The sequence below is a fragment of the Paenibacillus sp. CFBP13512 genome (genome assembly GCF_005233705.1).
Taxonomy (GTDB): domain Bacteria; phylum Bacillota; class Bacilli; order Paenibacillales; family Paenibacillaceae; genus Saccharibacillus; species Saccharibacillus nuruki.
In genome coordinates this window covers 1-57671 of record NZ_QGAD01000004.1, presented here as the reverse complement: position 1 = coordinate 57671, position 57671 = coordinate 1, and the positions used below count along the sequence as shown (strand labels likewise).

Genomic DNA, 57671 nt, shown 5'->3' with positions numbered 1-57671 from the left:
TTTTGATGCTGATTGCTTGGCAAAGGAGGTGTAGCTAATTCGGATGAATTTGTTCTTTTTTTCTTATTTTGCATATGTTGTAAAATAGGATTCGTTGCAGATTGAGCTGAAATATTCACTTCTTGTTGATATCTCACGTTAGAAGATAACGATTCTTGCGATGATGTAGCATTTGAAAATGGTGGAACGTGCTTATTCCGCAACTCTGCAGGATCGATCCATTTTGAAGCAGGTGGCTGAGTAGGATGTGTTGTAAGATCCAACATTTGTTGTGGATTACCAAGTAATTCAAGCAACAACATCTTGATGCCTTTGATTGTAAAATCTTCTGCATGACAATAACGCAAAATCCGCTGAATCTGATTACCGCTCAGTTCAGCTACAGAAGTCATCCAACGTGATGCTAATTTGCTTAAAGTCATTTGTACAGGATCTTCATTTAATGTCTCCATCACCGGAATATATGTAAAATGTAATGTTCCTGCCTGTAGTGAACCTTCTACAAAAATATATTCTTCATCCAGTACATAATTAGTCATCGACAACATATGCTGGCTGCTTTCTTCCAGTGTAGAAACCACTTGTAGTAGCAAACCTAGATACTCAGCAATTCCCATCATTTCACCTTGCATACAATGCTTAAGCATTCGCTTACCTGTGATATCATACCGGAGCACTGCTTGTAGATCGACTTCTTGCAAATGAAGTTGTAGAACTCCACGAATACGAGAAGCTAACATCATACCTGTTTGCGCTTTACTCAGATCACTATTTTGAAAACCTTGTTCACGACCTACAATCATATATGTTTTGCCATCTTGTACAAAATCCTGTATCAATTGTTGCATGATAATATATGCCTCCTTACTTTCTGTAGCTGATATTTATGCCCAAATCTTTTATAAGTACGAACTTCAACTGAACTATAATCCCATATCATCCTAAGTTATAAAAAGATAACAAAACAAGACTCCTGGTAATACTGCGGTCATAAAAGGGAATGTTAAAAATTGTTGATGTTCCGTTTCGGTCGATCGAATAGATTGCTTCCATAAAACAGAACCAATAAGCTTCCAAAATACTCTACGCATACGCATTATCGTTTCGCGTCTCCATAACATAATCAACAGACCAATAACCCCTGCGAAAATAATAGAGTACATCATAACCTGCGCAGTCATTCCCATACCGAACCATATCCCAATCCCACCAAACAATTTCACATCACCTGCTCCTACTGCCTTCATCCAATGAAGGATCAGCATAATACCGAATCCCAATAGAAACCCTTTACCAGCAAAAGCAAGACCATCCCAACCAGATATCACCGCATGATATAGTAATCCACTGATCATAAATAAAATATTCAGTATATTAGGAATTTTGCGCGCCTTAATATCTGTCCAAAATGCCCATAATATAAAAACTCCACCGCCGATAAATATCGTTTCCATTGCTATTCTGTATCCCCTTTTATGATCCAAATAAATGTTATCTATTGCTTATGAAGCTGCGCTACCAATAACAGGTCGGCCATCGTACTCTGCGACTTGAAATACACCTCTCACTTCTTTGCCATCTGCTGTAGTGATCGTATAATTTGCCCAACCCGCTGTAGCATTGGAAGGAATTTTCCATGTCCAATTTACATGACCTTCTGCATCTACTGTCGCTTGACCGAGTCCTTGCGCAGTACTATTCCCACTTTTGTATTGAATATTGAGACTAACAGTTGTACCTGGAGGAGCTTGAGCGACAATCGAAATATTCGATTCTGGATAAGCAGGTGAAGGCACAGAGACAACTGATACGCCTGTTGTTTCTTTCGCTGCTTCTGCCGCATCTTCACCAAACTCTCCAGTGTCTCCTATCCATAATCGTTCTGTTGCTCTTGCTTGCAACACTATCGGTTTGAAAATTAAAGGAATTTTAAACGGTAGCTCATACCGAATTTCGATTCCAAAATACGGATGCGTTTTGGCAATCAGATCAGGTACAGTCACTTGAGTCACATGAATGCGCTCATAATCTAATTTATTTTCTGCTGATAGCTTCTGCATTAATGGTTTGATCATAGAATCAAGCGCAGGTGCAGATAATTGATTTTTCATATCTTGTAATTTGATATCTCCACTACTTGCCGCTTCCATCATCCACGTATTGAGTGGAGCGGGTACAGAATCTTGATATTTAGATGCCAGCTCTGTAAATGTTAATTTTGGGAGTCGCATCGATTCAGCAGGTAATAGCTCTTTGGCTACAAGGTTATCTGCGGCTAATTGAACAGGATACATATGTGTAGCTACATACCTTGCTGTATCCGAAGTTACATTTTGCATAGCTGTATACACTAAGGTCATCTGCACTAAATACACCAAAAAAATAGAAATAAACAAAAAGATCGGTAACACCATAGCGGCTTCTAAAACTATACTTCCACGCTCGCCATCTTTAAAAAATCTACATTTTGCACGTCGACGTGGAACGTGGTTTTTAAATTCATAGATATTAGAAGCATTTGATGAAGAATGATGAACTGGATCATGTAGATTCGCTAAAGAATAATTAGCTACAAAGCGAGATGTGGTATTGAATACACCAATAGGCTGGATCGTGTTGCTTGGTTTAATAGGAGTAATCTGCTTGTTTATCCGCATAATACACACCCTGTTCTATAGAACTATTCACACTGGTTGAATTCACCATTTTGATAACACCTGGTAAAAACCAAATAGGCATTGCTGTTCGTATATGAGCTGAAGCATACGTATTTCGTTCTGCTGGATTGATATCTGTCAAAAAGCGGATCAATGCCAACATACGAGACATCTTTTTCTCATTGTTAGGTTGTAACAAAAATAAGCGCATATAATCTCGATACTCGAATTCGATAGGGAAATAAGCAGATAATTTGGTTTTGCCAGTATTAAGTAGTTCGATCATATCTTTGATTGCCATCTCTACACCGTAAGCTACCCCTGCTGCAAGAACAGCTAGTGGATGTCCTAGATTTGCATTTTTGACAAGTCCTTCAGCAGTACGAATGGCGAGTCTCATCCCAAAAATTTCGCTATAGGCTGCGGCAATATTGGCAGAAGGATCATTGATACCGTAGATAATATATTCAATCTGCTGATTACGTACTCCAGCTTGTTCGATTGCATCTTTTATAGAACCTTCTGCTAAAGAATCACCCAATCCTTGAAGCTGAATAATATCGAACGTATTGAAATATTGGATCGCATATTCATTTTGAAAAAATTCATTTCTACCTGTAATCAGTGCATCAGAAAGTCCACCAAATATAACGTCCATCGCACCCATCGCTTTTTTGCTTTCTTTGTAAGGGTCTTTATCCATTTTGGAATCCGAAGTCGCTCCACCATCTGCACCGTTAAAAGCTATACTTTCTTTATAATATCCATCTACTTCATCGAACTCTTTAGCTAGTAATCGGGCGGCTGCGGCTGCACCTACGATTTGAGCTAACATTTTTTTAGCTTTTTTTAGTTCTTCTTTGGCTTTTGCTTCTGAAGCTGCTTTGGTTTCTGTTCCTGATCGGGCGGCTTTGAGATCATGTTCGATTACACCCATAATTCCGTTAGGAGCTTTACCTGTATAGTTATCTATATATTTTTGTAAAAGCTTAGCGGTACGAATGGTACTGCTTTTTAAAGAATTGGCATCGCCCGTTGTTTTGGTAAGTTGAGCTGTAGCTTCTGTAATTAAGTTACTAATAGCATACTGTGCTGTCGTGTAATCATCTTTTTGTGTTTTGATTGAACTTTCCATTTTGCCTAAAAGGTCATCCGATAATACAAGTTGTTCTAGATTTTTGCGAAGTTCTGCTAATTTAGCTTCTGATTCTGCATCTCCAGCATTCGATCCGCCAGGGATATTCGTATTTCGTACTCGTTCATATGCTTCATTTTGTGTACGAGTTTTGGCTTCTTCGATAATACGAGCAATTTCTTGATTATATTTTTTAATTTCAACCATAATTTCGTTAGCTTCTTTGTACGTATCGTCGTGAGTATTGATTAGATCTTTGTAATCTCTCGATAAATTAGATAAAAACGTTTTGGACTTACTTTTATACGCAGAAATTTTGGCTGTGTTGATCGGACTTTTATCTTTTTTCTTACGTTTCTTATCTTCTGCAATCAACGCTGTGTAATTATTAAACTGAGCTGCAATATCAGCTACAGACGAAATCGAACCTACATTTTTGTTAGCAATCGAACTTTTCACAGGATGCATAATTTTAGCAGTTAATTCTTCAACTTCTGCGGCTGTTTTTTTCTGTAACGCTATTAATTTATCTATTTCTTGTTCACGCTTATCATACGGTTCACGTACATCTTCCAAAACATTTACTGTTTGGCTGGCTTCTTTAAGTACACCAGACATTCCTTTAAATTTATCTACAATTTCTATCGTAAAATCTATAGGTGCTTTATATTTCATTTCTTCTTGAATCTGATGGTTAAACACATCGTAACTTCCTAAAGGACGGCTTAGTTGAACAGATGTTGTATCTGCTCTCATTGGAATTAATTTAAAGCTATCTGTACTCTCGGTATAATTAAAATTCTCATTTAACGCTGTATCTAACAGTTGCGTAGGATCAGATTCGCCTGTAGCAAATAATCCATATTGTTGTTGTAAATCAGTATCAAAAGCAGACATAGCTGAACGAACAGCCGCATGAGCAAGACGCTCGGATTGTACTTCCATCGCTGCAATGCGTGAGTAATCGATAAAAACAGCTGTAAATAAAAAAACACCTGCCAGTACAACGATCATAAAAATAGAAACCACACCTTGTGTATCTGCTACTTTACGTAGTAATGCTTTTTTCCAATAGGTTACTTGGTATCTTAATTGTAGTTTACGTGCTTTTCTCAAAATCATTCACACTCCTGCTTTAACTACCTGCTGCTGTAGAAAACCATTGCAGTACGGTTCCAGCACGTCCCATATTCATAGCCGCACCATATTTCCCTGTAAATTTCGCTCCATAATAACGCATCAATTCGATCGTACGGATAAATTCTACAGGTTCAACAACAACTGAACTTGCACTCACTTCACTTCGTAATGGATGACCTAATTCACGTTCTAATGCGCCCAAAGAAATAGGTTCACTCAACGTTGTATTCACATTTCTCATCATTAAATGGTTGTTATATGTCGTATTGCCACTCATTTTCCCAGGTATCCATGAAGCAGCAGCGGCTAATTTGTTGGCGGGTAATGACCCACCACTTCCACCTGGAATAGCAACATTCGCTGTATTTGCCGCACCTGCCCATCCAAATAATCCACTGATCATATTATCATCAGCGATTCGCCAGTACAGACCATCATCTTGCCCTTGCGGAAAAGCACCTGTATTGATATCTTTGTGACTGTTATCCCAAGTGTACGCCGCACGTTCTGATGTTTTGGATGCAGCCTGTTTAAGCATCGTATTTTGATATTGGTACATACACATAAACAGAATCAGCAACGTGGTGAACAGAATGATAGGAAAAACGATGGAAGCTTCAAGTGTGAAGCTCCCTTTAGTATTTTTCCAAAAATGTTTGATATTCATATTATTTAGTAAATTCTGCGCTTTTAGTTTCCATATATTTAATAGTATTCTCTACAATTTTTGTGATTGAAGTCTTAAATAATAGAGCTAATGTTACAATTACAGCTACAATCAAAATCATTTCCAATGTTCCAATACCTTCCTCATTACTCCAGAAGTTTTGAACTGCGCCCCATGAACCTTTAATTAAATTTGTCATTATATTTTCCTCCTACATATTCATCATCATAAATGCTGGCGTACCGACAAGAACCATAACTACTACAAAAATTAACACCATCGGAAATACCATTTTAGAAGAAGCTTGTTCTCCTCTTACACGACTGACTGCTTTGCGTTTATCCCACAATGTCCGTGAAAGATCACGTAAAGCCAGTCCAAATTCTCCACCGCCACGACGGAAGTTAAGCATTACCGTTGTTGTAAATACCGAAACTTCTTGTACTCCACAACGCTTACTAAACGACTCTAATCCTTGCTGAAACGAATACCCATTTTCCATTTCACGTACCATTCGAAACAATTCTTTGTACAATGGATGATTTTCTGCTTCACCTTGTTTACGCTGAACACAACGTACAATCGCTTTTTGAACAGTTTCGCCAGCACCTACAAGAAGTACGATTTTATTCAGAAATTCAGGTAGTTCTAGCAAAATATCTTGTTCACGCTCATGTACTTTCTTTTGTAGATCGCGGAACAGTCCAACAGGAAGCAATATTGCCAAAGCGATCCCCATGACTAACCATGTCATACTACCACCAGAGATCGCCGCCATTACCAATCCACCTGTCAATAGTAACCAGATATACCCTGCCATTTCTGCAATATACAGCAGTGTCATTTCACCACTACGATGTACACCAAATCCTTTTTGGATCGAGCTTTGAATCCGGTAAAATACCCCTGAAAATCGTGATACAAAACGAATTTTTTCGAGCAATACTAACATAGCTGGTAAAAGAGGTCTTAGCTTAATCACTTCAAATGGTAGCTTGGCAAGTTCTTTATGTAACGTACTGGCACTTTGATTCAGTACGACCCATCCAATCACTAATGCTGCTGCCAATAACCCTTCTAACCATATCAAAAGCAGTTTATTCACCTCCCTTCCAGCTTATCGTGATCCTTATTCAGACTTTGATATTCATAAATTTGCGAATTAGCCAATAGCAAAATCCTAAAGCTGCCAAGCAAATGGTAGAAATCACAATCCCAATCGGATTACCATACAATGGTTTCATAAAGTCTGCTGCGGTCACATTCAAAAAGATCAAAAAGAAAAATGGAGTCGCTACCAGCGCATTAGATTCGAATTTTTTCTGCGAAATCATCACTGATATTTCTTGCTGAATATCTAACTTTTCACCGATTGTTGCAGACGTTTTGCGTACTACTTCTACCAGATCACCACCGGTACGTTTACAAGTGACAAATACATCTGCAAAATTCGTAATATCTTCATTCATAGCTCGATCGCTAAAATCTTGTAATGCTTCTTCGATCGGCTGTCCATACTCTAATCGCGTGGTAATAATATTGAGCTCTCGAATCATGTCGTTATCCCCATCTGGATATAACATACGCAAATCTTGTGCTGCTTCGCGAAACCCATTTTCAACTGAACGTCCGACGGCTAGAGAAGATGACAATGAATATAGCGCTTGTTTGAAATGTGAGCTTAACGCCGCTCGCTTACGTTCTAGTAGATGTTTACGTAATAATTTCGGCATAAACCATGCGCCTATCGCCAGTACACTAGCAATAATCCATTGATGGTAAAACAGATAACCGATCATGATAAACAAAATAGCGCAGAGCACAATACAACTTATTCGTTGTAAGGCAGATAAGTGATACACAGTATAATCAGCTAACTCTGCACGTGGCTGTTCAGAACGTGCAAGTGGTGGAAGCGATGATGAAGATGGATGAGGTGCAGCAGGATTAACTTGTGCTACAGGTGTAACTGTTTGGCTTTTTCCTGCATGATTAGCTTTGAACATATGGTTCTCCTTTCTTTAGGTATCTTGAACAATTTCTAGATATATCTGGTTATACTCTGCTATGTTCAGCAGTAGGCGTATACATCGAAGCTAACTTACGCCATTCTTCGATTCCAGCTGCTCGTAATTTATCCGTGTGAATTAGTAGATTGCCTGTAGGCACAAGATCACCTATAATGCGCCCTTCTTTTTCACCCGACTCTTCAAATACAAACAATGGATTCAGCACCACTTCGCCATCAACCATACCTCGTACTTCTGAGATTTCTACAATACGACGTGAACGATCACGCAAACGAGCTAGATGGACAAAGATATCAATCGCCGAACTAATCTGCTTACGTACAACCTGCATCGGTAAGTCTGCTCCGCTAAGTACCATCGTTTCTAGACGACTGATCATATCTACAGCGCTGTTAGCATGACCTGTAGACAAAGAGCCATCATGACCTGTATTCATCGCTTGTAGCATATCCAGCGCTTCTGAGCCCCGCACCTCACCGACTACAATCCGATTGGGACGCATCCGTAGAGAAGAACGGATCAGATCACGGATCGAAATTTCACCTTTGCCTTCTGTATTGGAATTACGAGTTTCCATAGACACTAAATTTGGAATCGTTTTGATCTGTAATTCTGCTGAATCTTCGATAGTGATTACACGCTCGTCTTCAGGAATGTACTGAGATAATGCATTAAGAAAAGTCGTTTTCCCTGACCCCGTACCTCCACTAATAAAGATATTAAATTTACTTTGAACAAGCGTCTGTAGCAAGTTAGACGCAACAGGAGCAATTGCACCCATACGAACCAGATCGTTCATGGTCATCGGTTGCTCTGGAAATTTACGAATAGTCATTGTAGGACCTTTAAGTGCTACAGGTGGTAATACAATATTGACACGTGATCCATCTTTGAGCCTTGCATCGACTATTGGTGAAGATTCATTGACGACCCGATTGACACCCGACACGATCGTCTGAATAATATCCTCTAATCGATCTCTGGACTCAAAGACTGTAGCATTGCGCATCACTTGCCCATTACGTTCAATAAAGATGTCTGTATGACTATTGATCATAATCTCGGTCACACTTTTATCATCTACAAGAGGTTGCAAAATATCTAATCCCCGAAAAGAATCAAATACTTGGCGTACTAAGCGACGTTTCTCGCCAGCAGTTAAATTAGGATAACGTTGTTGATCTAATACTTTTTGTTCTATACGTTGCATGAGCTCATCATCGTCGATTGTGAATGTTACATCTAGACCGGAGCGCACTTCATCCCGTAATGTTAAAAATAAGTCTTCGTTCACATTTTCACCCCGTCCGTACTATAAATATCATATGTACCAGACTGACATAGCTTCAAGATATCTCGCTGAAAAATAGGAGAACACCATAGCAATTCGCTGTTTGTCACTTGTTTCCATGAAGGAACATAAGCCAGTGTACCTTCTAACTGCATATCTTCCAGTGGTAAAACATTCACAATACTGCCGTTAAATTTGTTCATAACAAACGATGTTTTGGCTCGCAATTCTTGATATAAGCTTGCATAATGATTTTCCCAATAAGACATCCAGATAGCTGTTTTGTTCATACAAGGTAGATCGTCGGTCATTAGCCATAACACACGATCACTTTCTTGCAATGCTACCTGTATCCGTTCATGCCAGCTTGATTCTCCATCGATTACGATATGATCGTATTCACCACTATTCACAAGATAACGAATTAACATTTGCGTTTCTTCAGCTGTCATGCGCAATAATTCATTTAAATTTTCAGGTGGTTCAAAGGTGTCAGCTTTCATTTCTTCAGCATGTATTGCATAGGAAGAAGGAAGATGAGTCGGTATTTCTTTCTTCTCTGCAAATGCTTGTAGATCGTATAGTAAGCGAGACAATCCATTACTTTGCTCACGTTGCTGATCCCAATGTAGTAACCATGTGCTACTCGCTGATTCTAGATTCAGATAAAATACATGATGTCCGCTCATACTTAATTGTTTTACCATATTGATAGCCGTAATCGACTTACCACTTCCTGGAACAGCAGAGTGCACCATTGTGACGATTGTACGGTTATCACGGCGTACTACATCTGTACTTGTAGGTTTGGTCATCGCGCATAATTGTTCGAGTAAACTCTGTAAAGGTTGATATTTCGCTATCGAAGGACCTTCAAGAGTGGTTTCCCCATATTCATTGAGACATACCCAACGATATTGCTGAATATTTTCACTATCTAACCAGCTTTTGAGAAAAGATTCTTCTGCCGCTACCAACCCTGAATGTTCCCCACTATTCATATAGGTGCGAAATGTAGCTATATTCGAAAAAGCTCTGATTCTCACTTTAGATCCATATTCACTCTCTCTTACATAGCGCAGTAATAGTTCAATATACTGGCTATCTTCAACGCCCAGAACAATGTGTACTGGAGCCATAGACTTTCCCCCTCAAAAAATGCAACAAAAAAAGCACCGTTTAAATACCACACAAAGTAAATTGTGCGATGCTTAAACGGTGCTTCCGTTGCATGTGTTATCCAATTAACGATAGAATATCATACATTTTATAGGTCTGCAATACTATTTTACTAAAAAAAGCAAAAAATTATCAGATAATATGAATATATAGTCTCACTTTTAGTTAGTAATTGTATATTTCCTCACTGTATATATACCTATAAAGGAGTCTAAATAACTACAAACTGTATATATAGGTCATTTGTTAAATACAAGTGTTTAACATAGAGATATTACATTATAGTTACATATGTTGCATTTAATTAAGATAAGGTTAAATGGATACAGAGTAATCAACTCAGTCTATGCCAATCAGGAGAGGTGGAAAAATTTATGTTTAAACGCCCTATGAATACTAAGCCATGGGCAGTTTTGCTTCTGACAGGAGCAATCTGTATGGCTTCACCTTCATTTATGTATGCAGCGGATACCGTTACGCCATTAACTAATCCTTCTTGGACGTCAACTTCCCTATTCACCGATAAAATGGAGAATGCTATTGCGACTCGTGCAACCGATGTACACGCACTTCCATCCAAAAATCTGGTGTATGTACATACGCAACAAGATATCCCTAATACAACCGGTCAGACTAAAAACAACTGGTATCTGGATACCGTCAAAGCTTTTGATATCAAAACCGGTAAAATGAAATGGCAATACACTCTACATGACGCTGCTGGCCCTTACACATTAAACACAGATATGATCTATTCTAGTTATGGAACAGTCTATGTCTATGCTGCTTATTCGGATGGTACTTATAAGCTTCATTCGATCAATTCAGCAGGTAAACTCAACTGGGTCAAAACATTAACAGGTGCAAGCAGTATAACGATGCTGAAAGATAGCTCTCTACTTGTCGCTTCTCAAGGTACAGTGAATAGTAAAGGTGTAGTGAAATCAACCATCAGTCGTTACGATACAATGGGGAAATTGCTAAATACCAAAGATATTCAAGGTTCTGTACTGAAAGCAGAAGGCGATCGTATTATTGTAACGGCAAGTAATTTACTTAAAAATGAAAATGGCTGGGAAGCTGTTCCAAATCCTAAAGTGGATGTATATGGTCTAGCGTTAACCAAATTATATTCTTACCAGTTCCCTGCAAACATCAATATTTATGGAGATGGCAGTGACTCGATGTTTGTACTTAAAGACAGCACTGTTCTGATTCGTACCAATATTGATCGTACTAAAAACAAAATATTTGCTTTCAATGCAAAAGGCAAATTAATGTGGGGACGCAATATCCCGGCGGGTTCGATTACACAATCAACAGGTACAGGTTATGTCGTCTATGATAATCAAATGATGAAATTATATAATACGACTTCTAGCAAAGTACTCACTTCCCGTGAATTAGAAGGTGAACCTTCTGTCGATTATACATGGGTACAAAAAACAAGCGATGGTAACTTAGCTGTTAATTTAGATGATCGTACTTACATCTTGTATCCAACCAATCTTTCTACTATTCATGTATTCAAAAATAAAGCATTAAGCGCGCCAAATGATTATGTGAATCATACGATTTACTCTGTCGATCAAGATATGCTTGCCAAAATGATATTAAAATAACTCGTTTTGCTTTCATATCCAAAAGATCACAAAAAAGCACCTTCATCCTTTATGGAGAGGTGCTTTTTGCAATATCTATAATTAATCTATAAAGCGTCCACGAATCTCTGGACTAGGTAACATACACTGATCAGCTTTACCAAACCAACGATAACGATTTTGAGCGACATAATTATATACTGCATCACGTAATGGCTTCGGTACAAGAATCAGAGCAAACATAATAGGCCATGGAAAGCGCAATTGACGAGCAATATGCAAAGCCCCTGTAGAACGAGTATAATATCTACCATTTTCTATTAGTACAAAGGTATCCATTGTATCTGTTGAAATACCTCCACGTTTGAGCAGTTCTTGTCCAACCTCCGATTGAATCGAAGCAAAATGGAATTTGCCTTTGGGATCACGAGCAATAATAATTTTAGTTAAACCCTGACAAAAGTGGCAGACTCCATCGACAAGAACAATAGAATGGTCACCATGAATCAATTGATCGACTTCTGCTTGTGTTTTATCTGTAGGATCACCTGGTTTGGATACTGGTGCTTGACTTGTTGTAGCTACATTTGTATTTTCCATTGTATTGTTCCTCCTTTAGATTAATCACAAAATATAGAAAAAAGACGCAAGGGTGCAATACCCCCGCGTCTTTCATTTAATTATAACCATTTAAATATTAAGAAAGTGCTTTATCAATCAATTGACGATCTTGAATCTGTTGATTGATGTGGCCTGCAAATGCATCCATACATTTACAAATAAAGTCTTTACGGCATACTGGGCAAGGCGTCGTTAACAAACGATTGATGTTTGTCATTTTCCACTCTGGAAAACGATTGTAAAACACACGGCATTGTGTTCCGTCAGCAAGTGTCAAAACAAATTCGTACAAACCATCTTTTTCATTGATACCAGCTTTTTGTAATTCCGTAATATTCGGTCTATATGCCATTAATGATCACCCATTATCCTTTAAATTTCGGTATAAAACAATAGAAATTCACCTATGTCATCTTAAAGAATTTTGCTTTGCCTGTCAACTCATTTTGATTGCGGGGGAGCAACTGATGAGTCGAAAAAGCAATGATAGCCATTGATTTGGTCATTTTATATTAATAAATAGATTTTAAAATACTCTGTTATCTACACTTACCCTTCTCTATCATTTTTAATCTCTTCCTTTAAAGATAATCATGACTTGAATGAGGATTTGGAAGTATAAAATAAAAAAAGAACCTGAAATTGTTCAGGTTCTTTGACACTTTTGCTCTATTTAAAATAAATAACACATTAGCAATTAGACAATATTCAATTGTACATCAATATTACCGCGAATCGCTTTGGAATACGGACAGAATTCATGTGCTTTTTTAGCAATATCTGTCGCTTCTTCTTTAGACAATCCTGGAATATTAATATCCATACGTACTGACAATTTGAATCCACCATCTGTATCTTTATCAAGCATTACGTTATTCACAATCGTTGTATCTTTTACATCTACTTTAGCTTGACGTGCTACATTGGCTAATGCGCTTTGATAACAAGCGCCATATCCTGCTGCAAATAATTCTTCAGGATTTGTACCTGTACCTCCGCCGCCACCTAATTCTTTAGGCATAACCAAATCTACATCGAGTCCACCTGTAGTTGATTCCACTTTACCTTGACGTCCACCATGGACTGTTACTTTTGCTGTATATACTGCCATTTCGTTTCAGCTCCTTGTGATAGGCTATTTTAGATCAACACTATATTTGTAAAGCATTTCTAGACAAATGAAACTTTTGACCATAATAAACTCCATTTTTTGAAATTAAATTGTATCATGTTATAATAGGTTACCAAACAAAAAGGTGGTGGAATATCATTATGAGTATATACGATTATGCTGTTGATAATATTCGTGGAGAGAAAGTGTCGTTAGAGAATTATAAAGGCAAACCGATGTTGATTGTGAATACGGCAAGTAAATGTGGATTTACGCCTCAATTTGCTGGACTTCAAAATCTATATGATGAGTTTAAAGATCATGATTTCGAAATTTTAGGCTTTCCAAGTAATCAATTTGGTCAGCAAGATCCCGGTTCCAACGAAGAAATTTCTGAATTTTGTCAATTGAATTATGGTGTAACTTTTCCTATGTTTGAGAAATTAGAAGTCAAAGGTTCTTCTGCTCATCCACTTTTTCAATATTTAAGCAAAGAAGCTCCGGGTATTTTAGGTTCCAAAGCGATCAAATGGAACTTCACTAAGTTTCTAATCGATAGTAATGGCAAACCTGTAAAACGATATTCACCTCAGACGACTCCAGATAAAATAGAAGCTGATATTCGTGAATTACTAAAAAATGATGCTTCAACACCAACTACAAATTCATAAATAAATCCATAAAAAGCCTTCTAAACGTTAGAGATACATGCGCTCTCTGATCATTTAAAAGGCTTTTTTGTTGAGGAATATGTATAGAACTGTCTAATCAAGCTTATAATGCGGTCGAGAGGACTCGAACCTCCACGGGTATACACCCACTACCCCCTCAAGGTAGCGTGTCTGCCATTCCACCACGACCGCGCAAAAAGTACATTCTTGAAGCGAACCTCCATATTATACTATTCTAACCCTCACTTGTAAACCTACTTCCAAAATCAGTAATCTTATTACATAACCATGACCTTAAATATACTTTGTACGGTCTCCATCTACTAGTAAAATATAAAAAGCCCACCTGTGATAGGCGGGCTTTTGAATATATCATGTTATTGATCTTGCTTTTTATTTTTGCGATACACTGTAAATTCAATATATTCTTTGATGAAGCCTTTTTCATTCTCTGATAATACTTCATCTTGGCAATTCAGTTGCCCCATTAGTTCAAAAAAATAAGGATCAGTCTGCTCTTTAATTAATTCAGGAAGACGTTCTTGCCCTGTAAGCAACCAATCCAGACTTGTATTAAAGTAAGCAGCAATCTCAATAAGCTTATGTGTACCGGGTGTAGATTTGCCTCTTTTCCAATCACCAAAATTACCTGTACTGATTTTTAACTGTTCACAAAATGATTTCTTGGTAATGCCTTTATTCTTAATCAATATTTCAATTCGATCATAGATAGATTGCATATTGGACCTCCACTCCCGACCATATTATCTTTAGGTACTCAATTAAGTTATTTTTGTTGATTAACAACTTAAAAAAGTATATACTTACTTTATCGACATTTTTTTACTACTTTCCCTAAATAATTATATCACAGGTTTTTGAATAATGAATTTTGGAGTCTTTATTCATCACCTGACAATACACATTTTGATGTTTAGTTAAGGGGTGATATCTATTGAATCGCAAGCAGCCCGTTACCCCATTCGGTTGGGCAATCAAGCAACGTCTGGCAGAATTACAGATGGATCAGAAAACATTTTGCACACGTCACGGGATTCCTCCTTCCCGCTTATCCAATCTCATTAACGGTACACGCAAAGCCACACGATACCGTAAACAAGTCGCCGATCTGCTTGATATTCATGATTGTTGTAATCACTGATATGCGTACATAGTTATACTACAGCTCTTGCAATATACAACAGGTTAATAATCATTTGCAGCCAATTTATGTATTTAGAACTTTAGTCTGGATATGGCGAATATGAGCTAATCACTCATTTATATTCTACCAAAAATAAGCTTTCTATTCTATCCTATATTAATAACATTATAAAAAAAGTCCCGGCTATAACAGCTAGGACTTTTTTTACTTTATAATGCGGTCGAGAGGACTCGAACCTCCACGGGTATACACCCACTACCCCCTCAAGGTAGCGTGTCTGCCATTCCACCACGACCGCTCAATGAATATAACTAAGGATTATTTATAAAAGGATGAGCCATGAAGGGCTCGAACCTTCGACACCCTGATTAAAAGTCAGGTGCTCTACCAACTGAGCTAATGGCTCACAAATACAAACATAAATGGTGACCCGTAGGGGACTCGAACCCCTGTTACCTCCGTGAAAGGGAGGTGTCTTAACCACTTGACCAACGGGCCATGCTCTTTAACAACAGAAATGAGTATAACAAGAATCGATATAGATAGCAAGCATTTCAAATGAAAATTATTTTACTTACTATTTACACAAATGCTCTTGTTAATTCACTTAAAAATACTTATAATTACTTATATATACTTATTTAAAAGGAGTATGTTTATGTATCAAGAAGAGCGAATGCTTCACATTTTAGCGTATCTCAAAAATCATCAACGTATTAATATTGAAGATATTTGCCAGTTATTTGATGTATCCAGAGATACAGCGAGACGTGATCTGGTACGGATGGAAGAGCAAAATTCAATTATTCGTACACGAGGTGGTGCTCTACTGCCTTCTTCTGAAATGGTTATTCCTAGTTATCAAGATAGACTGAATACTGTTTCTTTGGAAAAGAAAAGTATTGGTAAAGTTGCTGCTTCACTAATAAATGATCGTGATCGTGTCATTCTTGATTCTTCGACAACTGTGCAAGCTTGTGCAGAATTTTTAGATGCTAAAGGTTGTACGATCATTACGAACTCTATTAATCAAGCTGATATTTTATCAGACAAAGAAGATATTACGATTCATTTGCTAGGTGGACAACTACATACTCAGCATCGTTATGTATATGGTTCAGCAGCGATTGAACGGCTTTCTCATTATTTTGTTCAACGTGCTTTTATCGGGATCGGAGGTATTTCTGCCAAAGGGCTTACTTCGGTCTCTGATGAAGAAGGCATGATTAAGCACAAAATGATGCAACAAGCAGATATCGTTATTATTTTAGCTGATCAATCCAAATTCGGTAGAGAACTATTTTATAAATTTGCCGATTTATCTGAAATTGATCTTATTATTACAGATCGTGCCCCTACCCCCGAGATGGCTGAATTACTAAAACAACATGAAATTGAAGTCCATATCGCCAATCAACCTATTTTGAAGGAGATGAGTCTATGACTGTCAAATTAATTGCTATTGATCTAGATGGAACCTTATTAAGCGCACATACTCACATCAGTGAGACGAATATTCAAGCTGTACGTACGGCACAACAAGAAGGAATTATAGTCACTATTGCTACAGGACGTGAACATGGAAATGTACGCGAGATCCTACAATCTTCAGGTCTTGAGACTCCTGTTATTTCTTCAAACGGATCTGTCATTCATGATGAGCAAGACCAACAACTATTCACTTTACCGTTAGAGCGTCAGGCTGCTAATGAAGTTTTACAATGGTTAGAAGTTAATGAGTATTACTATCAGGTGCATAGTAACCGTGGCATTTATACCGTAAATAACAGCCATCAACTATTAGCTATGGAAGTCGATCGTCTGCTAAGTACTGATCCTGACCCTAGCTTACTTAAAATGCTAGAAGCTATGCAGTTCCATCATGAAAATACAGGATTTTTACGTATTTCATCCTATACTGAAATTCCGGATCAAGCTGATTTGTATAATGTGATGGCATTGTCTTTAGATCCAGAAAAGTTACAAGTAGGACGAGACAAATTTTCTAATCGTGATGATATGACAATGGTCATCTCAGGTAGTCATAATTTTGAAATGGAACATAAACAAGCTTCTAAAGGATTTGCTCTGCAACGTCTTGCTGAACATTTCAATATTGCGATCGAAGATACAATGGCTATCGGTGATAACTACAATGATGTATCAATGCTCCAAATCGCAGGCAAAGGTGTAGCGATGGGCAACGCCGATCTAGAAGTCCAATCCTATGCCGATGAAGTTACCAAAAACAATGAAGAAGATGGCGTAGCTCATGCGATTTATAAAGCAATGGGTATGACGATCCCTTCTGTTTAAGCATTTCTATTTTAGATTGTATTGTTGCAATTAGTTACTATAATTCAAGCGAAAGTGAACTCTGAAGATATTCAGGTTCGCTTTTTTTTGTTTATTTGAAATAAATACTAAGACAAAAGTTTCACTAAATATTCGACAACACTAGATATATCAGCTTATATTTAACCTTCTTTATACATATTAGCAATAATAAAATAAAACATTAAAAGTACATAATCCCATATTTAGTAATAAGTGTTTTGACAATAGGTTCTTTGTTCCTATATGATTCTTTTTGGTAATAAAAACATTTCAGGGGGAAGTTATGAAAAAGAGAATTTTTAGTCAATTAAGTTTATTTTTATCAGTTTTATTTGTAGCTGTATCTATACTTACAGCTTTGCCAACAGCAACACAAGCAGCAACAACACCAGTAACATGGTCAAATGGTTCTTTAGTTAAAACTTTTTCAGGAGAAACTGGATTTAGAAGTGGTGTATTAGCGACAGAAGGTAAAACAACAGGTAAATGGTATTGGGAAGTAGAAGTAACTAATGAGGATCAATCTAAAACTTCATCTTATGGCATGATAGGAATATCTACTGCTGGCTTAAAAAAAAGTATTGCTTATTATGGAGTAAACGGGAACTTATATAAAAACTACGGTTCTTCTCCAACTAGTGATACCGTTTATGGCAAAGGTTTGGCTAAAACTGATACTCTATCTATAGCACTAGATATAGATAATCATACAATCATATGGTACAAAAATGGCATTAAAGTTGTTGAGAACATTTATAATTACACAGATTCTGATTTAGGTACACCTCTATATCCTGAAATAATAAATGGAAGTAGTAGTGGAAGTCGTACTTTGACAGCTAATTTTGGAGCGACTCCATTCAAATATGCAGATAAAATCCCTGCTGGTTACTTAGCTTATGATCAAAGTAATGTTATCGTTGTTGGAGCATCTACTTTGAAAGCGACTGCTGGTGATGCTAAAGTTGATCTTACTTGGTCAGCAGCAAGTAATGCAACTAGCTACAATGTAAAACGTGCTATAACTACAGGTGGTCCTTATACTAATGTAGCGACTAATGTAACAGGTAATACGTATTACACAGATACAACTGCTGTTAATGGCACTCCTTACTTCTATGTAGTCACAGGCGTAAACGGTACTACTGAAGGTGATGTGTCTAATGAAGTAACAGCTACACCGATCGCAGCGGTGAAACCGAATGAGCAAGCAACACTTGATGTTACGATCGACAAAGAAAAAGTTAAAGTTGGCGAAGGTTTTATCGCTGATTTGTCTTTGAAAAAAGTAACAAATATTTATGCAGAAGATTTTGTTGTGAACTATGACTCTACATTAATGGAATACTTGGGCGCTACTGAAGTTCCAGGTTACAAAGTATACAATGAAACCAATGATAAAAAAGGAACGCTTCGCTTTATCGTAGCTAGTCAAGGTAAAAACTACGGTATTTCTACAGATACTGTATTTTTAAAATTGAAATTTAAAGCTATTGCTGTCGGAACAGGTAAAGTCGATTCATTATCTGGTCGTATTGCAGATACAGATAACGAATACGATATCGCTCCTGCTAATGCTTTAGAAGATACGATCTTAATCGAAAAGCCAGCTTTTTTGGACGTGAATAGATCTGGTTCTTATACGCTTCTAGATCTATCTATTGATGCATTCTACTTCGGTCAAAATGCAGCAGATACAGATAAAACATTGCATGATGCAGATCAAACGGAAGATGCTCAAGTTGGTGACGATGACCTTGTCTATATTGTTGGTCAAATCTTAACTAACCCTGATTATACACCTAACAAATAATTCGATTTTTAAATGAATAGGCATGAGACACTTTCTACCACAGAAAGGATCTCATGCCTATTTTTTACTTCTACTTCTACTTCTACTTCTACTTCTACTTCTACTTCTACTTCTACTTCTACTTCTACTTCTACTTCTACTTCTACAAATATTATAGTCTATTTTTAAATATAAAAAAGAACCAGCAATTGCTGATCCTTTTGTTGTATGTACCTATGATCTTACTTATTCTATTCATTCTTATATGGCGGAGAGAGAGGGATTCGAACCCTCGCACCGCTAACGCAGTCTAACCCCTTAGCAGAGGGTCCCCTTATAGCCACTTGGGTATCTCTCCATTGGCTCCCCGAACAGGACTCGAACCTGTGACAACTCGATTAACAGTCGAGTGCTCTACCAACTGAGCTATCAGGGAATATCTAAAAAGAATAATATAGGTAGTACAAGAAATAATTTACCATGATTCCTGAGGCAAGTCAAGCTGTTCCAATGTTAATTTACCACTGCATTTGCCACAACGATATTTGTCTGGATTCATTTTACGTTTGCGCAAATACTGAGTCTGACAAGAGGTACATAATAACTTATAACGATACAATTCTTTTCGTTTTTGTTGTTCTATTGCTGGCGGAGCCTGACAGTATCGGCTTCCACCCACACGTTTGAGCCAGTATTTAAACTCTGCATCCCGGTGACGATAGCCCATACCATGAATATGTAGATGATAATGACACAACTCGTGTTTGATAATGCGTTCCACTTCCTCTATACCAAATGCTTCTAGTTGATGTGGGTTGATCTCTATATGATGACTTCTCAAAAAATAACGTCCACCTGTAGTACGTAATCTAGCGTTGAATACAGCACGATGTCGAAAAGGCCATTCGAAATGTTCCAGCGAAAGTTGTTCTACCCAAGTTTGTAATTCTTCGTTCGTCATGGACACTATTGCTCTCCTTTGTATCGGTTTTACTCTGTATAACTATCCTTTTACTTCATTCGATTGTTGCCGTTAATCTATATTTATTATAAATATAATCTCTTCTCTTGAATTTTAACTTTATTCTAAGCTACACTTCAAGTATAAATTATATAACCTATTTGATATTTAAAGGAGAATCTACTCATGACTGCTACAAACATGCGTTATGTGCTATTGCAACAAGATTCACAACTTTCTTATATAGAAATGCCTGCTGACTATGCTTACCAATTAAGTGCGCTTAACCTCAGACTACATAAAGAAATCAGTAAATTAACAGCTAAAGATATTCCTTCTTTGCCTCGTGCGATTGCTGAATGTGACCAGCTAGAATTATTAGACGAGACCGCTTCGATTACAGGTGGATTGGACTACATCAATGAATTAGAATATTCTTTTGCTATGCTCAAAGAAAATCATTATCCTCTAATCTCATTATTAACAGAAATTCGGGCACTGCAAGCACAATTAGAACAATGGTATGAAGAATACGAAGAATCTCAAGCTTAACGATTTCTTTTCAATCATAATCTCTCTATAGCAAAAAGCGTACACTTTTCGAACAATAATTCGAAGAATGTACGCTTTTTAAATTATCTTTATGCTTGAGCAGCTTCATCCGCCGAGGACTTGCGCATCGTCAAGCCTACACGACCTTTTTTATGATCGATATTTAGAACCCATACTGTTACATTATCCCCGATAGATACCACATCCATTGGATGCTTCACAAAGCTGTTACTTAATTGTGAAATGTGTACCAATCCATCGTTTTTGATACCAATATCAACAAAGGCACCAAAATCAATAACATTACGAACCGTTCCTTGTAGTTCCATCCCTGGTGATAGATCTTCAATTTTCAACACATCGGTGCGGAAAATAGGCAATGGCAATTCGTCACGCGGATCACGACCTGGACGTTGTAAACTATCCAAAATATCACGTAATGTTGGAACACCAATATCCAATGTTTCTGAAGCTTGCTCTACATCGACATTAGATAATGATTCTACTGCTTCAGGTGTACCTAATTGCTCAGGTGTAATTTTTAACGATTTAAGCAATTTGGTTGTAGCTGCATAAGACTCTGGATGAATCGATGTGTAATCGAGTGGATTTTCGCCACCATTGATTCGTAAAAAGCCTACACATTGCTGTAGCGACTTCGCACCCAAACGTGGTACTTTTTGCAGTTGTTTGCGACTTGTAAATTTACCATTTTCTTCACGGTATTTTACGATGTTTTTAGCAATCGTTGCATTAACGCCTGCTACATACGATAACAGCGATGGAGAAGCTGTATTCACATCTACCCCAACATGGTTAACTGCGGACTCTACAACGGCTTTTAGACTGCTCTCCAGATGTTTTTGAGAGACATCATGCTGGTATTGTCCTACACCGATTGCTTTTGGATCGATTTTGACCAATTCAGCTAATGGATCTTGAACACGACGAGCGATAGAAGCTGCACTACGCTGAGCTACATCCAGATCAGGGAATTCTTCTTGAGCGAGTTTGGAAGCGGAATATACACTTGCTCCTGCTTCACTGACGATCAAATACGATAGTTCTTGATCTGTAATCTCTTGAATCAATTCAGCGACAAACTGTTCGGATTCACGAGAAGCGGTTCCGTTACCAATAACGATCAATTCAATATCATACTGCTTGATCATACGGCGGAATATGTCAGCAGCTTCACGTTTTTTGTTATGTGGTGGAGTTGGATACGTTACTTCAACTTCAAGTAATTTACCTGTACCATCTACTGCTGCTAATTTACAACCTGTCCGGTAAGCTGGATCGACACCAAGTACACGTTTTTCTTTGATCGGTGCTTGTAGCAACAGATTGCGAAGATTACCAGCGAAAATAGAGATGGCTTGCTGATCACCTTTTTCTGTTAATTCTGCACGTACTTCACGTTCAATCGATGGCGCAATCAGACGTTTGTAAGCATCTTCGATCACATTGATCAATAGATCGCGAACAGCAGAAGAACCTTTAACAACCTGCTTTTCCATATACCGATGAATGGATTCCGGTTGAACTTCCAGTTGTACTTTTAAAATATTTTCACGTTCTCCACGATTGATCGCTAAGATACGGTGAGGTGGCATTTTTTTAGCTAATTCACGATAGCTATAATACATTTCATATACAGACTCTTCCGTAGGCGCTTTGGCTTCTGTAACCAGCATCCCTTGATCAAGTGTGTATCTTCTAATCCATGTACGCAGATTCGCATCATCCGATAGACTTTCTGCAATAATATCCATAGCACCTTGTAGAGCTTGGTTCGCATCTTCTACACCTTTTTCAGCATCTACGTAACGTTCTGCTTCCACGAGTGGTGCAGGGCTTGCGTGTTGCTCCATTATCCAATTGGACAGTGGCTCTAACCCTTTTTCTTTGGCAACACTTGCACGTGTTTTGCGCTTTTGACGATACGGACGGTACAAATCTTCAACCACTTGTAATTTAGCTGCACTTTGAATAGCAGTCGCTAATTCTTCGGTTAATTTATCTTGTTCACTAATAATCCGTAGCACTTCATCTTTACGTTCTTGTAAATTACGCAAATATTGATGACGTTCTTCGATATCTCGCAATTCATTTTCATCTAGTTCGCCGGTCATTTCTTTACGATAACGTGCAATAAATGGAATCGTATTGCCTTCTGACAATAAATCAATCGTTGTGCGAATTTGTTTTAATGAAATTTGTAATTCGCTTGCGATTTGTTTAATAATTTGTTCACGAACTTGCTGTTCGGTGACTTTGGCTTGTTCTTCTGTGATTACTTTTTGTTCAGACAAATCCTATCCCTCTTTCTCTTCTCCCTTACAACGGAGATTCCTCGCATCATACTTTTATTATCTCAGACAATGTCTTTGATTTCCACCTGAATACAAAAAAACCCGGTGATAGCACCGGGTTGAAATTGCAAGTTAGGCTTAAAATTCAACTAAGCCTAAACTGATCTGGAGCGCATCGTGTACACGACGCATGGTTTCTTCATCCAGATGTGTAATCTTATCAGTTAGACGCTGTTTATCAATAGTTCGAATCTGTTCCAGCAAAATAACGGAATCTCTGTCAAACCCATGAGATTTAGCGTCGATCTCTACATGTGTTGGCAATTTGGCTTTTTGAATCTGTGCTGTAATTGCCGCCACAATAACCGTTGGACTGAAACGGTTGCCGATATCATTCTGGATAACCAGAACCGGCCTCACGCCGCCCTGTTCGGAGCCGACGACGGGCGATAAATCTGCAAAAAATACATCGCCACGTTTTACGATCAATGTCTACACCCCGCTAACTAAACGGTCCAGAGTGATGTCCGCCTCTTCCTCCGCATGAAAAGCTTCGCAAGCGATTCTCAGATTGATCTTAGCCATTTCCATATATCCACGCTGCATCGCTTCACGGATATACCGCTTTTTGCGTTCAGTGAGATAAATTTTGGTGGCTTTTCTGATTAATTCACTGCGATCGGAATCTTCTAAAGCTGCGATACCATCCACTTCTTGCAGAAGTTGATCCGGCAAACGGATCATAATGCTCTGCGCATTTTGCATGTTGTCCAACTGTCAAGCACCCCCAAAACCTTTTCCAGCTCTACCCCTATAGCGGCTGTATTGGTATCTTTTGTGCACGAATCTAACTTTCTGGTCTTTGCGACACATACGACATATGAGGCAAGTTTGCTGCCATCATTATAAACCAGATCATACGTGTGCGTACAGACCTTTCTTGATACTTATGTAAGATTCGCTGTAAATATTCGGTTTCCTTCTGATTCACAAAATTAATTTGTAAAATGTGTAAGGGGATTCCAAAGGGTGACAATGGCATTATTCCGGTAGTATGCACGAGGCACTCTAGCGGCAATCATACAAACGATTTCATAGTGAATTGTACCGAGCTTAGATGCCAGCTCATCAGCAGTAATGACAGCATCATGCTGTCTGCCAATTAAGACAACCTCTTCGCCGATTTGGATTTCTTCTGCTTCTTCAGCAAAAGATTTAAGTGATACCATGCACTGGTCCATACAAATCGTTCCTACTACAGGGACACGGCGACCACGAATTAACACTTCCGCCACTCCCGTTAACATTCGAGAATAACCGTCCGCATAACCGATAGGAAGTGTCGCAATATATTCATCACTTTCAGTAACATATTTCCCGCCATAACTTACTTTAGAATGATCAGGAAGTTGTTTGGCGTATGTTACTTCAGTTTTGAGCGTCAGTACTGGAGTTAATTCTATCGCCTGTTTGTTCACTTCAGCTGAAGGATACAGCCCATACAATGCAATACCTATCCGAACCATCTGAGGCGATAATTCAGGAGTATCAATAGCGGTAGCACTGTTCCCCGTATGTATGATAGGGATAGAATAACCCAGTTCACGTAATTGCACGTTAACCTGTTGAAAACGTTCGTATTGTTCCAATGTATAACTTTTGTCAAACTCATCCGCCTTGGCAAAATGGGTAAACATTCCTTCGATCTCAAGCTGTGGCACTTTGAAAGCTCTAGTAATAAAATCAACTGCCACGTTAGTCAAAAGACCGATTCTTCCCATTCCGCTGTCGATCTTGATATGAGCTTTAAGCTTGCGTTCGGAAGAATCAAGCACAAGTCCAGCTATCGCTTCAAGTACATCTTCCGTGAATACATTAAGAGTAATATCATATTCATAAGCAGCAGATATACCTGCCGGTCCGGTATAGCCCAGAACAAGAATAGGCATACGTATACCTTGCTGACGCAGCTCAATCGCTTCATCCAAAAATGCCACACTCAAATAGTCCGTACCTAATCGTTCCAATTCTCGTGAAATTTCAACTGCTCCGTGTCCATAGGCATTACCTTTAACACAACATAGCAATTGAGTCTGTGGAGATAAAGCTCCACGAAAAGCTTCGTAGTTGGTACGTAATGCATCCAAGTTAATGTCTGCTCTCGTTGCTCGATACTGTTGCACTTGCAGTCACCTTCTAATCCGTTTTTGCCTATAAAGGGCAATAAATATATGTTAATGCGGAAGTAAGATAACTGTCAATTACACTTGGATACATTAACAAGGCGAATATTAAAAAAGACGATGTTCCGTAGTGCAGTTGCGCCTTGCGGTTTCGTCTTATATCGTAGTATTTACCCGCTTCAAGGTCGATAGAAGCGGGATTTTGAGTATTTTGTAAATTTACATTTAAAATTAAAACTTTTTCATTTTTTATTCATACACAACGGTGTTACCGCAATATTCACAATCTTTCTTTTCATGCGGTGCAATCGTATAAATCGCTCCACAACCGGAACAATCTACCTTTTTAGGCTGAAGATTAGGAGCAGGAGGTTGTGTTGTTGATGCATTCATGGACTGATGACGTTGTTGCTGTTGCGTATTTGTGAAAATAAAGATGAACGCAAAAAAAGAGCCATTAATGGCTCTTTCTGGGATTAAGATACAGCTTTACATTTGTTGTTGGACTTATTTTTATCACGTTCTTTGACACGACATTCTGTGCATATGCCCTGAAAATCAAGACGATGATCAGTGACAGTGAAGCCATATTCTCGTTCAATCCGTTTCTCAAGTGGCAATAACCAGTCATCCATAATTTCTTCCACATTCCCGCATTCGGTACAGATTAAATGATGATGTAAATGAGGGCTATTCGCTTGACGAAGGTCAAATCGAGCGGCTCCATCGCCAAAATTCACTTTTTGTACAACATGCAGTTCGTTCAAAAGATCCAGTACACGGTACACCGTCGCCATGCCGATTTCTGGAAATTGTTCTTTCACTAATAAAAATACTTCTTCCGCACTTAAATGATCTTTTTCATGTTGGAGTAATACCCGAATAGTCGTTTCACGTTGAGGTGTCAGTTTATACCCTTTTGATTTTAAGCGCTCTTTAATCCGGTTCAATTGTTCTGTCAGTATCATTATGTGTTCACACCTTCCGGTTAAATTTGCAAGATATCTACAGATTCTAAGATGAGCATAATCTGATTTTCACGATAAATCTATATGTTCTAGCACAACTTATTATGAAATTATTAGAATACGATATAAATATGCAGTATTTATACTTAGAATAATTATAATTCTATAATAACTAAAATGTAGCACTCTTGTAAAGCATATTGGATAAAAAAGTAAATTTATCATACAAAAAAACGTCAATGAAAAAAGAGAGAATTTAAAATGTATTCTCATCCTTTTTTTGACGTTATACTAATGAACGATTTTATTTCTATCGTTGTCATTTATACATAAGTCTGAAGCTGAAGACGAGCATCCAGATCTTGTATAACTTTTTGCAATCCATTTACAGTAATTGTAGATTGAATACCATATTTAGCTTCGATCTGGCGTACTGATTCTAACGGATATTGTTGCTCGACGATAAAATCAATAGAAGCTGCCGGTACACCTAGCTTTTGCCCGAGCGATGTACTCAGTATGTATTTAACTACGTAAGGTGGAACAGATAAAATAGGTTGAGGAGCATTCAATTCTAAACTGATCTGCTTCACCAATTGCTTGATATTATAGGTATGTTCAGGACGATTTAATAAATAGTATGCTTGCATATGAGGTAATTGTGAATGTTGCTCTTCCAATAATAAACAAATCAGAAAATCAGCAATATAATCAACATGGACTAAAGGTAACCAGTGACGTTTTCCACCCGGTACAATACGCATCTTTCCTTTACGTACCGCATCGACTATAATGCCAAGTCCTCCTAATTGCGGTGTAGTGCCTGTTATCGAATCTCCAATCACGACTCCTGGATGAATAATGGATAATGGAAATCGATGCTGGAATGATTGCTGACGAATATAGGCATCGGCTTTGAACTTCATCTGTTCATAAGAAGCTTCATGTTGTAATAATTGATCCAATCGTTCTGGAAACTGGATATGTTCTTCAGTGACCGGACTTTTATAACCTACAATATGAATAAATTGCTTTAAAGAATGAGCTTGATGAATCTCGCTCGCTAACTCTGCAATATGGATAGCCCCTTGCATAAAAGCAGAATGCGCTTGATCGGAATGAAGTAAAATATCCATCGGCCCACCTGCATGAATAATCGTATCTGCCTCCATCGCTAGTTCCCAATCTTCATTAGACAAACCTAAGTGCGGTAATCCAAGATCGCCTTCTATCGCGATAACTGATGAACTATCTTTCCACTTCTGTAATGTCTTCCACTCTTTCCATCGTTGTAAAGAACGAACCAGTACAATGATGCGATAATCGGTTGCCAAACAATTTTCCAATAGTGCCTTGCCAATAAACCCTGTTGCACCTGTCAAAAATAAAGTATGCATATTCGTCTCCTCGTCATATCTATTTATTTTTAATTTAGTACCGATCTGTACTAATATATTCAAAAAAAATTACTTCAGCATGGTTGCCAAAGCAAAAAGTGAGGATCGAATCATTTGCGGGTTCTGATGAACATGACCTAAAAATAGTCCTCCTTCTATAGTAGATACGATTAATGAAGCAACAGCAGGTGGTTGCAAAGACTCATTAAATTCCTTACGCTGTATCCCTTCAATAATCAGTTGTTCGACCACGATCACTTGCTGTTCAAAAAACTGCTTGATCGCATTGCGGATATGTTCTGCTTCTATAGGAGTCTGTGTGTACAATGTTAAAAATGGACAGCCTCCCAAACAATCGACTTCTTCCATGATTAGAAGCTCCGTAAATCGTTGTAGACGTTCCCATACTGATTGATCATGCTGAGCAGCAATCTGTGTAATCTTCTCTGTATATTGTGTGATCAGTTGATGAATAATAGCTGCTAACAGTTCTTCTTTACTTGCAAAATGATAATAAATATTCGTTTTAGACACTTTGCTTACTGCTACGATCTCATCCATACCTGTTGCTAAATATCCTTTTTGTAAAAACAATTCCGTTGACAACTGTAAAATGAGATCACGATTTGAGGTTTTATTTTTTTTAATCATAATTAGTACTGTACGGTACTAATCTTAATATTGTCAACTGTTATTGCTTTGTACAGGTCTATCATTTATATATTTATTTTAGTTAATGTTTATGTTAATTATTAATATTATTATTGACTGGGTAAAAAATATATGCTACATTTGCTTTGTTAAATTATGCAAGAAGTATCCAAATGAAGCGTTATCATTATTGATGATGGATTAAAGAAAGGATGAATATTATTGTCACAGTCTAACCTTAAAGCCAAAATGGTCGTGGATAAAGCTTTTCGTATCGCTGAAGTTGATAAACGCATTTATGGTTCCTTTATCGAGCACTTAGGTCGTGCCGTATATGGTGGTATATATGATCCTTCTCATGCGTCCGCAGATGAAAGCGGTTTCCGTAATGATGTCAAACAATTGATACAAGAGCTACAAGTGCCTATTATTCGTTATCCTGGCGGTAATTTTGTATCCGGTTACAATTGGGAGGATGGCGTTGGGCCTGTTGAATCTAGACCGAAGCGCCTAGAGTTAGCATGGAAAACGGTTGAGCCTAACGAAGTGGGTACCAATGAATTTATGAAATGGGCAAAAGAAGCCGGTTCCGAGGTCATGATGGCTGTCAATTTGGGAACACGTGGTATTGATGCTGCTCGTAATCTAATCGAGTACTGTAATCACCCGGGCAATTCTTATTACAGCGATCTACGTAAACAACATGGTGCAAGCGATCCTTACAATATCAAAACATGGTGTCTTGGTAATGAAATGGATGGTCCTTGGCAAATTGGTCACAAAACAGCGGACGAGTACGGTAGATTAGCACTTGAAACGGCTAAAGCGATGCGTCAGGTCGATTCAAGTATTGAATTGGTGGCTTGCGGAAGTTCCAATACAGGCATGCCTACATTCCCAGAATGGGAAGCAACAACACTGGATCATACGTACGAAGCAGTAGATTATATTTCTCTTCATCAATATTATGGTAACCCTACTAATAATACTGCTGATTATCTAGCTCGCTCGATGGATATGGATCATTTTATTCATACCGTTATCTCTACATGTGATTACATCAAAGCCAAAAAACGCAGCAAAAAAACAATGAATTTGAGCTTTGATGAATGGAATGTATGGTATCACTCCAATGAAGCAGATAGCAAAATGGACCCTTGGAGTATTGCTCCACCACAATTGGAAGATGTGTATAACTTTGAAGATGCTTTGTTAGTCGGCAGTATGTTACTTACTTTCTTGCGTCATGCTGATCGTGTGAAAATGGCTTGTCTGGCTCAATTGGTCAACGTTATCGCTCCGATTATGACAGAAGATGGCGGACGTGTATGGAAGCAAACGATTTTCTATCCATATATGCACACTTCTACTTTCGGACGTGGGGTATCCCTCAAGCCTGTTGTTGATTCTCCTAAGTATGATGCTAGTGATTACACCGATGTTCCTTACTTAGATAGTGCTGTTGTATATGATGAGGAAAATGAATACTTAACGATCTTTGCTTTGAACCGTCATTTGAGCGAATCATTAGACTTGAACTGTGATGTGCGTTCTTTTGAAGGCTATCAGATCGAAGAACATATTGTACTTGAAAATGATGATCTTAAAGCAGTCAACACAGCAGATGAAGAAAAAGTGGCTCCACATCGCGGAGGTCAATCTCAATTAGATGATGGAATGTTAACCGCTCGCCTTGCTAAAGCTTCATGGAACGTTATTCGTCTTCGTAAAGCGTAAGCTTCGCCTTATTGTATAAAAATCAATACGATTTGGGTTGGAATATGTACAGTGGTCTATGTATTACTTTTTTGAAATTTAAGGGGAGGTTTAAACTATGTTGCGTCAAAAAAGTTGGCTGATTGTCTTGGCGAGTGTGTTGATGTTGTCTTTGGTACTTGCAGGCTGTGGAGGTTCCAAAAAAAATTCAGATCCTAATCAATTAACCTTTATGTTCCGTGGTGGACCGGATGAGCAAAAAGCATATAATGCGGTTGTCGAGGAATTTAAAAAAGATAATCCGGGTGTAACGGTTAAAGTGATTCAGACAACAGGTGATCAGTATGCTACTAAATTACAAGCGGCGATTACAGGAAACAGTATTCCTGATGTATTCTTCTACAATCCTGCTGATCTGAAAGCATACGTAAATAGCAACATCTTATTAGACATTAGCAAGTATATCGAAAACAACAAAGAAGTTGACCTGAAAAACATGTGGGCAGATGGCGTGAATTTCTATCGCTACGATGGTAAAGAAGTGGGCAAAGGCGCACTATACGGACTGCCTAAAGATTTGGGTCCTTTCTCCCTCGGCTATAACAAAACCATGTTTGAAAAAGCAGGCATCCCTCTGCCGGACAAAAACAAACCTTATACATGGGATGAATTTATCAAAGTCAATCAAGAGCTAACGAAAGATACCGATGGTGATGGCAAATTAGATCAATTCGGTACTGGACTGAACGTACAATGGGCGCTTCAAGCGTTCGTATGGAGTAATGGCGCTGATTGGATTGATAGCACACATACTAAAGTAACTATCGATGAACCTAAATTTATCGAAGCTCTACAATTCTTTGCAGATATGCAGAACAAATACAAAATCACCCCTGCGATTGAGCAAGCACAAACACTAGATACTTACCAACGTTGGATGAGAGGCGAACTTGCATTCTTCCCGGTTGGACCTTGGGATCTAAGCACGTATGATCGTGAATTGAAATTTGATTATGATCTTATTCCTTACCCAGCAGGTTCTACAGGCAAAACAGCAACATGGATCGGTAGTCTAGGTATCGGTGTATCCAGTAAAACAGCTAATCCTGAACTAGCTGCTAAATTAGTGACTTATTTGTCCGCTTCTAAAGAAGGACAAGAAGCATTGGTGAAATCTGGCGTACAGATTCCGAACTTACAAGATATGGCGAAAACATGGGCTGCTGATACATCTACTAAACCAGCCAACAAAGAAGAATTCATTAAAATCGTAACTGAATATGGCAGACCGTTGCCAGGTCAATATACGTACAATGCAGAATGGTATGACCTATTCTTCACTGATGTTCAACCCGTTATTGATGGTAAAATGTCGGCTGCTGATTATGTCAAACAAGAACAGCCTAAAATGCAAAAACTACTCGATCGTGCCGTCGAGCAGGATGAAAAATCTAAAAAATAAGTTTTAAATCTTCTACTAAATGAGAGCCATTTTGAGAATGGTGAAAATGATGTTAGCTTTCCCTAAATCCAAATGGGACTAACATCATTTTCATTCCAGATGAATTAGGGGTGAATTATGAAAACCAAATCTAATCTGTATCGTAAAGAAAAATATTTTGGTTATTTGTTTATTTTGCCACCCGTTGTCGGTTTCTTACTGTTCACACTTTACCCTGCCTTATATTCGGTATATGGATCATTTACCGATTGGAACGGACTTGGACAGATGAACTTTATCGGGTTGGATAACTTCAAAGATATTTTGACAGATGATTTCTTTTACAAATCAATGTTTAACACTTTATTCTTAATGATTGGTATTCCGATTGGATTGGTTATTTCTTTACTACTAGCATTAGGTCTAAATCGTAAAATTCCGGGTACCACTACATTCCGCGTGATCTATTATGTACCGGTTATCTCTTCACTCGCTGCAATCTCTATCTTGTGGCAGTGGGCATATAACGGCGATTATGGACTGGTCAATCAATTCCTTGATCTATTTGGAATCAAAGGCCCTAACTGGCTTGCAAATACAGCTACAGTCAAACCAGCCTTGATTATTATGACGATCTGGAAAGGTCTTGGTTACTCCATGCTTCTTTATCTAGCTGCTCTACAAAGCGTATCTCGTAGCTACTATGAAGCAGCTGAATTAGATGGCGCAAGTGGATTCAAGATGTTCCGTCATATTACATGGCCGATGGTTAAACCAGTTACTTTCTTCCTTGTGGTTACGAATATTATCGGAGGATCTCAGATCTTCACCGAGATTAATATTATGACACCTACAGGCGGACCTGAGTTCTCCTCAGCTACAATCGTATTCTACATCTGGCAGAAAGCTTTTGATAACTTACAAATGGGCTATGCTTCGGCAATGGCTGTTATTTTAGGACTATTTATCTTTATTATTACATTGGTTCAGTTCAAAATGAATGAGCGTTCCAGCTTTGATGTCGATTGATTACTAGCTCGAAAGGAGTGACTACAGAATGGTTCATACTAAGCAACAAAAGATAAGTAATGCGTTCATTTTTGTTTTACTCTGCATCGGAGCTATCGTGATGATCGCTCCATTGCTCTGGATGGTCTCTACTTCATTTAAAGACAGACAAGATGTATTTGCTCTTCCACCGAACTGGATTCCTGCTGTGTTCCACTTTAATAAATATCAGGAAATTTGGACAGCGGGTCCATTATTAAGCGGTATTATCAACAGTCTGATTGTGGCGCTTACTGTAACCATTATCGGTACGATTACATCCAGCTTAGCCGCTTTCGCTTTTGCTAAATTACGTTTTCCTTACAAAAATCAAATCTTTTTACTATTGCTTTCTTCGATGATGATTCCGTATCCAGCTGTTATGATCTCTCAATTCATTATGTTCTCTGAATGGGGATGGGTGGATACACTATTACCGCTGATTGTACCGGGGTTATTCGGTAATATTATTATGATCTTCTTCTTGAGACAGTATCTGTACAGTATTCCAAATGCAATCATTGAAGCTGCCAAAATCGATGGAACTTCTTACTTCGGCATTTATGCCCGTATTATTTTCCCATTGATCAAACCAGCGATTGCAGCTCAGTTAATTCTGTGGTTTATGGGGATCTGGAATGATTACTTACCTCCTATTCTGTATCTGAACTCTCCTGAAATTCAGACACTACAGATCGTTATTGCTAACTTTAATGCTAACTATGCGATCCAAAGTGATTATCCATTAATCATGGCGGCATCTGTAGTATCATTGTTACCGATCTTGATTATTTTCTTAATCTTCCAGCGTCAAATTATCGAGTCTGTCGCTATTTCAGGTGTAAAAGGATAATCGACTGCACTCTATCCCTTTTTTACTTTTATCTAAATCTTATCCAAAAACTAAACCATACCAAAAAACGGCTAGAGATTATTCTCTTAGCCGTTTTTTGGTGTGCACTGCATTAAGATTGTGATTCTGCTTCACGTGCACTAGCATTAGCAGAATGAATTAATTTGTCATAATACAACCGGAATACGATATCCTGATTATAGTTACCAAATCCTCTACCGAACAGTGTTAACCCGCCGACATGCTCAGACGAAGGATCGACTGCGATACGTAATGTCCACTGACGATCGCGTACATTGACCTGATCCAGATTCACATCAGATAATTTCTGCCCATCCATATATGTACCATCTCTAGATACAGTCAGATGTTTGAGTAGTCCATATTGATTGACAATATCCGGCCACCATTGCGGATTGTACTTACCACGCTTGTCTCCATAATCACCCGGACTTGTCCACGTTCCTAATTTCACTTCATTCAAATAGAAAGTAATGTCTGAAGGAAAACGATTATCTGTCAAAGGTGCTTCTGACGAAATCTCAAGCGATACTAACAATTCTAATGGATTTTCGGTAGACAGCAAAAAGTTAGGAATTTTATATTCAATAAATCCTTCACTAAACCAGAGAATTTTGGCTTGAAAACGTTCAGCATCAAAAAAATAACGAGTATCGTCTACTTGCCCGATAAACTTTTCAGCTGAAGCTAAGCCACAAGTTGGTTCTACTTTGAGGTCTGTATAATGTCCGATCGAAATTTCACTTTCATGGTATTGACGTAAATGCTCTACTTTATTAGGAAAAATAATTTGTGCTTCTTCCACTTGAAGTGAACATATTTTTTGTACGCCCCCTTTACCGGGTTGCATACTGGTTGAAATAATTCCTGCTTTCTCTAGCTTTTTGACATGCATAGAGACGATGGCACTGGTTAAACTTACTGCTTCCGCTAATTCACGAATATTCATAGGTCGTATAGCAAGTAATTGAATGATTTTGTGCCTTACACTGCTTGCGAGTGCTTCATACACAGGCAATGATTTATCCGAAATATCCAGATTCATATTCAGGCTCCTCCAATACCAAATGTGTGTAACGTAAACCAATACCTTTCCACTATATCGTTATGTTAATAAAAATACAAACGTTATTCTATTTATGTCGTAAAATTATATTATATATTATCAAAAAACGTGTTATTATCGTCATGTAAGCGATATCAAGGAGGTATATATATATGATTAACATGAATATGAATATTCAAGATATCACAGGGAAAATCAGTCGGCATATCCACGGACAATTTGCTGAACATCTAGGTCGTTGTATTTATGAAGGTATCTGGGTAGGAAAAGATTCACCGATCCCCAATGTAGAAGGCATGCGTACCGATGTGATAGAAGCGTTACGTAAGCTTCATATTCCTGTTCTACGCTGGCCAGGGGGCTGTTTTGCAGATGAGTATCATTGGAAAGATGGAGTCGGTCCTACAGAGCAACGTGCTCGTATGGTAAACAACAACTGGGGTGGCGTAGAAGAAAACAATCACTTTGGTACCCATGAATTTCTACGATTATGTGAGTTGCTTGAGACTGAACCTTATATCAGCGGCAATGTAGGCAGTGGTACGGTTCATGAGATGCAACAATGGGTTGAATATATGACTTTGGATGGGCAATCTCCAATGGCGGACTGGCGCAAACAGAACGGTCAGGAAGAACCGTGGACATTAACTTATTTTGGTGTAGGTAATGAGAACTGGGGTTGTGGTGGTAATATGCGCCCTGAATATTATGCTGACCTCTACAGACACTATTCTACGTATGTTCGTAACTATGGAGATAATCAAATTTATAAGATCGCTTGTGGAGCAAATAGTGATGATTACCACTGGACAGAAGTATTGATGCGTGAAGCTGGACATTTAATGAACGGATTGAGCCTACACTATTACACGCTTCCTTCAGGTGATTGGACATCGAGTAAAGGTTCGGCAACTGATTTTACAGAAGAAGAATGGTTTACAACGCTCAAAAATACATTATATATGGAAGAATTGATTATTAAACATTCCAAAATTATGGATAAATACGATCCTGAGAAAAAAGTCGGTATGATTATTGATGAGTGGGGAATCTGGACAGATGTAGAACCAGGAACTAACCCGGGCTTTTTATATCAGCAAAATACATTACGTGATGCGATTATCGCAGGTGTGAACTTAAACTTATTTTATAAATATGCAGATCGGATCAAAATGGCAAATATTGCACAGATGGTGAATGTGCTACAAGCAATGATTTTGACAGAAGGCGATCAGCTCATCTTAACTCCGACATATCATGTATTTAATATGTATCAAGTACATCAGGATAGCCAAAGACTAGACTTGCAGTATACAAGCCCTAAATACACGATGGGTGCTCAATCTATAGACAAAATCAGTGCAGCGGCTTCCAAAGACCATCTAAATCGTGTTCACCTGACGATCTGTAACTTGAGTCATAACGAAAGCGAATCGTTCTCTTGTCGCATAGAAGGCTTTACCCCTTCAGATATTCAAGGCAAAGTATTAACGGCTTCTGCTCTCAATACACATAATACATTTGAACATCCAGAGCAAATCACTCCGGTTGCTTTGGAAGTCTCTTTTGCCAAAGACGGTACATTAACATTCGAACTTCCAGCGGCTTCTGTCGCAGCGATTACGTTGATCTAACAGAGAGGACGGTCACCCTAATGCCAGCAATCAATCATGGATGTAAAGGTTGTAACCGTAGCCCTCAACTGTCTGACGAAAAGATTGAACGATTGGTCGCTATCGCTATTCAACATAAACAGCCTCATGAGTTAACACCAGAGTCTGTACAGCAAGCACGAATGAACACTTGCTTGTCTTGTCCTTCTTTACAATATGGGACAACGTGCAAACATTGTGGCTGCCTTGTGCATATCCGTACACGTTTATCTGCCTCTTATTGCCCTTCTCCCTATGGATCGCAATGGGAAAAAGAAGATGTGTTGTCAGACATTCTAAGGTATAATGCAAACGGGAATGGTTAAGTACTACGATAACCCGTATTGAATTTTTGGAGGTCTATACATGACAACACATCAAATCGAACAATTATATGTTGAAGGTATTATTAATGACGATACGCTAACTGATATTTTGCATCAATGGGCAGTCGTGCCACTGCTTTATGATGATGGTCACGAGATTGCAGTCGAAGACTATTTCAATCATCTCGAACATTCATTGGGTGTAGAAGCTTATGCTGCTGCTCAATCACTATATGAGCTATCTGTAGAAGCTTCTCGCCGCTTTGCTGAACCGGATGTATATGAAGTGTTGCAAGACTGTATCAGCTTACAGGAAGACTTGTGGATGACCAATGTTCTGACATTAGGAGATTGGATTCATTGGATGGAACAAGCATCTCAAGGAAAGCTTGATTTGCCTGTGATGGATTTCCATAGTCTATTTGAAGATTTGCCTGAAGGATATATGATTCAAGATTTCCATGATGATCTATTATTTATGCTGGAGCAAGAAGATCATCCTAAATACCAAGAAGCTTTAAAACAACAACAACTGTTGTATCGTCAACTAGGTGTGACTGCTTCCTAGTCTATCCCCTATGATATGAATAATGATGTTATTCACATCAAAAAAAGACGCTCAGCTATATTAGCTTGAGCGTCTTTTTTGTTACTTATGATCGGGTTAATCAGGTGTGTACCCGTTTATTCAGTATTACTTTTTAGGAGCCGTAATTTTTACCAAGGCATTTACAGTAACCGTTGCTGTTGGATCTGTTACTGAAGTGATTTGGATTTTCAATCGAGTCATACGTGATCCAGAAGCTGGATACTTAATCAATACACCTTTGTTATCTACATATTTCAGATCATCGCTAGACAATACTTTATAATCTAGACGATTATCGTTTGGCAATGTAATCACAGATTGTCCAAGAACATTGTTACCATCAATAATGTAGTTAAATGGTTTTTTCGCTGTAGCAATACGTGTTTTCTCTGTACCTACAATACGGTATTGAGCAGAAGATGTATGAATCGAGTTGCTATCTACTGCACCTGTTGGAGAAACATTGTATGCAGCCAATTGCAATTTGTACGTTCCTGGCTCTAATGCTTTGAGAGAAACCGTACCATTAGCTGAAGCCATGACTACATTATCAATATCATTGAACTGGTAGTATCCCGGGTCAAATAAAGGATAACCTTCTTCAGTTGGAGATTGAACATATTGAGCGGCTGTTCCTCTAAGCTCATCGTCCAGACCATACACGTTCAATTCAATAACATTAGAATCTTGCGATGTTAAGTGGAAACCTACATCGGTTACATCTTGTTTGCCATCCAAACGAATATTGGTATTGCTTACTGTCACTTCTTGAATACCTAAGCCTGTATCTGGTAATTCAGTACCTACATGCAATACAAATGGTAAATGCAATGTAGGATAACCATTAGCTGTTAATACCACTTCACCTTCATAAGGACCTGTTGCCGCAGCAGCATTCGGTTTAACGGCTAATGAGAATTCTTTGGTTGAGTTACCACCTAGCAAGATCGAACCATTAGCATCTAACCCTTTAAGTGTAGCACTGATATTACTTACATCCGGTGTTGAAGTCGGGTTGTAAGGATCCGAAGTGACATCAGCATGCAATTGAATACTTGCTTTGTAAGACACTGTTAAAGCAGAAGTGTTTTTCAATTGCAGTTTTTTCGTTTGTTCTGCACTACCTGGTTTTAATACGCCAAATGCAGCGGAAGAACCATAGTTAGTCACTGTTTTCTTATTCAAGTTTTTATCCAAAATAACGATCGATTCTACCGTTTCCAATAATGCTGGAGAGTAGACTGCTGATGCTACATTGGCACGTCCAGCACCTTGAGAATAGACATCGTATTGTGTATCATTCTCATCTTTGATCACATCTGCTGTATTCACCAATGCTGCGCGAATATCAAATGGTGTCCAATCCGGATGTTCTTGCTTCAGTAATACAGCTAGACCTGCAATATGCGGGCTTGCCATACTTGTTCCGTTTTGACGCGTGTATGCTTCAGCATAAGAAGCATCTTTGATAAATTTACCGTAAGCAGGAATTGTAGATTCAATACTTACACCTGGAGCCACTAGATCAGGTTTAATACCTAGAAGTCCATCTTGGTTAGGACCACGTGAACTGAAATCAGCCATCGTGTCGCCGCGTTGTTCTGTTTTTGGATAGCTGCTTCCGAATTTGAATGTTAATGCATCCGCAGAAGATTTCAATGCTTCTTTAGCTAAAGCACGTCCTTCTTTACCTGCCATATCAAATGTTGGAATATATTCGAATCCATCCCCTAAGAATGCGCTCGAACCGATTGGACCATCACGTCCAACCACACTTTCAGACAAGTCAGCTTCTAACGGATTGGAAGCTTTAACATTACCGTTGAAAATGATAGCCGCTTTGGCTCCATTGTCTTTAGCTACTTTGATTTTGTCTACGAATGTTGCACTACCACGCGAGATCAAAACCACTTTGTTTTTCACATCTTTGCCTTTGTAGTCACCCACTAGACCCAATCCTACATACACTCCATCTAATGGAGAAGTACCTAGAACTCTTTGGAAGTCTTCGTTTCCTGTACGCCAAGCCATTAAGTTCAATCCATACGATTGACCATAAGCATCTGCTGTTACCGTTGTTGTCTCATTTGCATTGTGATAATTAACTGCCGCAGCACTGACTGCCTCTGCTGTCGCAGCAGCTTCACTACTGTATACCGAAGCCGTTACGGTTGAAGCAAACTGTTTGGTAGGAATAGTAGAAGCACCTACAGAAATAGCCAATTGGGAAGATGCAGGTGAACCCATAGAGTAGTAGTAATATCCTTGTTTGGCTGCATTACCATTTGCAATAACGGCTACAACTCCACTGAGCACAGCATTGTTGATTGCGATAACGTCTGGTGAGTTGACATCTTTCTCAGCATCAGAACCTAGAGATAAGTTGATAACATCCATACCGTCTTTAACCGCACGTTCGATTCCATCAATAACCTGTGCGGAAGAACCGGAAGAACGTCCTGTCTCTGCGTTACGTCCTAATACTTTGTATACATAAAGATCTGCATCATAAGCGATCCCTTTTTGTACGATATCACTTGTTTTGTTCGCTGCACGACCTACAATCGTTCCTGATACGTGAGTACCATGCGATGTACCGGCAAATCCTGTACCGTACGGATCGTCTTCAATAGCGATAGGTGGCTCTTCATACGGATCGTTATCTTTTTCAAATGAATCGTATCCGCCTTTATAAGCACCTTTCAAATCAGGATGCTCATAATCAACACCTGTATCGATAACACCCACTTTAACACCTTTACCTGTTAATCCTTTTTGCCAAGCCACAGGTGCACCAATTAAGTTCAAAGGAGAAGCATCATATGTAGCTGCTGTTGCTGTAAGCGAAGGAGGATCTTGTACAGGAATCGTGTAATACACACTATTCTCATAAATAGACTTTACACCTGGCAATTCAGCCAACTTGGGAATTTGATTCGCTGGAATCGATACTTCCATACCGTTAAGTACCGTATTGTAGCGATAATTGACTTTAAGCAAAATACCTTGCGCTTTGGCTGCATTCACAATAGCAGATTGTTGAGAATCAATTGCTGTTTCTGTAGATTCTGTAGCAAAGCTACGTACGCCTGCTTCAGCAGCATATTGACCTATAGCAACCGGTTGATTAGATAATTGCACGATAACGCGTACTACTTTACTAGAAGTCACATTTAATTTAGGCGAAATAACAGGTGCTTCGTTTGAAGTCTGATTAAGCAACACTGTCGGTAGATTGCGTCCTATTTCGTACGGAGATGTTGCTGTACCTGCTTGAGCTGCGAAAGAAGCAGTTGGCGATAATAAAGTACCTACAGCTAGAACAGCTGCCATGGAAACAACCGAAAATTTACGGATAACGTGTAACTTCGTCAAATGATTTCCCTCGTTTCGTTAAGTTAGATAGTGTGTGTAATGATTTTTTACCGAACTAAAAGGTAGCCCCAGAATTAAACCGTTAACATCTTACTTTGAGTGTAAGCTATAGTAACCTCCTTTAATGAGAATGTGAGGAAGATTTTGTAACATAAAGTTATATTACCACCTGAATTAACCAGTGGCTAGATATTTTATCCATCTATAGAGAAAATTTGCGTTAGTTATAATGAAATAATGAATTTTTATCAATCTTTAACCAAATTTATAATATATATTACATTAAATGGAATAAAAAAGAACCTCTCCTATAGAACTACCTTACCCGAAGGTTGGATAGTATCTATTGTGAAAGGTTCTTTTTTGTTTACTATTTAGATCGATATTTTTTCATTATTTTGCAGGTGCTTTAATTTTGACTAATGCTTTGACCGTTGTCTGGACAGTAGGATCTGCTACTGAACGAATCTGAATATTTAATTTTACGATACGTGAACCAGAAGCGGGATACTTCAAAAGTGTTCCAGTGTTATCTACATATTTGGCATCACTTGTAGATAATACTTTGTAGGTGATCCGTTCTGTATCGTTTAGTGCAATCACGGGTTTACCGATCTTATTTTGTCCATCCAAAATATAATGGAACGGTTTTGCGGCGGTATGAATTCGATCTTTCTCCTTACCTGTAATGCGATAAGAGGTGTATGCAGGATGAACAGAGTTAGGATCTGTCACCCCCTGCGGATTCACATGATATACAGCCAGTTCTAATTTGTATTGTCCCGGCGGGAGTGCTTTGAGAGAAGTTCCGTTATTGTCAGATACCATCACGACATTATCAATATCATTAAAGTTATAATACCCTGGCTTAAATAACGGGTATCCCTCATCAGTAACTGGTTGAACGACTTGTGCTAGTGTTCCTTGAGCAACATCATTCATATCATACACATTTAATTCCATGACATTGGAATCGGTAGCTGTTAAGTGAAAACCAATATCTATAGCATCTTTTTTTCCATCTAAACGAATGTCCCGATCACTCAATGTCACTTCTTGTAGTCCTAATCCAGCATCAGGAAGATTGGTTCCTACATGGAGAACGAATGGTAGATGCAATGTAGGATAACCATTAGCTGTTAATACCACATCGCCTTCATAATCTCCTGTTACAGCAGTAGCATCGGGTTGAACAGCTAAAGCAAACGATTTAGTCGATTGCCCACTAACCAGAATAGAGCCGTCTGGATTTACTCCTTTTAACCGTGCTGCAATATGACTTACATCTGGTGTTGCTACAGGTTGATAAGGATCTGATGTCAGGCTTGGATTCATGTGTACAGTCGCTTGATATTGTATACTCGTGGTCGATGTATTTTTAATTTGCAATGTTTTGGACTGTTCTGCTCCACCTGCCGCAACTACGCCAAAAGCAGCAGAAGAACCATAGTTGGTCACTGTTTTCTTTTTCAATTCTTTATCCAAAATTGTAATCGGTTCTACGGTTTCAAGCACAGCTGGTGAATAGACAGCATCGATTACATTTACACGTCCACTTCCTTGAGAATAGACGTCATATAAAGTTCCTTTTTCATCTTTAAGCGGCTTGGCTGTATTCGCTAGAATCGCCCGAATATCAAATGGAGTCCAATCAGGATGCTCTTGTTTTAACAAAGCGGCTAGACCAGCCACATGAGGACTAGCCATGCTCGTTCCATTTTGTCGTAAATAAGCTTCTTTATACGAAGCATTTTTAATTAATTTGCCATATGCCGGGAATGTTGATTCAATATTCGTTCCTGGAGCCACAAAATCAGGCTTGATCCCGAGCAATCCATCTTGATTCGGTCCACGGGAACTAAAATCAGCGATAGTATCTCCAATAGAAGATGTTTTGAGATATTGCTTTCCGAATGTAAATGTTAATGGCGTTGTAGGAGATTGTATAGCTTTTCTTGCTAAGGCACGTCCTGCTTCACCCGCCATATCAAAGCTTGGAATATAAGGATAACCATCTCCAATATAAGCTCCGCTTCCAATATTTCCATCTCGCCCTGCTATATGTTCGGATAAGTCAGCTTGAGTAGAATCATTGATTTGAGCATCTCCATTGAAAATAATAACCGCTTTGGCTCCTTTAGATTTGGCAAGGGTTATTTTATCTGTGAATTTAGAACCTCCACGTGAGATCAATACCACTTTATTTTGTACATCTTTGCCTTTATAATCATCATCCAATCCTAAGCCTACATATACTCCTTGATACAACGTATTTCCCAAATATTGAGCAAAATCATCTTGCTGGGTGCGCCATGCGATTGCCTGTAACGGATAACTTTGTGCATACGTATCTTGACTCACCGAATCAGCATCATACACAGAAGCTGTAACCGATGCTTGATATTGAGTACCCGGAACAGTTGAAGCTCCTACTGAAATCGCCAATGGCGAAGTAGCTGGAGAACCTAGAGAATAATAGTATGAGCCTGAAGCGGCTGCATTTCCGTTCGCAACCACCACCACAACACCGCTTAATACAGCATTATTAATAGCAATCACATCTGGTGAATTCACATCTTTGTCTGCGTCTGTTCCTAACGATAAATTAATAACATCCATACCATCTTTAACTGCATGTTCGATACCGTCAATAATTTGCGCTGTCGTACCTGTAGAACGCCCTGTCTGCGAGTCACGTCCTAATACTTTGTAGACATGAAGTTCTGCATCATAAGCGACTCCTTTTTGTGCAATTTCGCTTGTTTTATTCGCCGCTTGCCCTACGATTGTACCGGATACATGGGTACCATGAGATGTTCCTGCAAATCCCAATCCTTGAGGATCATCTTGTACAGATAACGGTGGATCTTCATAAGGGTCATTATCATGGTGAACAGAATCATAACCCCCTTTATAAGCGCCTTTCAAATCTGGGTGTTCATAATCTATCCCAGTATCGATCACTCCGACTTTAACACCTTTACCAGTTAACCCTTTTTGCCAGGCCATCGGAGCACCGATTAGGTTAAGTGGTGAAGCATCATATGTAGCACTGGTTGCAGTGAGTGTAGCTGGTTCCTGTACAGGAATCGTATAATAATTATTATTTTCATAAATAGATTTGATACCCGGAATCTCAGCCAAAGTCGAAATTTGATTGGCAGGTATCGAAATCTCCATCCCATTGAGTACAGTGTTATAACGATAATTCACTGTCATCTTAATCCCTTTAGCTTTGGCGGCATTGGTAAAAGTAGACTGTTGTGAATCTATCGTTGTTGCTGTAGAAGCCATCACTTGCGAATCTTCTACCGATTGAGTGGTGAATCCTTGTACTGCTTGGTCTGCTTCATATCGCCCCACTGCAACAGGTTCATTATTAAGCTGGACAATCACTCGAATGATTTGGCTGGATTTGAGATTGATATGCCGTGAAATGATAGGAGCTGTATTCGCAGATGAATGTAATAATGATGCATTCGCTGTTGATGTTAATTCATAAGGAGATGTGATGGTACCTTCTTCAGCAGCAAAAGAACGATTTGGCGATAACAAGGTACTTACTGTAAGCAAGGCTGTTAATGTGATCATAGAACATGTACGCATAGCTTTGATTTTATTCAAATGATATCCCTCTTTTCGATGACTAAAATTCAAATCGTTTTCTTTCTCTTACAATCGTTTGACATACATAAGTAATACATAATGACGACTTCATAAATACAGAATACTTCACTGTTCATTATGCTAATTTTGTAATACAAAGCTATATTATCATTAAGATGTAGTGATCGACTAGACCCAATATAGAACTATTTATCCTATTTTGATAGTTATAATTAAAATATACGCTTTTAATAATCATATTATGGTGAAATGAAATAGTTATTACTTTTATTGGAACAAAAAACCACTTCTACCTTATGACAGGCGAAAGTGGTTCTATTTTATAGGGTACGATTCTATTCTTCTTTAGGTACAAAATCGAAAATTTGTCCTTCTTCCATAAGATCAATCAGACGATCTAACCACATATAATAACGTACTGCTTCTTCCATTTTCTCTTTATCTTTCATCAATACTTGGGTCGCTGGTGACTCACTATCGAGATCAACAATCAATTTATCGATTTCTTTGACCGATTTGCGTAACACTAAAATATTACTTTCAACCGATTTGCGCCATTTGATAGCGAAAAAATCAGTAAATGTCTGATACCAGTCATATTCGACTTCATATAAGTCTTTACGTGACCCTTTTTCCCAGACTTTATTAACCATACGTAAATCTAGCAAATTACGGATACCTGTACTCATGCTTGTTTTACTCATCGCCATTTCAGTACCCATATCATCTAAAGTCATAGGTTTGTCTGCAAAAAACAACATTCCATATAAATGTCCTGTAGATAATGTTACTCCATATAGATCCATATTACGTCCGATGACTTCGATAACACGTTTTCTTACTTTTTCTACTGCCTCTTGCTGTGATTCATTTAATTGGTCCAAGCTCATGCTTGCACACTCCTATTCTATATATACAGTTTATTCTTTATGATCTGGATATTATGTTTTCTTAAATCATTTTAAAAAAGATAATCTCAAAAGTAAAGTCTCAAAATGAATAGTATGACTGAGAATATGAGCGTATATTAAAGTATTCCTTATAAACTTTCTGTACAGTTTTTTCTGTACATACTAAATATACGGGTTTTACGGTTGATTTGCAAACTTATATTTGTTACAATGAATCTCGTCGGTTTGCAAATGATGAAAATAATCATTTATTTTCTGTAAGTATAATGTTTTTCATCTTTATCTTCCTACTATATAAAAGGGGTGACAAATAGTGTCTATTTTAGAAATCAAAAATGTAAGTAAGTTGTTCGGTCCAAACGCAGAACAAAATGCAAAATTATTGGATCAAGGTTGGACAAAAGAAAAAATGGCTAAAGAAAAACAGATTACTGTTGGTGTCAATCGTGTCAATATGGAGATTGAAGAAGGCGAAATCTTCGTAATCATGGGATTGTCTGGTAGTGGTAAATCTACATTAGTACGTATGTTCAATCGCCTGATCGAACCTACCTCTGGTGAAATTCTAGTCAATGGTAAAGATCTTCGCAAAATGAATAAAGAACAACTTCGCAATGTGCGTCGCAAAACAATCAGTATGGTCTTTCAAAAATTCGCTCTATTCCCTCATCGTAGTGTTCTCGAAAATGTGGAGTACGGACTTGAGATTCAAAAAGTGGCTAAAGCTGAACGTCGTACCAAAGCAGAAACGTCGCTTGAGTTAGTAGGTCTTAAAGGCTGGGAAACGAAAATGCCTGACGAACTTAGTGGTGGTATGCAACAACGTGTCGGTCTAGCACGCGCTCTAGCGAATGATCCTGAAGTTCTTTTAATGGATGAAGCATTTAGTGCACTTGATCCACTGATTCGCCGTGATATGCAAGATGAATTGCTTGAATTACAAGATAAAATGAAAAAAACAATCATCTTTATTACGCATGATCTAGATGAAGCTCTTCGTATCGGTGATCGTATTGCACTGATGAAAGATGGTGCTGTTGTCCAAATCGGTACACCGGAAGAAATCATGATCCAGCCTGCTAACTCTTATGTTGCACGCTTTGTAGAAGATGTTGATTTGTCTAAAGTATTAACTGCTGCTCATGTGATGCGCAGACCTGAGACGATCACATTGGATCGTGGACCTCGTGTAGCGCTTGAATTGATGCGTGAACGCGGTGTATCTAATCTATTCGTTATTGATCGTTCCAAAAAACTACTCGGTATTATTACCGCAGAAGATGCTGTTACCGCAATGAAAACACAACAAAAACTTGAAGACATCTTAATTCGTGATGTGCCTCAAGTAGAACCAGAACGTATGTTGAATGAACTATTTGAATTAGTCAGCACAGCTAAATTGCCTGTTGCTGTTGTAGATGAACGTGATCGCTTAACAGGTGTATTGATCCGTGGAGCATTACTCGGTGCACTTGCCGGCGAAGTAGATAATGGAGAGGTGAATGAGTATGCCTAAGATTCCTTTAGCACAATGGATACAAACGTTAGTAGATTGGCTGAGCCTGCACTGGGCAGGATTTTTCAAAGGCGTATCTAACATCATCAGTTATGTCGTCGATATTTTTACGTATTTCTTTATGTTGCCACACCCATTCTTATTCGTCATTATTATCGGTATTCTCGGGTATATCGCGAATAGATGGTCGCTCGCCATATTCTCAGCACTTGGATTTTTATTAATCTACAACTTGGGATATTGGACAGAAACCATGAACACATTAGGTCTTGTTATCACTTCTGCTCTAATCTCAATCTTGATCGGTGTTCCACTCGGTATTATGTGTGGTTCTAGCAAATTAGCTGCACAAATTATTACACCATTACTTGATTTTATGCAGACCATGCCAGCATTTGTATACTTATTACCGGCTGTAACTTTCTTCAGTCTAGGTGTTGTACCTGGTGTAGTCGCATCTGTTATTTTCGCTATTCCACCAACAATTCGTTTAACCCATTTGGGAATTAGACAAGTATCGGAAGAATTAGTTGAAGCGGCTGACGCATTTGGGTCAACCGGTGGACAGAAATTATTTAAAGTTCAATTACCACTTGCTCTACCAACGATTATGGCAGGTATTAACCAAACGATTATGTTATCTCTATCTATGGTTGTTATCGCATCTATGATTGGTGCACAAGGTATCGGTGCTGTTGTATATCGTGCCGTTGGACAGCTCAAAATTGGTGAAGGTTTCGAAGCAGGTCTAGCTGTTGTTGTTCTTGCTATTGTACTTGACCGTCTTTCTCAGAGCTTATTCAAAGGTGGACGCAAACAACGCGCTTAATAGTAACTAACTGTATACTCTAGCAACATTTGAAAATATTGATTAAAGGGGCGAATTATACGCATGAAAAAGCATAAAAACTTGCTGCTTTTCTCCTGTATTATATTGATCATGATCATTTCTGCCTGTAACCCGAACCGTCAACCATTTCCATCGTTCCCGGGCAGTAAAACAACCAATAGCTCTGATGCTATTGGCGATCAAGTCGGTTACCAGATTATCGGTATCGATGCAGGCGCAGGCATAATGAAAGCTACACGCAAAGCTATCGAAGATTATAAATTAACAGACTGGACATTGGTTGAAGGTTCTAGTGCAGCGATGACAGCAACACTGGATAAAGCAATCAAAAATGAAGAACCTATTATCATTACAGGTTGGACACCACACTGGATGTTCAGTAAATACGATCTTAAATATTTAGAAGATCCGAAGAAATCTTACGGAGATGCTGAAGAAATTCATACGCTTGCTCGTAAAGGATTACAAAAAGACGATCCAACCGCTTATCAATTTTTAGACCGTTTTGAATGGTCTTCTGATGAAATGGGCGAAATGATGGTAGCTATTCAAGCGGGTACTGATTCTGCTGTAGCGGCTAAAGATTGGGCTGAAGCTCATCCTGACCGTGTTGCTGAATGGACCAAAGGCTTGAAAAAAGTAAATGGCAACACACTTACATTAAGCTATGTAGCGTGGGATTCTGAAATTGCCAGTACGAACCTAATAAAATACATTTTAGAAACTCAACTCGGTTACAAAGTAACTGCTTTGCAAGTAGAAGCAGGCCCTATGTTTACCGGTGTGGCTAATGGCGATGCAGATGCTACCGTAGCAGCTTGGTTACCACTTACCCATGCTGACTATTGGGAAAAATACAAAGCCAAACTGGATGACCTCGGCCCTAGTATGACCGGTGTTAAAGTAGGACTTGTTGTTCCTAAATATGTAAATGTGGATTCGATTCAAGATTTGCAGCCTCAAGCAGCTACTAAATAATCTTTATCTTTCATAGAATTTAAATAGAAATACAAAAAAAGCTATCTTTGAAATCGTCAGTGATTTCAAAGATAGCTTTTTTAATGCCTAACTATAGCAGTATACATAAGTTAAAGCTTATTCTGGATCATCTTTGGTATCGTTAAGTTTTTTAACCCACAATCCAAAAGCAATACATGCTACCACTATCATTACTGCATACAATAAAATGTAAGGTGTGTGTGCATTAAATTCCATAAATAAAGGCAACACAGCCGGCAAAATAGAAGTTCCCATCAGGTATTCCTCCTTTATAAATTTTCAATAACGAATTTTTAATCAATCCTTATCTTATTTTACCTCAAATAATACCCTTGTGCCATCCGAATAATTGTCTAATTGGTTACCTATCCATGAACCTGCGCCTCGATTATCTGAAGGTTTGATATAACGGATATCTGCCCCTTCTCCACCTTCTTGACACATCGCCATCGGCCACTCATCTCGATCATAGCCTTTTTTGGTAGCTATTCCTCGTAAAGATAACTGTCTATTCGCTTTGGCGCCTCCACGGTCTATGGTACAGATCGCAGAATGTCCTTCTGCGATCGCGTCTTTGATATGAGCGGCTGTTTTGGGATAGCGATCAGCAGGCACAACAAGGGTATAATCGGCTTGTCCATTAGACGCTTGATTGGGATTCAATATATTGCCAAGATCCACTTGTCCATTCACTAGATAAATAACCCCTGCTAGAATAGCAGTAACCACAAATCCCCATATTTTTTTAGAAGACATCGATTAAGTTCCTCCTATCGTACTCATTCTTTATTATAACCTGCTGTCTCCCTAAATAGGAACAGACGTTTCAATATACAAAAAAATACAAAATTCTTCTATACAAAAGACGAACCGGAAATCATCAGCTCATCCTCTATATAGAAGAATTTTGTATAGAATTCAATCAGACGAATGAATGAAGATTTGACTTACACACGGAATTTCGAAACTTCTGTCTGCAAATCCATTGATAAATGACTTAATGATTCAGCAGCATTCGAGATTTCGCGCATAGACTCTAACTGAATAGTAGATGCTTGAGTCGCTTCTTTTGAATCTGAAGTGATTTGTTGAGAAAGACCTGCAATTTGACGTTCAGAATCCAAAATTTTGGATGAACCGGATGAAATTTGATTCGAAGCAGTAGAAACTTCTTTCACTTGCTCTGTTACCAACTGGATTGCACTGTGTACATTATGGAAAATTTCTCCCATTTGCTGTACTGCTTTGGTACCGCTTTGTACTTCTTTGGCGCCTTCTTCCATTTTGGTTACAGCATGTGACGTTCTTTGAATAATATCTTCGATTTTGTCATTGATCTGTCTAGCAGAATCATTAGAATATTCAGATAATTTTTTCACTTCACTTGCTACAACAGCGAATCCAAGTCCATGTTCACCTGCACGAGCAGCTTCAATAGAAGCATTAAGAGAAAGAAGATTAGTCTGTCCTGCAATATCACGAATCACTTGTACAATCGTAGCGATTTCTTTAGACTGTTCTGCTAACTCATACAATGCTGTTGCTGTCGCTTGTACGGTCTGATCTACATTTTTCATTTGTAGCACTGTTTGTTCTACATTGCTTTCTCCATGTTCAACATCACTTAATGCTTTGCTTGAAGAATCTGCAACTAATGCCACTGATTCAACTATACGATAAATATTATCTGTATTTTTTTCTAACAATTGTTGGTTGTCCATCACTTGTTGTAATTGAAGTCCTGCTGAAGATGAAATGCCTTTGACCGTAATCGTAGCTTCATCAGCTGTTTTCACTGATTCTTCCGAAGTTGCTGTTAATTCTTCAGAAGCGGCTGCCATTTGTTCTGCACTTGAACCAATCACTTGCATCAAACCACGTAAATTATTCTTCATTTCATTAAATGAATTAGCCATTTGACCCAATTCGTCTTTGCTTGAAATCTGAAGATCCTCAATCGTTAAATTCCCCTGTGCAATTTCTTTGGCACCTTCAGCTACAAGAGCAATAGGTTTGGAGAACATGCGAATCACAAAGTATGCAATGACTATCCCTATAATAACAGCAATAACACTAACAACCATCAATGTATAGAGCGTTACATTAGCATCACTATTGGTTTCAGCTTGTGCTTCTTTTAATAGATTAGAATGGTATTCTTCCATCTGTTGCGCTTTGTCTGCTAAAGATAATGCCATCGGTACACATTGCTCTTGGACCATTTTAGTATAAGCAACCACATTATTTTGTTCTTTGTACGTAATCAGTTGATCGGTAATACCGCCATATTGAGTTTCTAGATCAGATAATTCTTGTAACATGTTAATCGTTGTAGAATCATCGGCTAGCTTCTGTTGCATCGTAACGATACCAGCAATCAATTTCTCCTTATTCTGCTTGAACATATCCAGTTGATTCGTATCGCCTGTAAGTAAGTATCCTCTTAAATATTTGGTCTGATCGCCTGCCAAGTATCTTAGATCTTTAATCCCTAGTATGGTCTGAACCCTGTCATTAAGTAAATTTTGATAATTTTTGCTAGCTACATGAACTTCATATCCTCCAATAGCACCTACAAGCAAAACTATAAATATCATGATTGAAAATACGCCTGACAATTTCTGTTTAATGTTCATTTTTTATCACTCTACTTTCATATCTATTGTTCACAATTTAAAATTACAAATTCAGGAAATGCTAATAATAAGATTATCGGGTTATCTATCATATGTTTTATGAGCACTTGTACCTATTTTCGATAAAAATCGACATATTATTTTATTTAGTGCTAAAAATGTAGTTTATGAGTAGATGTATAAGCGTTTACAGATTACATATGTATACTTCATTTCTCCTTTTTATTTAACAATTAAACTTTAGTTCTATATCTTAATACCTATATTTATAAATTATGAAACAAAAAGATATAGTCAGACTATACAAGAAATCACCTTTTACACAAAAATTGTCGATAAAAATAGTATAGAAATAAGAAACGTAATATATATTTCTTCCGTATATGTTCATATCTAAATAAGTTACTCATCATCCAAAAGGGGAAATGTCCAATGTCATTCTTTAACAAAATGCTTGCTCGCGTAGGAGTAGGCGCAGCCAAAATTGATACCATCTTAGAACGTACCGAGTATTATCCTAATGAAGATATGAACGGAGTCGTTCATATTCAAGGAGGCAACGTTGATCAAGAAGTCGGTAATATCTATATTAAAGTGATGACTGAGTATATTCGTGAACACGATGAGAAAAAAGAACATGTACAGTATGCGATGGCTCAATACAAAGTATCTGATGAAATGGTTGTCAAAAAAGGACAAAAGTTAGAAATTCCGTTCTCCTTTATATTACCTTCGCAAACGCCGATCACTTTGGATCGTCAAAAAGTATGGTTGCATACCGGATTGGATATTGGTATGAGCCTTGACCCTACCGATCACGACTATATTACAGTGCATCCACATCCTTACATGGAAACAGTACTTCAAGCGGCTGAATTACTAGGATTCCATTTCCATAGCTCATCTGTTGAATATTTGTCCCGTTCACGTTACGGTGTTCCATTTGTTCAAGAATTCGAATTTACACCAGGTCGTGAATTCAGCAATCGGATTACAGAGTTGGAATTAGTGATGCGCTTAGAACCTCATGGTCTTCAAGTTCTGGTTGAAGTCGATCGCCGTGGACGGGGTCTAGGTGGATTATTTGCTCAAGCTTTCGATATGGATGAGCGTCATGCGTGGTTAGAACTTAGCAACAGTGACTTAAATCGTGGTGTAGAACATATTGCTGATCAATTAGAAAATCTAATTATTCAACAAAGTCGTTAATTTGTATAAGAAGTAAATATTCTTTCCATATTTTTCTGAAATAGCTAACAATGTATACGCAATAGAGATCAAAAAGGATGATCTACGCTAACAGGTGTAGATCATCCTTTTTTCACTTTATAACTTTTAATGCTTTTGATGAAGTGATATGAGGTTTGAATACTGAAAATAGTAAAGTACCTGCAAATCTTTTTAGTAAATCATAAAATTCTTCTTTATCCACCTGACCTCTATAAATCAGAACTTCGTATAGACCCCAACGATCTTGATAAATCAAAGTTGAATCTTCAAAACCATTACGAACATAGAACTTCCTTCTCGTTAACCGTTGCTCATAGTTATTAGCCATCTCATCCACAAATTCTATATTAAGTATTATCCGATTGTTCGGGTACTTTTCTTTAATTAGAGTAAGTGCACGGCTTCCATACCCTTTGGATCTAATATTGTTGTCTATAGCTATATATAAGACATACGTTAAGTCTTTACGAGTGATCAAGTACGTAAATCCTACAAATACATCATCATCATACATAATAAGAAAGTCTACAAAATCTCTTTTAGCTTTCCACAGTAAAAGGTTGATCGGTATCCGCTCGTTTGCAGGGAACGAATCTAAATATAATTCTTTGACTTTATTGATTTGTTGCGGATGTTTCTTTAGTGATTCTACTCTCAGACTCATATCATCAATTCCTTACTATATTCGATTGTTAACCTGTTTTTTTATTAAGGATATACCGATTAGCTTTTTCTTTCTTTCCATACAATACATAATAAAGAACAGATGTTGCGATAACAGCTACTCCTAAAATCATATATATAGTGGGATATCCAGTAATGGGAATAACAAGTCCCAAAAGTGAAGGCCCAAATCCATTTCCAATATCATAAAAAATGAAAAATGTAGCGCTAGCCAGTCCCATACGATGAGGAGGAGCCACGGTTACAGCTATCGTCTGACTGATCGAAGAAATATTCCCAAAGCCAAGACCAATCAACCCTGCTGCAATTAAAAGAGTTAATGCACTATGTGCAGTACCCAAAAGAACCATTCCAATACCGAAAATAATAAAAGCAGGATACATAATATAATTAGCCCCGATGCTATCCATCAATCGCCCGGTAAATGGACGGGAAATCAAAACAGTAACTGTATACACAATAAAGAAGAAACTAGCAGTATCTATTAAATTCAGCTCAATAGCATATAAATTGATATAGGACAAAACACTAGAAAAGCAAAAAGTCATAATCAGAACGATGAAGCTGATCGGCAGTGCTTTCGGTTCAATATACTCTGAAAGTTTAATACCTTTACCCTTTTCTTCTACCACGTCTACTTTTTTCATTTCAGGAATACGGACGAAAAATCCAATGATAATGCTTACGATCGCTAATAGTAGACACACGATAAAAATCATATAAAATCCAGTATGTTGAGCCATATATAGACCGACAAATGGGCCTAGACCAGTTGCTACTGCTGTACTAACAGCAAAATAGCCAATACCTTCACCTCGTTTAGATGTCGGTATCGTAAGCACCACAAGCGTTCCAATCACAGTTGTCGTGATTCCTAATGCAATGCCATTAAAAAATCGGCTAATAATGAAAAAAGAAAGTCCGTAATTCACCAGATACAGAAGAATCGTTAAGGCAAAGAATATAAGTCCAGCCACCAATAGTCGTTTATATTGGAGTCTTTTCATAAGTGATCCTGTAAAAATACGTCCTGTCAGTGCACCAATAATAAAAATTCCTGCTGCCAGACCTGCTTGTCCCGTAGTCGCATCAAATTCTCTTAGCACATAAAGAGCAATCGTGGCATTTAATAACAGGTAAATAAAGATCAAGAAAAAATTGACTAAAGAGAGAATGATGAAATCTTTTGTCCATAATTTCGGTTGTGCTGTTTTCATCATTTTGTTTCCTCTATTTCTTATACTTTCTTATTTTAAAAATGGATATGATTCTCCATTATCCGGTATTAACAATTGAGAAGAAAACTGTTTTTCAACTGCAAATTGTTTCAATTCTTTTTTAGACAATCCCCAGTGATTAGCCGATTCCATATGAACAGAAATGATTGTTGCAGTAGTTGCCGCTTGATGAACTTGATATACGTCCTCTTTGTCCATAATAATTGGACCACCCTCTAGAAATTGATTAGCGCCTGCATTCACTACAATTACTTCTGGCTGATGCGTGTGAATCGTGTCTTGAACACTCTGATACCATACAGTATCGCCAGCTACATATAATGTTTGCTCCTCTGGATGCTTAAAGACTACTCCAGATACATGTCCCATAAGACTGACTAGATCTCCTCTGCCATGCTCCCCTGTTGTCTTGATCAATTGAATCCCTTCAAACAATGTATCTGCTTGCAAAATCTCTACATTTTGAAATCCTGCACTTTGAATTTCTTTTGCATCTTCTTCGTTTTGAGTAAACAGTTTTACGTTTTTGGGCAAGACTTCTTTGGCTACATCATCCCAATGATCTAAATGCAAATGAGTTACAATCACCGCATCGATATGGTCGATAATTTCATTCATAGGAATAGGCAAACTTTCCAACGGATTATTTTGATCTTGTCTTGCTGAATTTGAGAAAGGAGGATACGTACCTTTTTCAGCTAAAAATGGATCTACCAAAAACTTTTTGCCTGCATACTGGATGATCAATGTTGCACTTCGGATTTGCTGTATATTCATGTGTGTAACTCCTTTTGTTTGATTTACATACAGTGTATACTATTGAAACATTGCAAATACATGGTATAAATAAAGTGTTTTTACCGTTTAACTTTATTAATGAAGGGATTTGAACAAATGTTAGATAATACAGATAGGCAAATCCTAGAAGAGCTTTCGAAGAACAGCCGAATCTCGATGAAAGAGTTAGGAGAAAAAATACATTTAAGTGGGCCTGCCGCTTCAGCACGAGTAGAAAAATTAGAAAATAGTGGAATTATTGAAGACTATACGATCAATATTAATCAAATAAAAATGGGGTATTTTGTTCATGCTATGATCAATATCTTTACCAAAAGTACCCATCATCAACCTTATCTTTCTTTCCTAAAAACACAAGAATCCTACGTGATTCATAACTATAAAATTAGCGGAGATAGCTGTTACATTCTGGAATGTAAATTTCCTTCTAACGAGGAATTAAATGAATTTCTGATTCGATTAAATGAGCATGTCAATTACACATTATCTATCATTATTAATAAATAAAATGTGTCTAAAGAAGTGAGTATATGCAAAAGGAATCTGTAAGTTTATCTAGAATGGTTATATTATGAAAGGAGCTGATAGCATGTCTAAATTTTATATGGTTAGAGAAGAGAAATATTCTAGTTATATTCAAGAGACGTTGAATCAGTTGATCCAAAAAGAACACCTGGAGGGGATAGAATCAGTTCACCCCACTACCAATCCAGACAAAGTTTTACTGTATTGCTCAACTCATCACGATGAAGAAGATTCTCCTTATAAATATATTTATTATTTAAATGAGACCGCTAGACTAATCTTTGAAACTCATCAGATTCACTTTACGTATGCTGCAACGATTCCTGAAATTGCTCTTCCATCTAATTGTTCTACATTGGTAGAAACGATACGATCTATTTAAAGCGAGACATGGATATAACAAAAAGACGATTTGCATGTATTGTGCAGATCGTCTTTTATTATATTTATTTCAACTAATTAAGAACATACTTTTCTCCGATCAAAGAATAGGCGACAGCAATCTGGAAATGCCTTCTTTAAACTTAATAATCCATGATCGACTCTGGTAACGTTCTAGTGTAAGTTCACTACTGACTAGACTGTCTTGATCAAATAGATCGTGAAGTTGCTTGGCAATCTGCTCATCATACACGATAGCATTAATCTCAAAGTTCAGTCTAAAGCTACGAGAATCAATATTCATTGTTCCCACAGAAGCTACTTCTTCATCTACTACAATCGTTTTGGCATGCAAAAAGCCTTTTTCATACAAAAGAACTTTGGCTCCATAATCCAGCAATGTCCCTACATGTGCCCATGTTGCCCAATAGACAAACGGATGATCCGGTTTATTAGGGATCATAATTTGTAGATCAATTCCTGAGATCAGAGCAATCTTACACGCATCCATAAAGCTGGCATCTGGAATAAAATACGGAGTCTGAATATAGACATTCTTTTTAGCCGATAAAATCATCTTAATATACATATTTTTAAGATGTTCTGTCTCCGAATTAGGCCCACTGGAAACGATCTGGATCATACTGTTACCATGATGCTTTGCAGAACGGTACTCAAATTCATGATAATCTTCTTTTTGTTCTTTGCGAGCTTGATGCCAATCCAGAATAAATCTGCCCTGAATATGATTGACTGAATCGCCTTCTATTCTAAAATGGGTATCTCTCCAATAACCGAATTTTTTATTTAATCCAAGATATTCATCACCTACATTAAACCCACCAATATAAGCAATCGTTCCATCAATAATGCAAAGCTTGCGGTGATTTCTGTTATTGATGCGGAAATTGATTAATTTGAAAAAGGAAGGGAAAAATACTTCTACTTCTCCACCAGCTAACTGTAATTCTTTAAAAAAGGAACCTGAGATTTTTTTAGAACCTACTTCATCATAAAGTAATCTTACTTTCACGCCTTCTTGAGCTTTTTGAGTTAAAGCATCTCTTAGCCTTCTGCCCAGCGTATCAGGTTGAATAATATAATATTGGATATTAATTTCTTCCGTAGCTGCTTGAATATCTTGAAGCAAAGCATCGAACTTAACATGACCATCATCGAAAATAACGATCTCATTGTCATTCGATAATAAAGCATTGGTTGATCTAAGATTCAGCGTGACTAATTCATCATATTTGGATGGTATCAGAAATTCCTGTGACTGTGTATCTTGTAATGTAAGTAACTGCTTATCGACCTCAGATTGTACAAATCCTCGTTCTTCCGCAGAAAGCCCGTAGAAATTTTTCTTTTTAAGATTACGTCCTAGAAAGATATACACCAGAAAACCAACAATCGGAATAAAAAAGAGAATCATCAACCATGCCCAAGTATACCCTGCATCTCTTTTTTCAAAAAACAGAAATCCGATCGACAAAGCAATATTAATAACGGTAACGATCGAAACGATCAATGTGACTACATTTCCGTATTCCATATGTATGTCCCTTCTTCTAAATTCATCTATTAACTGAATAACACGTCTTTATACTAATATGTAGCTCAATATAGTTAGTTTAAAGCTTCAAGTCATCAATCACAAATGGATATTCATTTTTTACATACTTGTTAAATGCTTATGTTAAATGATATAGCGCTTTTCATTACTATTATAATCTCTAAAAACTTACAAATCATTAATTATTAAA

Annotated in this window: 52 protein-coding genes, 6 tRNA genes and 1 pseudogene (1 of these 59 running past the window's edge); 19 read left to right on the top strand and 40 right to left on the bottom strand. The window is 37.9% G+C overall.

The window, feature by feature from the left end:
- The 10 genes from PaeCFBP13512_RS06785 to PaeCFBP13512_RS06740 form a co-directional block, all read right to left on the bottom strand.
- A protein-coding gene (locus PaeCFBP13512_RS06785; protein WP_137222102.1) for a DUF6382 domain-containing protein crosses the window boundary here: on the bottom strand, positions 1-848 show its 5' portion. 1033 nt of this gene lie to the left of the window's left edge; 848 of the gene's 1881 nt are visible here — the first part of the coding sequence; its start codon is at positions 846-848; its stop codon lies off the left edge, out of view.
- A 93-nt stretch (positions 849-941) separates the two neighbouring features.
- On the bottom strand, positions 942-1454 hold the full coding sequence (locus PaeCFBP13512_RS06780; protein WP_137222100.1) for an A24 family peptidase: 513 nt from the start codon (positions 1452-1454) through the stop codon (positions 942-944).
- Positions 1455-1502: 48 nt separating this feature from the next.
- The gene (locus PaeCFBP13512_RS06775) at positions 1503-2657 is read right to left on the bottom strand and encodes a TadE/TadG family type IV pilus assembly protein (protein WP_137222098.1); all 1155 of its coding nucleotides are present in this window, start codon (positions 2655-2657) and stop codon (positions 1503-1505) included.
- Positions 2626-4914 carry a TadE/TadG family type IV pilus assembly protein gene (locus PaeCFBP13512_RS06770; RefSeq protein WP_137222096.1) on the bottom strand — a complete coding sequence of 763 codons (2289 nt, stop codon included), beginning with the start codon at positions 4912-4914 and terminating at the stop codon, positions 2626-2628. The genes PaeCFBP13512_RS06775 and PaeCFBP13512_RS06770 overlap by 32 nt, the downstream gene beginning before the upstream one ends.
- 13 nt (positions 4915-4927) lie before the next feature.
- Complete coding sequence (locus PaeCFBP13512_RS06765; protein ID WP_069327162.1) at positions 4928-5599, bottom strand: TadE/TadG family type IV pilus assembly protein; 672 nt, start codon at positions 5597-5599, stop codon at positions 4928-4930.
- A 1-nt stretch (position 5600) separates the two neighbouring features.
- The gene (locus tag PaeCFBP13512_RS06760) at positions 5601-5798 is read right to left on the bottom strand and encodes a Flp1 family type IVb pilin (RefSeq protein WP_083243428.1); all 198 of its coding nucleotides are present in this window, start codon (positions 5796-5798) and stop codon (positions 5601-5603) included.
- Between the two features lie 12 nt (positions 5799-5810).
- Positions 5811-6695, bottom strand: coding sequence for a type II secretion system F family protein (locus PaeCFBP13512_RS06755; RefSeq protein ID WP_069327282.1), 885 nt, complete (start codon positions 6693-6695; stop codon positions 5811-5813).
- A 37-nt stretch (positions 6696-6732) separates the two neighbouring features.
- Positions 6733-7605: a type II secretion system F family protein gene (locus PaeCFBP13512_RS06750; protein WP_069327160.1), complete on the bottom strand. Its 873-nt coding sequence runs from the start codon at positions 7603-7605 to the stop codon at positions 6733-6735.
- A gap of 49 nt (positions 7606-7654) precedes the next feature.
- Complete coding sequence (locus PaeCFBP13512_RS06745) at positions 7655-8923, bottom strand: CpaF family protein (RefSeq protein ID WP_137222094.1); 1269 nt, start codon at positions 8921-8923, stop codon at positions 7655-7657.
- A complete protein-coding gene (locus PaeCFBP13512_RS06740; RefSeq protein ID WP_137222092.1) occupies positions 8920-10059 on the bottom strand; it encodes a ParA family protein in 1140 nt (379 codons plus the stop codon). The genes PaeCFBP13512_RS06745 and PaeCFBP13512_RS06740 overlap by 4 nt, the downstream gene beginning before the upstream one ends.
- Before the next feature lie 414 nt (positions 10060-10473).
- Between PaeCFBP13512_RS06740 and PaeCFBP13512_RS06735 the strand changes: the two genes are divergently transcribed.
- A complete protein-coding gene (locus tag PaeCFBP13512_RS06735) occupies positions 10474-11721 on the top strand; it encodes a PQQ-binding-like beta-propeller repeat protein (RefSeq protein WP_137222091.1) in 1248 nt (415 codons plus the stop codon).
- A gap of 81 nt (positions 11722-11802) precedes the next feature.
- On the opposite strand, the gene PaeCFBP13512_RS06730 is transcribed toward PaeCFBP13512_RS06735, so the two are convergent.
- From PaeCFBP13512_RS06730 to PaeCFBP13512_RS06720, 3 genes are all read right to left on the bottom strand, one after another.
- A complete protein-coding gene (locus PaeCFBP13512_RS06730) occupies positions 11803-12300 on the bottom strand; it encodes a thiol-disulfide oxidoreductase DCC family protein (RefSeq protein WP_137222089.1) in 498 nt (165 codons plus the stop codon).
- A gap of 97 nt (positions 12301-12397) precedes the next feature.
- Positions 12398-12673: a hypothetical protein gene (locus PaeCFBP13512_RS06725; RefSeq protein ID WP_137222087.1), complete on the bottom strand. Its 276-nt coding sequence runs from the start codon at positions 12671-12673 to the stop codon at positions 12398-12400.
- A 345-nt stretch (positions 12674-13018) separates the two neighbouring features.
- Positions 13019-13432 carry an organic hydroperoxide resistance protein gene (locus PaeCFBP13512_RS06720; protein WP_069327155.1) on the bottom strand — a complete coding sequence of 138 codons (414 nt, stop codon included), beginning with the start codon at positions 13430-13432 and terminating at the stop codon, positions 13019-13021.
- A 161-nt stretch (positions 13433-13593) separates the two neighbouring features.
- On the opposite strand from PaeCFBP13512_RS06720, the gene PaeCFBP13512_RS06715 reads away from it, so the two are divergent.
- Positions 13594-14103, top strand: a complete 510-nt coding sequence (locus PaeCFBP13512_RS06715; RefSeq protein WP_069327154.1) for a glutathione peroxidase — start codon at positions 13594-13596, stop codon at positions 14101-14103.
- 109 nt (positions 14104-14212) lie between these two features.
- Here PaeCFBP13512_RS06715 and PaeCFBP13512_RS06710 read toward each other — a convergent pair.
- Positions 14213-14295 (bottom strand) — tRNA-Leu (locus PaeCFBP13512_RS06710).
- A gap of 185 nt (positions 14296-14480) precedes the next feature.
- Positions 14481-14843: a helix-turn-helix domain-containing protein gene (locus tag PaeCFBP13512_RS06705; protein WP_069327153.1), complete on the bottom strand. Its 363-nt coding sequence runs from the start codon at positions 14841-14843 to the stop codon at positions 14481-14483.
- A 215-nt stretch (positions 14844-15058) separates the two neighbouring features.
- Here PaeCFBP13512_RS06705 and PaeCFBP13512_RS06700 point away from each other — a divergent pair, with 215 nt between their 5' ends.
- Positions 15059-15265: a helix-turn-helix domain-containing protein gene (locus PaeCFBP13512_RS06700; RefSeq protein WP_069327152.1), complete on the top strand. Its 207-nt coding sequence runs from the start codon at positions 15059-15061 to the stop codon at positions 15263-15265.
- Between the two features lie 218 nt (positions 15266-15483).
- On the opposite strand, the gene PaeCFBP13512_RS06695 is transcribed toward PaeCFBP13512_RS06700, so the two are convergent.
- The 3 genes from PaeCFBP13512_RS06695 to PaeCFBP13512_RS06685 all read right to left on the bottom strand — a co-directional run bounded on the left by PaeCFBP13512_RS06695 (position 15484) and on the right by PaeCFBP13512_RS06685 (position 15766).
- Positions 15484-15566: transfer RNA gene (locus PaeCFBP13512_RS06695), tRNA-Leu, on the bottom strand.
- 35 nt (positions 15567-15601) lie between these two features.
- A tRNA-Lys gene (locus PaeCFBP13512_RS06690) sits at positions 15602-15674 on the bottom strand.
- 17 nt (positions 15675-15691) lie between these two features.
- A tRNA-Glu gene (locus PaeCFBP13512_RS06685) sits at positions 15692-15766 on the bottom strand.
- Positions 15767-15926: 160 nt separating this feature from the next.
- Here PaeCFBP13512_RS06685 and PaeCFBP13512_RS06680 point away from each other — a divergent pair.
- From PaeCFBP13512_RS06680 to PaeCFBP13512_RS06670, 3 genes are all read left to right on the top strand, one after another.
- On the top strand, positions 15927-16712 hold the full coding sequence (locus tag PaeCFBP13512_RS06680) for a DeoR/GlpR family DNA-binding transcription regulator (protein ID WP_069327151.1): 786 nt from the start codon (positions 15927-15929) through the stop codon (positions 16710-16712).
- Positions 16709-17584 (top strand): Cof-type HAD-IIB family hydrolase, encoded by an 876-nt coding sequence (locus PaeCFBP13512_RS06675; RefSeq protein ID WP_137222085.1) that lies wholly within the window; start codon positions 16709-16711, stop codon positions 17582-17584. The genes PaeCFBP13512_RS06680 and PaeCFBP13512_RS06675 overlap by 4 nt, the downstream gene beginning before the upstream one ends.
- Positions 17585-17888: 304 nt before the next feature.
- Positions 17889-19418 carry a cohesin domain-containing protein gene (locus tag PaeCFBP13512_RS06670; RefSeq protein WP_137222083.1) on the top strand — a complete coding sequence of 510 codons (1530 nt, stop codon included), beginning with the start codon at positions 17889-17891 and terminating at the stop codon, positions 19416-19418.
- 245 nt (positions 19419-19663) lie between these two features.
- On the opposite strand, the gene PaeCFBP13512_RS06665 is transcribed toward PaeCFBP13512_RS06670, so the two are convergent.
- The 3 genes from PaeCFBP13512_RS06665 to PaeCFBP13512_RS06655 form a co-directional block, all read right to left on the bottom strand.
- Positions 19664-19755: transfer RNA gene (locus tag PaeCFBP13512_RS06665), tRNA-Ser, on the bottom strand.
- Positions 19756-19757: 2 nt separating this feature from the next.
- A tRNA-Asn gene (locus PaeCFBP13512_RS06660) sits at positions 19758-19833 on the bottom strand.
- A 39-nt stretch (positions 19834-19872) separates the two neighbouring features.
- Entirely contained in the window at positions 19873-20358 is a 486-nt protein-coding gene (locus PaeCFBP13512_RS06655) for a SprT family protein (RefSeq protein ID WP_069326103.1), read from the bottom strand.
- Between the two features lie 186 nt (positions 20359-20544).
- Between PaeCFBP13512_RS06655 and PaeCFBP13512_RS06650 the strand changes: the two genes are divergently transcribed.
- On the top strand, positions 20545-20910 hold the full coding sequence (locus PaeCFBP13512_RS06650; protein WP_137222081.1) for a hydrolase/acyltransferase: 366 nt from the start codon (positions 20545-20547) through the stop codon (positions 20908-20910).
- 89 nt (positions 20911-20999) lie between these two features.
- On the opposite strand, the gene PaeCFBP13512_RS06645 is transcribed toward PaeCFBP13512_RS06650, so the two are convergent.
- The 8 genes from PaeCFBP13512_RS06645 to PaeCFBP13512_RS06615 all read right to left on the bottom strand — a co-directional run bounded on the left by PaeCFBP13512_RS06645 (position 21000) and on the right by PaeCFBP13512_RS06615 (position 28424).
- Entirely contained in the window at positions 21000-23225 is a 2226-nt protein-coding gene (locus PaeCFBP13512_RS06645) for a Tex family protein (RefSeq protein ID WP_137222079.1), read from the bottom strand.
- Between the two features lie 138 nt (positions 23226-23363).
- Positions 23364-23714: a type II toxin-antitoxin system PemK/MazF family toxin gene (locus PaeCFBP13512_RS06640; protein WP_069326106.1), complete on the bottom strand. Its 351-nt coding sequence runs from the start codon at positions 23712-23714 to the stop codon at positions 23364-23366.
- 3 nt (positions 23715-23717) lie between these two features.
- Positions 23718-23999 carry a CopG family ribbon-helix-helix protein gene (locus PaeCFBP13512_RS06635; RefSeq protein ID WP_069326107.1) on the bottom strand — a complete coding sequence of 94 codons (282 nt, stop codon included), beginning with the start codon at positions 23997-23999 and terminating at the stop codon, positions 23718-23720.
- A 221-nt stretch (positions 24000-24220) separates the two neighbouring features.
- The gene (gene alr / locus PaeCFBP13512_RS06630) at positions 24221-25408 is read right to left on the bottom strand and encodes an alanine racemase (RefSeq protein WP_342671973.1); all 1188 of its coding nucleotides are present in this window, start codon (positions 25406-25408) and stop codon (positions 24221-24223) included.
- Between the two features lie 249 nt (positions 25409-25657).
- Complete coding sequence (locus PaeCFBP13512_RS23190) at positions 25658-25801, bottom strand: hypothetical protein (protein WP_161594230.1); 144 nt, start codon at positions 25799-25801, stop codon at positions 25658-25660.
- Between the two features lie 83 nt (positions 25802-25884).
- Entirely contained in the window at positions 25885-26370 is a 486-nt protein-coding gene (gene fur / locus PaeCFBP13512_RS06625; RefSeq protein WP_137222488.1) for a ferric iron uptake transcriptional regulator, read from the bottom strand.
- 329 nt (positions 26371-26699) lie between these two features.
- Entirely contained in the window at positions 26700-27773 is a 1074-nt protein-coding gene (locus PaeCFBP13512_RS06620; RefSeq protein ID WP_137222075.1) for an SDR family oxidoreductase, read from the bottom strand.
- 69 nt (positions 27774-27842) lie between these two features.
- Complete coding sequence (locus PaeCFBP13512_RS06615) at positions 27843-28424, bottom strand: TetR/AcrR family transcriptional regulator (protein WP_241669302.1); 582 nt, start codon at positions 28422-28424, stop codon at positions 27843-27845.
- Between the two features lie 249 nt (positions 28425-28673).
- Here PaeCFBP13512_RS06615 and arfA point away from each other — a divergent pair, with 249 nt between their 5' ends.
- The 4 genes from arfA to PaeCFBP13512_RS06595 all read left to right on the top strand — a co-directional run bounded on the left by arfA (position 28674) and on the right by PaeCFBP13512_RS06595 (position 33481).
- Positions 28674-30161 carry an arabinosylfuranosidase ArfA gene (gene arfA, locus PaeCFBP13512_RS06610; protein WP_069326191.1) on the top strand — a complete coding sequence of 496 codons (1488 nt, stop codon included), beginning with the start codon at positions 28674-28676 and terminating at the stop codon, positions 30159-30161.
- Between the two features lie 97 nt (positions 30162-30258).
- On the top strand, positions 30259-31602 hold the full coding sequence (locus PaeCFBP13512_RS06605) for an ABC transporter substrate-binding protein (protein WP_069326114.1): 1344 nt from the start codon (positions 30259-30261) through the stop codon (positions 31600-31602).
- Positions 31603-31719: 117 nt separating this feature from the next.
- Positions 31720-32610, top strand: coding sequence for a carbohydrate ABC transporter permease (locus tag PaeCFBP13512_RS06600; RefSeq protein WP_069326115.1), 891 nt, complete (start codon positions 31720-31722; stop codon positions 32608-32610).
- 28 nt (positions 32611-32638) lie between these two features.
- A complete protein-coding gene (locus PaeCFBP13512_RS06595) occupies positions 32639-33481 on the top strand; it encodes a carbohydrate ABC transporter permease (RefSeq protein WP_069326116.1) in 843 nt (280 codons plus the stop codon).
- Positions 33482-33593: 112 nt separating this feature from the next.
- Here the strand turns inward: PaeCFBP13512_RS06595 and PaeCFBP13512_RS06590 are convergent, their stop codons facing one another.
- A complete protein-coding gene (locus tag PaeCFBP13512_RS06590) occupies positions 33594-34547 on the bottom strand; it encodes an ArsR/SmtB family transcription factor (protein WP_069326117.1) in 954 nt (317 codons plus the stop codon).
- Between the two features lie 173 nt (positions 34548-34720).
- On the opposite strand from PaeCFBP13512_RS06590, the gene PaeCFBP13512_RS06585 reads away from it, so the two are divergent.
- Genes PaeCFBP13512_RS06585 through PaeCFBP13512_RS06575 form a run of 3 tightly spaced genes read left to right on the top strand, consistent with a single transcriptional unit; the run spans position 34721 to position 37114 of the window.
- Positions 34721-36202 carry an alpha-N-arabinofuranosidase gene (locus PaeCFBP13512_RS06585; RefSeq protein WP_137222071.1) on the top strand — a complete coding sequence of 494 codons (1482 nt, stop codon included), beginning with the start codon at positions 34721-34723 and terminating at the stop codon, positions 36200-36202.
- Positions 36203-36222: 20 nt separating this feature from the next.
- Positions 36223-36546 carry a hypothetical protein gene (locus PaeCFBP13512_RS06580; RefSeq protein ID WP_083243319.1) on the top strand — a complete coding sequence of 108 codons (324 nt, stop codon included), beginning with the start codon at positions 36223-36225 and terminating at the stop codon, positions 36544-36546.
- A gap of 40 nt (positions 36547-36586) precedes the next feature.
- On the top strand, positions 36587-37114 hold the full coding sequence (locus PaeCFBP13512_RS06575) for a hypothetical protein (RefSeq protein ID WP_137222069.1): 528 nt from the start codon (positions 36587-36589) through the stop codon (positions 37112-37114).
- A gap of 126 nt (positions 37115-37240) precedes the next feature.
- Here the strand turns inward: PaeCFBP13512_RS06575 and PaeCFBP13512_RS06570 are convergent, their stop codons facing one another.
- The 3 genes from PaeCFBP13512_RS06570 to PaeCFBP13512_RS06560 all read right to left on the bottom strand — a co-directional run bounded on the left by PaeCFBP13512_RS06570 (position 37241) and on the right by PaeCFBP13512_RS06560 (position 45027).
- Positions 37241-40468, bottom strand: a complete 3228-nt coding sequence (locus PaeCFBP13512_RS06570; protein WP_137222484.1) for a S8 family serine peptidase — start codon at positions 40466-40468, stop codon at positions 37241-37243.
- Between the two features lie 435 nt (positions 40469-40903).
- Positions 40904-44134: a S8 family serine peptidase gene (locus tag PaeCFBP13512_RS23565; protein WP_137222067.1), complete on the bottom strand. Its 3231-nt coding sequence runs from the start codon at positions 44132-44134 to the stop codon at positions 40904-40906.
- A gap of 338 nt (positions 44135-44472) precedes the next feature.
- Positions 44473-45027, bottom strand: coding sequence for a GbsR/MarR family transcriptional regulator (locus PaeCFBP13512_RS06560; RefSeq protein WP_137222065.1), 555 nt, complete (start codon positions 45025-45027; stop codon positions 44473-44475).
- A gap of 334 nt (positions 45028-45361) precedes the next feature.
- On the opposite strand from PaeCFBP13512_RS06560, the gene PaeCFBP13512_RS06555 reads away from it, so the two are divergent.
- Positions 45362-46564, top strand: coding sequence for a quaternary amine ABC transporter ATP-binding protein (locus PaeCFBP13512_RS06555; protein WP_069326122.1), 1203 nt, complete (start codon positions 45362-45364; stop codon positions 46562-46564).
- Positions 46557-48392, top strand: a pseudogene (locus PaeCFBP13512_RS23635) (glycine betaine ABC transporter substrate-binding protein). The gene PaeCFBP13512_RS06555 and the pseudogene PaeCFBP13512_RS23635 overlap by 8 nt, the downstream one beginning before the upstream one ends.
- A 117-nt stretch (positions 48393-48509) precedes the next feature.
- On the opposite strand, the gene PaeCFBP13512_RS23185 reads toward PaeCFBP13512_RS23635, so the two are convergent.
- The 3 genes from PaeCFBP13512_RS23185 to PaeCFBP13512_RS06535 form a co-directional block, all read right to left on the bottom strand.
- Positions 48510-48668: a hypothetical protein gene (locus PaeCFBP13512_RS23185; protein ID WP_161594229.1), complete on the bottom strand. Its 159-nt coding sequence runs from the start codon at positions 48666-48668 to the stop codon at positions 48510-48512.
- 54 nt (positions 48669-48722) lie between these two features.
- Complete coding sequence (locus tag PaeCFBP13512_RS06540; RefSeq protein ID WP_069326124.1) at positions 48723-49169, bottom strand: NucA/NucB deoxyribonuclease domain-containing protein; 447 nt, start codon at positions 49167-49169, stop codon at positions 48723-48725.
- A 191-nt stretch (positions 49170-49360) separates the two neighbouring features.
- Positions 49361-51049 (bottom strand): methyl-accepting chemotaxis protein, encoded by a 1689-nt coding sequence (locus PaeCFBP13512_RS06535; protein ID WP_137222063.1) that lies wholly within the window; start codon positions 51047-51049, stop codon positions 49361-49363.
- 432 nt (positions 51050-51481) lie between these two features.
- On the opposite strand from PaeCFBP13512_RS06535, the gene PaeCFBP13512_RS06530 reads away from it, so the two are divergent.
- On the top strand, positions 51482-52258 hold the full coding sequence (locus PaeCFBP13512_RS06530) for a sporulation protein (RefSeq protein WP_137222061.1): 777 nt from the start codon (positions 51482-51484) through the stop codon (positions 52256-52258).
- A 112-nt stretch (positions 52259-52370) separates the two neighbouring features.
- Here the strand turns inward: PaeCFBP13512_RS06530 and PaeCFBP13512_RS06525 are convergent, their stop codons facing one another.
- The 3 genes from PaeCFBP13512_RS06525 to PaeCFBP13512_RS06515 are packed head-to-tail and all read right to left on the bottom strand — an operon-like array spanning position 52371 to position 54978.
- Entirely contained in the window at positions 52371-52943 is a 573-nt protein-coding gene (locus PaeCFBP13512_RS06525) for a GNAT family N-acetyltransferase (protein WP_137222059.1), read from the bottom strand.
- A 28-nt stretch (positions 52944-52971) separates the two neighbouring features.
- Entirely contained in the window at positions 52972-54183 is a 1212-nt protein-coding gene (locus PaeCFBP13512_RS06520; RefSeq protein WP_342671972.1) for an MFS transporter, read from the bottom strand.
- Positions 54184-54210: 27 nt separating this feature from the next.
- Positions 54211-54978 carry an MBL fold metallo-hydrolase gene (locus PaeCFBP13512_RS06515; RefSeq protein ID WP_137222055.1) on the bottom strand — a complete coding sequence of 256 codons (768 nt, stop codon included), beginning with the start codon at positions 54976-54978 and terminating at the stop codon, positions 54211-54213.
- 117 nt (positions 54979-55095) lie between these two features.
- On the opposite strand from PaeCFBP13512_RS06515, the gene PaeCFBP13512_RS06510 reads away from it, so the two are divergent.
- Positions 55096-55506, top strand: a complete 411-nt coding sequence (locus tag PaeCFBP13512_RS06510) for an Lrp/AsnC family transcriptional regulator (protein WP_069326129.1) — start codon at positions 55096-55098, stop codon at positions 55504-55506.
- A gap of 82 nt (positions 55507-55588) precedes the next feature.
- On the top strand, positions 55589-55906 hold the full coding sequence (locus PaeCFBP13512_RS06505; RefSeq protein WP_137222053.1) for a hypothetical protein: 318 nt from the start codon (positions 55589-55591) through the stop codon (positions 55904-55906).
- A gap of 99 nt (positions 55907-56005) precedes the next feature.
- On the opposite strand, the gene cls is transcribed toward PaeCFBP13512_RS06505, so the two are convergent.
- A complete protein-coding gene (cls, locus tag PaeCFBP13512_RS06500; RefSeq protein ID WP_137222051.1) occupies positions 56006-57460 on the bottom strand; it encodes a cardiolipin synthase in 1455 nt (484 codons plus the stop codon).
- Positions 57461-57671: the final 211 nt, after the last annotated feature.

Excerpts from the sequence above, each read along its gene's own strand:
- PaeCFBP13512_RS06765 (WP_069327162.1), bottom strand. The coding sequence starts at position 5,599 with ATGAATATCAAACATTTTTGGAAAAATACTAAAGGGAGCTTCACACTT.
- PaeCFBP13512_RS06575 (WP_137222069.1), top strand. The coding sequence starts at position 36,587 with ATGACAACACATCAAATCGAACAATTATATGTTGAAGGTATTATTAAT.
- PaeCFBP13512_RS06730 (WP_137222089.1), bottom strand. The coding sequence starts at position 12,300 with ATGGAAAATACAAATGTAGCTACAACAAGTCAAGCACCAGTATCCAAA.
- PaeCFBP13512_RS06585 (WP_137222071.1), top strand. The coding sequence starts at position 34,721 with ATGATTAACATGAATATGAATATTCAAGATATCACAGGGAAAATCAGT.
- PaeCFBP13512_RS06740 (WP_137222092.1), bottom strand. The coding sequence starts at position 10,059 with ATGGCTCCAGTACACATTGTTCTGGGCGTTGAAGATAGCCAGTATATT.
- PaeCFBP13512_RS06580 (WP_083243319.1), top strand. The coding sequence starts at position 36,223 with ATGCCAGCAATCAATCATGGATGTAAAGGTTGTAACCGTAGCCCTCAA.
- PaeCFBP13512_RS06655 (WP_069326103.1), bottom strand. The coding sequence starts at position 20,358 with ATGACGAACGAAGAATTACAAACTTGGGTAGAACAACTTTCGCTGGAA.
- PaeCFBP13512_RS06750 (WP_069327160.1), bottom strand. The coding sequence starts at position 7,605 with ATGTTCAAAGCTAATCATGCAGGAAAAAGCCAAACAGTTACACCTGTA.
- PaeCFBP13512_RS06540 (WP_069326124.1), bottom strand. The coding sequence starts at position 49,169 with ATGTCTTCTAAAAAAATATGGGGATTTGTGGTTACTGCTATTCTAGCA.
- PaeCFBP13512_RS06670 (WP_137222083.1), top strand. The coding sequence starts at position 17,889 with ATGAAAAAGAGAATTTTTAGTCAATTAAGTTTATTTTTATCAGTTTTA.
- PaeCFBP13512_RS06760 (WP_083243428.1), bottom strand. The coding sequence starts at position 5,798 with ATGACAAATTTAATTAAAGGTTCATGGGGCGCAGTTCAAAACTTCTGG.
- PaeCFBP13512_RS06530 (WP_137222061.1), top strand. The coding sequence starts at position 51,482 with ATGTCATTCTTTAACAAAATGCTTGCTCGCGTAGGAGTAGGCGCAGCC.
- PaeCFBP13512_RS06770 (WP_137222096.1), bottom strand. The coding sequence starts at position 4,914 with ATGATTTTGAGAAAAGCACGTAAACTACAATTAAGATACCAAGTAACC.
- PaeCFBP13512_RS06620 (WP_137222075.1), bottom strand. The coding sequence starts at position 27,773 with ATGCATACTTTATTTTTGACAGGTGCAACAGGGTTTATTGGCAAGGCA.
- PaeCFBP13512_RS06705 (WP_069327153.1), bottom strand. The coding sequence starts at position 14,843 with ATGCAATCTATCTATGATCGAATTGAAATATTGATTAAGAATAAAGGC.
- PaeCFBP13512_RS06715 (WP_069327154.1), top strand. The coding sequence starts at position 13,594 with ATGAGTATATACGATTATGCTGTTGATAATATTCGTGGAGAGAAAGTG.
- PaeCFBP13512_RS06590 (WP_069326117.1), bottom strand. The coding sequence starts at position 34,547 with ATGAATCTGGATATTTCGGATAAATCATTGCCTGTGTATGAAGCACTC.
- PaeCFBP13512_RS06570 (WP_137222484.1), bottom strand. The coding sequence starts at position 40,468 with ATGGCAGCTGTTCTAGCTGTAGGTACTTTATTATCGCCAACTGCTTCT.
- PaeCFBP13512_RS06615 (WP_241669302.1), bottom strand. The coding sequence starts at position 28,424 with ATGATTAAAAAAAATAAAACCTCAAATCGTGATCTCATTTTACAGTTG.
- PaeCFBP13512_RS06735 (WP_137222091.1), top strand. The coding sequence starts at position 10,474 with ATGTTTAAACGCCCTATGAATACTAAGCCATGGGCAGTTTTGCTTCTG.
- PaeCFBP13512_RS06775 (WP_137222098.1), bottom strand. The coding sequence starts at position 2,657 with ATGCGGATAAACAAGCAGATTACTCCTATTAAACCAAGCAACACGATC.
- PaeCFBP13512_RS23190 (WP_161594230.1), bottom strand. The coding sequence starts at position 25,801 with ATGAATGCATCAACAACACAACCTCCTGCTCCTAATCTTCAGCCTAAA.
- PaeCFBP13512_RS06780 (WP_137222100.1), bottom strand. The coding sequence starts at position 1,454 with ATGGAAACGATATTTATCGGCGGTGGAGTTTTTATATTATGGGCATTT.
- PaeCFBP13512_RS06535 (WP_137222063.1), bottom strand. The coding sequence starts at position 51,049 with ATGAACATTAAACAGAAATTGTCAGGCGTATTTTCAATCATGATATTT.
- PaeCFBP13512_RS06505 (WP_137222053.1), top strand. The coding sequence starts at position 55,589 with ATGTCTAAATTTTATATGGTTAGAGAAGAGAAATATTCTAGTTATATT.
- PaeCFBP13512_RS06725 (WP_137222087.1), bottom strand. The coding sequence starts at position 12,673 with ATGGCATATAGACCGAATATTACGGAATTACAAAAAGCTGGTATCAAT.
- PaeCFBP13512_RS06510 (WP_069326129.1), top strand. The coding sequence starts at position 55,096 with ATGTTAGATAATACAGATAGGCAAATCCTAGAAGAGCTTTCGAAGAAC.
- PaeCFBP13512_RS06595 (WP_069326116.1), top strand. The coding sequence starts at position 32,639 with ATGGTTCATACTAAGCAACAAAAGATAAGTAATGCGTTCATTTTTGTT.
- PaeCFBP13512_RS06680 (WP_069327151.1), top strand. The coding sequence starts at position 15,927 with ATGTATCAAGAAGAGCGAATGCTTCACATTTTAGCGTATCTCAAAAAT.
- PaeCFBP13512_RS06515 (WP_137222055.1), bottom strand. The coding sequence starts at position 54,978 with ATGAATATACAGCAAATCCGAAGTGCAACATTGATCATCCAGTATGCA.
- PaeCFBP13512_RS23185 (WP_161594229.1), bottom strand. The coding sequence starts at position 48,668 with ATGGGAACTTCTATTTTGCCGGCTGTGTTGCCTTTATTTATGGAATTT.
- arfA (WP_069326191.1), top strand. The coding sequence starts at position 28,674 with ATGGTCGTGGATAAAGCTTTTCGTATCGCTGAAGTTGATAAACGCATT.
- PaeCFBP13512_RS06605 (WP_069326114.1), top strand. The coding sequence starts at position 30,259 with ATGTTGCGTCAAAAAAGTTGGCTGATTGTCTTGGCGAGTGTGTTGATG.
- PaeCFBP13512_RS06720 (WP_069327155.1), bottom strand. The coding sequence starts at position 13,432 with ATGGCAGTATATACAGCAAAAGTAACAGTCCATGGTGGACGTCAAGGT.
- PaeCFBP13512_RS06650 (WP_137222081.1), top strand. The coding sequence starts at position 20,545 with ATGACTGCTACAAACATGCGTTATGTGCTATTGCAACAAGATTCACAA.
- cls (WP_137222051.1), bottom strand. The coding sequence starts at position 57,460 with ATGGAATACGGAAATGTAGTCACATTGATCGTTTCGATCGTTACCGTT.
- PaeCFBP13512_RS06600 (WP_069326115.1), top strand. The coding sequence starts at position 31,720 with ATGAAAACCAAATCTAATCTGTATCGTAAAGAAAAATATTTTGGTTAT.
- PaeCFBP13512_RS06525 (WP_137222059.1), bottom strand. The coding sequence starts at position 52,943 with ATGAGTCTGAGAGTAGAATCACTAAAGAAACATCCGCAACAAATCAAT.
- PaeCFBP13512_RS06560 (WP_137222065.1), bottom strand. The coding sequence starts at position 45,027 with ATGAGCTTGGACCAATTAAATGAATCACAGCAAGAGGCAGTAGAAAAA.
- PaeCFBP13512_RS06520 (WP_342671972.1), bottom strand. The coding sequence starts at position 54,183 with ATGATGAAAACAGCACAACCGAAATTATGGACAAAAGATTTCATCATT.
- PaeCFBP13512_RS06675 (WP_137222085.1), top strand. The coding sequence starts at position 16,709 with ATGACTGTCAAATTAATTGCTATTGATCTAGATGGAACCTTATTAAGC.